This is a genomic window from Terriglobales bacterium, assembly GCA_035487355.1.
Taxonomy (GTDB): domain Bacteria; phylum Acidobacteriota; class Terriglobia; order Terriglobales; family Acidobacteriaceae; genus QIAW01.
In genome coordinates, this window is record DATHMF010000065.1 from 1 (window position 1) to 57,572 (window position 57,572).

Sequence of the window (57,572 nt, forward strand, 5' to 3'; positions counted from 1 at the left end):
GTCGCCGAAAAGGCAGATAACCGTGTCGCTGAGCTGCGCAAAGATGTCCATCGCATTGTGCTGGATGTAGCCAACAAGCGGGCGGGTGAGCTGCGTAAAAACGTCGAAAGTGTAGTGAGCGAGACCACCGACAAACGCGTGAGCGAGCTGCGCAAAGACCTGGAAAAAGTGGTAAGCGAAGTGGCCGAGCGCCGCGTCTCCAGCATTCGCCAGGACGTGGAGAACGTCGTCACCGAAGCGGGCGAACACCGCGTCCAGGAGTTGCGCAAAGACATTATCAATCACGTGACCGCTGAGCTCGATTCAGTAATACTGGGCAGGGGCTCGGAGGCGCCAGTTTCTGCATTGCTGGATAACGCCATTTCCAAGATTCAGGAATCCACCTCGCAGACCGATATTCTGCGTTCTCTGCTCGATGGCGCTGCCCACTTCAGCAGCCGCGTGGCCCTGTTGGTGGTCAAAAACGACAGCGCCGTGGGATGGCAGGCGCGTGGTTTTGACGACAACAACGGCATCAAGAAAGTGACAGTTGATATCAACAGCGGGCTCTCTGGAAAAGCCATGCAGGAAAAAAGTCTGGTGACCGGTCCCGCCGCCGAATTCGAAAGCAAGTTCGCTTCCCAGTTGGGTGCGCCCAAAGGCAATTCCGCCGTGCTGCCCCTTGTGGTGCGGGAAAAAGTTCCGGCGCTGGTCTATGCCGATGCCGGCACCCGCAACGACGGCGAATCCGATACTGCCGCTTTGCAGTTGCTGGTACGCACCGCCGCAATTTGGCTGGAGACGCTGACGCTGCGCAAGGCTTCAGGTATTCCGGTTGTCTCCCCCACAGAGCCGGAAGAGGTCACTGCAGTTCCTCCTCCGACGGGGCAGACACCGGCGCCCGGCATTCCTACACCGGCTCCCATTGCGGTCTCTGATCTTGCTCCCAAGGCATCTGCGGCAGCGGTTGAGGTCTCCGCCCAGGATGAGGAAATCCATAAGAAGGCCCGGCGCTTCGCCAAGCTGCTGGTCGATGAAATCAAACTCTACAACCAGGCCAAAGTGAACGAGGGCCGGCAGAATAAAGATTTGTACAGCCGTCTAAGAGAAGATATCGAAAAGAGTCGCGCCAGTTATGACAAACGTTACGGTAACACCGTGGCGGCGCAAGCCGACTACTTTACCGAGGAAGTCGTCAAAGTATTGGCGGACAACGACGCGGCCCTTATGGGCAACGGATTTAAGGGCTAATAATTAAGTTGTCTGGATGATTAGAAACTGAACTAAGCGGCGGGTTTCCCATTAAGAGTTAAGTTGTTCCCCATGGTTCTACGTAAGTTGTTGGCCCTCGTTCTCGCCGTCGCACTCATCGCCACCGGCTCTCCTGCCTTTGCTGCCGGCAAAAGAAAGTCCACACGGAATAGAAGCGCGGCAATTGCTGCTCGAGTGCAGCGCATGTCGCGGGCCTTTGTTGCTTCGGCAGATTTGCGTCCGATGGCCGAGCAGCTTTTGGAAAACCGTACTCCCGCGGCTTATGCCGGAGTACAAAAGTTTGCCGAAGCCCACAATAACGAAGATGCAGGCGCGCTGGCCTGGCTGGTCATCGGCTACGCCCACCTGCTGGATAACCAATACGCCAATGCTACTCCTGCCTTGAAGAAGGCGCAGCCCCATGCCGGAGAGCTGCGCGACTACGTGGATTACTTCCTGGCAATGTCTCAAGGGATGGGTGGAGACTCTCAGGATGTGCTGGTTACACTGCATCAATTTGAAACTAATTATCCCGGTTCGCTATTTATCCGGGATGCTGCTGTGCTCGAAGGCAATGCTCTGGTGGCCACCGGCCAACCGAAGGCGGCGATTGATTTGCTGGAAGCCCACCGCTCGCCCATACGTGCCGATATCGAACTGGCGCTGGGTCGTGCTCAAATGCACGCCGAAGATTATGCCCAGGCTACAGAGAGCTTTCGTCATGTTTATTATCAGATGCCCATTGCGCCTGAGGCCACGGATGCTTATACCGAACTGCAAAGACTGGGGCCGCGTCGGCTGCCGCCGCCCAGCTTCGCCGACCGCAAGAAGAGGGCTGAGCTACTGGCCGAGAATCGGCGTGCGGCCGAGGCTGCTGCTGAGTACAAAGATCTGATCGAAAATGCACCCGCCGCTGAGGTGTATGCGCTCAAAGTTGCTTTGGGCGGGGCGCTATGGAAGGCCGGACGCAGCGGGGAAGCGCGCGATCTTCTACAAAAGCTGCCCGACACCGATGACGAACGCAATGCCCAGCGACTCTACTATCTCGTGGAGATTTCCCGGTCTGACAGCAAGCGCCTGGGTGATCTTATTACGCACCTTCGTGAGAGTGCTCCACAGAGTCCGTGGTTGCAAGAAGCCCTGCTGGCTGTGGCCAACCAGTATCTGCTGCAGAAAGACTATGCCAGCTCAGCGCGTTTCTTTGAGGAGCTGGCTTCACGTTTTCCTGCCGGAAAGTACGCCTCTTTTGCCAACTGGAAGGCAGCCTGGCTGCAACTGCGGCAGGGAGATGTGGAAAGCGCCAAGCTCGCCTTTGAACGGCACATTGCGCTGTATCCCGCCTCGCAGGAGGCCAGTGCCGCGCTTTACTGGCGCGGGCGGCTGGCGGAAGAGGAAAAAAATCTTCCTCTCGCGCGCGCGTACTACTTGAAGGTCTCGCAGCGTTACTGCAATGCTTATTACGCCGAACTCTCACGCGAGCGGCTGCGCGATCTTGGGCTCTCCAGTGATATTGCCGACGAACCGCTGCTGCAAAAGGTTCCCCCGGTGCAACTCCCCGGGCATTTTTCCCTGACCGCTCCGGCTGACAACCTGCGTGTGCAAAAGAGCCTGCTGCTGGGGAATTGCGGCATGGTGGATTTTGCCATCCGCGAGCTGCAGGCTGGGATAGATCCAGGTGACAACTGGGCCACAGCCCAGATGATCAAACTTTATACCGACGACGGACACTATGATCGCGCCTTGCAGACTTTGAAGCACGCCGTTCCCGGATACTACTCGTTTCAGCTTGCCGACCTGCCCCGCCCTTTCTGGGAAGGACTGTTCCCGCGCCCATATTGGGAAAATTTAAAGCGCTACTCGGCCGACAATCAGCTCGATCCTTTTCTGGTGGCTTCTCTCATTCGCCAGGAGTCGGAGTTCAATCCTTTGGCCCTCTCTCGTGCCAATGCCATGGGATTGATGCAGATTCTGCCGGGCGTGGGGCAACAGCTCGCGAAATCAGAAAAGATTAAAGGATTCAACAGCTCTATGTTGTTCGATCCGAACACCAATATCCAGCTTGGGACGCGCTACTTCAAGGACTTGCTCAAGAGGTACGACGGCCACGTTGAATACGCGCTGGCCGCCTACAATGCCGGCCCGGATCGCGTGGAGGATTGGCGCAAGAGCAACTACCGCGATATCCATGAATTTGTGGAATCCATTCCTTTTACCGAGACCCGCGAATACGTGGAAGCTATCGTGCGCAACCAAGCCGTGTATCAGCGCCTTTATCAGAACCCGTAGAACGGGCACAAACGAATCATGGGCTTCACTTTTGTGGTAGACCTTTATTGAGCGCTGGAATCCCGCGGGTATATAGTGTGGGGTTGTTGGGTGCTAAACAGAAATTACGGTCGAGATGATCCCCACCAGAAGTTCGCCACGCTGGAGCTGAGCCATGACCTTCACTCGCTTTTGCCTTTACATCATCGCGGTATTTAGCACATCGGCGGTTTCTTTGGCGCAAGCCCCTGCGAATGCCACGTCAACTGCACATGATCACCACTTCGGTACAGTGCATTTTCCGGTCAGTTGCAGCCCGGCTGCGCAGGCGCAGTTTGATACTGCGGTCAGCATGCTGCATTCGTTTTTCTATCCGGAGACGATCCAAGCGTTTACCAAGGTGACGGAGATTGACCCCACCTGCGCCATGGCGTATTGGGGTATCGCTCTGAGCCAGCGCCCCAATCCTCTTGTCGGACCGTTTGCCCCGGAAGCCCTGCAGCGTGGCTTCGAAGCCATCCAGAAGGGCAAGTTGCTCAATCCGAAGACGCAACATGAACGCGACTGGCTCGATGCCGCGGAGCCGTTCTTCAAAGACGCCGCCAAGCTGGACCAGAAGACGCGCACGAAGGCTTACGAAAAAGCCATGGAGCAGCTTTACTTGCGCTATCCGGATGACAACGAGGCTGCAGTGTTTTATGCACTGGCTTTAAATGAAAGCGCAGATCTTGCCGACAAGAGTCATGCGAATCAACTTAAGGCCGCAGCCATCCTGGAAAAGGTGAAAGTCCATCAGCCGAACCATCCCGGTGTCATCCACTACCTGATTCACAGCTACGATTACGCGGGACTTGCAGACCGTGCACTTTCCGCTGCTGATCAATACGCAGCTATCGCGCCTGACGCGCCGCATGCATTGCACATGCCCTCGCACACGTACACAATTCTGGGTATGTGGGAAAAATCCATTGAATCGAACAAGGCTGCGCTGGCCGCCGCCAAGGAGTATGCCGCCCAACACAATCCTCCTGGCACCGCCGATGCCGGCCAGCCACACTTCCTCGATTTCATGGAGTACGACTATCTTCAGCTTGGGCAGGATAAGCAGGCCAAAGCTCTGGTAGAAGAAGCCGCTTCTCTGAACAAATTTTCCGCGATGCGGCCCACTGTGGTCTTCGGGCTTGCGGCGGTTCCCGCACGTTACGTGCTGGAACGCGGCGCCTGGGCGGAAGCGATGCAACTGCAACCGCGCGAAAGCCAGTACGCGTACACGCAAGCGATCACGTATTTCGCCCGCGCCATGGGTGCTGCCAAGACCGGAAATGCAAAACAAGCTCGGGAGGATATCGAGAAACTCCGCGCCGCACAGCAGGCCGATCTTGCCAAAACCGATCAGGCATACTGGGCGGGGCAGAGCACTATCCTGCTCCAGGCTGCGTCTGCCTGGCTGGCCCGCGCCGAAGGCAATGATAGCGAAGCCGTGAAATTGATGCGTTCCGCCGCCGATCTGGAAGACTCCAGCGACAAACACGTCGCCATGGAGAACCGGTTGTTTCCGATGCGCGAGTTGTTGGGCTACATGTTGCTCGAACTGAAGCAACCGAAGGCAGCCCTGAATGAATTTGAAAGTTCGCTGAAGGTGAATCCAAACCGCCTTCGCGGCTTATACGGCGCAGCCAAGGCTTCAGAAATGCTTGGCGACCGCGAGACGGCACGGCAATGGTGCGAGAAGCTCAGTACTCTGACTCGTGCCGCCGATTCTGGCAGACCTGAACTTCAAGAAGCCAAAATGTTACTGAGCAAACAATGAAGTAAGACAATGCGGTACAATCGCGGTTTCTCTGTCGCCTGAATTCTGTCAGCCCCTTGATTAAGCGAACCAACGGTAAACCATGAAATAAATCACCACCCCGGTCACAGAAACATAAAGCCAGATGGGATACGTCCAGCGGGCGATAGCCTTGTGCCGTGAAAATGACTTGCGCAAGCCAAGCACCAGAGTCCAGGGAACCAGGACGAGCAGTGAGACTGCCAGGATTGTGTGTGAGGTAAGAATGGTGAAATAGACCAGGCGTATCCAGCCAGTGCCACGAAAGCGAATAACCCCGGCGTGGGCATGGTAATAGAGGTAACAACTCAAAAATATCGTAGAAGAAAAAAATGCAGCGATCATGCAGGCGCGGTGTGCCGCTATTTTGCCGCGCTGAATCAACGAATGCCCCACCAGGAGCAGAGCGCCGCTAAGGCCGTTCAACGTCGCATTCACGACAGGAAAGATTTCGTAGGTCATTGCGAGTCACCCTCAATGGCATTGCGTAAGGCGGAGAGCACAGTTGCCTGCGAGAGTACGGATGGGGTCGCCGGGTTCATGCTAGGAGTGGAGAGCGGCGGTAATCATCATCAGGGCAAACAACAGCGGCAGGTAAATCACCGATGCCTGCAACAGTTGTCGCGCCGGCTTCTTTGATTCAGGGGCTGAAGGAGGTAGCTTTAAACGCCACAGCCGCAGGCCAACCCAGAAAAAAGCGATAGAGAGCACGATGGCACCTGCAAAATAAATGCTTCCCGTCATGCCCAGAATCACAGGCGCAATGCTCACCGGGATCAGAGAAACGGAATACAGCAGGATTTCGCGGGTCGTCGAGCGCCCGTCTTTTTGTACAACCGGCAGCATACGGATGCCGCCGCTTTCGTAGTCTTCCGCGTACATCCAGGCAATGGCCAGGAAGTGCGGGAACTGCCACAGCAGCACAATGGCGAAGAGCGCCAGCCCTTCCCATTCCAGCGCGCCGCGTGCGGCGGTCCATCCCAGCAACGGCGGCATGGCTCCGGGAAATGCGCCGATAAATGTACATATGCTGGTGATCTGTTTGAGCGGAGTGTAAAAGAGCAAATAAGCGGCAGCGGTAGCGAAAGCCAGATATCCCGTCAGTATGTTGGTAGTGAGCCCAAGATAGATTGAGCCCCCGGCCAGCAGCGCGAATCCGAACAGTTCAGCATGCAAAGTTTCCATGCGGCCTGAAGGCAGGGGACGCCGCTCAGTACGCCGCATACGTGCGTCGGTCTCTCGCTCCATCACCTGATTCAACGTGGCTGCACCGCCGGCAACAATCCCGATGCCCAGCAGCGTGTGCAGCAGAGTCCAGGAGAATGATGAGGCCCCCGATTTCATCGCTCCCATGAAGTATCCGCACCACGCGGTTGCCACCACCAAACTGGTGACACGCAGCTTCATAAGCTCGGCGTAATTTGAGAGCAGGGAACTCTTGCCGGCAATTGCCTGCGTGGCGGCTTCCTGCGTGGCAATAGGCTGACTTGTTGCGCTCATGCCGCGGCCTCTTTGTGGGAAATCGTGGCTTCCGTTGCCGACGCGGGGAAGTACCTGCGCGTGCGAGCTGTCAAAACAAAAGTTGAGGCCAACAGCAACGCGCCCACTCCCACATGTGCCACCGTCGTTGCGATCATACCGGGCAGGGGTTGGGGGGCATCTGCATCTTTGATTCGTGTGTAGTATGCCGCCAAGCCCAGGGCGATTTGCAGCATAAGCAGGCCATGCACCAGGCGAGCCGGAGTTTTGAGTTGCGCGATGGTTCGACCTTCGATCATGCCGCGTACCGAGGTCCAGATCAGGATTCCGGTTACAACAACCGCATTCAAGATATGCGGCAAGATGGACATCCCTGAGTGGCGAAAAGCTCCGCCAAAAAACAGTTGCAGATAGAGTGCAAGCAGCGACAGCAAGGTCAGAGTTGAAAGGCTGATGCGGCCAGGATCGATTGTGGGTGCAGTTGTGTCTTCAATCCAACTCCGGCTGGTGAACAATGCCATCAGCACCACCAGGCAGAAAAATGTTTGCGCGACGGCCGCGTGAGCGGTGGAAACATACCAGGGCAGAAACATCTTGACTGTAATTCCACCCAGAATGCCTTGCACAATCACCAGCACCAGCGCCGTCCAGCCCAGCTTACGCATCCAGGAGCGCTTTTCGATGAATTGAACGAGTACGGCTGCAAAGATGGTCAGCAGCCCAACGAATTCAGCCAGCATGCGGTGGCTGTGTTCATACTTGATGCCTCCCACCATGGGCGGAATTTTGAAGAGGTGTCCAAAAGAAGTTGGCCAATCCGGAACAGCGAGCCCTGCCTGGTTGCTGGTGACCAAAGCCCCGGCAATCAGTAAAAGAAAAGTAACACTGGCTAAAAAGACCAGAAAACGATGAAGTCCGCGATTATAAAGTGCTGCCGAAGACAGAAAAAACTCCTCAGGTGGAACTGATTATTGTAACAAAGCGCTTCCCTGCGATTGAAGCATGTGGGCAAGGGCGCCCCGCGGCTCGCTGGGGCAGGCCCACACGACAGCCGGCGAGGACACCGGCCTTACTTTTATTGCTTAAATGCAAAGTTGGCAGCTTGGTTTTGTTTGGCCGCGACCGTGACCTTCATCTCCTGGGTTCCCAGCTTTTCGTGCACGGCAGCAATTGTGTATGTGCCCGGAGGCAGCCCTTGAATGCTGAAGTTGCCGTTGCCGTCGCTGACCGCAAAAAACGGGTTGCTGACCACGTTCACATACATCTTCATCCACGGATGCTGGTTGCAGGTGATGGGCAGCAGCAGTTCTGGGTTTGCGAATGTCCGCTCCTTGGGCTCGCTCTTGGGCATCTGGCTCTCATTCCACTGCGGATTATTTTGTGGAACTGGATGCACGTTGTGCATGGTGTTGTCGCTGTTGAGAATTTTCAAAGTTTGTCCCGCGACCAGGCCGAGCACGTGCGGAGTATAGCGGCATCCTACCTGATCGAGGATTGCCGGTTGCGTGGGCTTGGGAACGGCATAACCTTCAAGCCCCTCTTTCACATAGACGAATACGTTTTCCAGCTTGTCCTTATTGACGATTACGGCCTCGGCCAGATTGGGACCTTTGGCGGCCAGCGCGCAGCCTGCGTCCATGCCCATATCAATGGTGGCGCGCGGCGGCGGAGTGCCGGTGAAAGTTATGGTTCCTGAAATACTCCCTGTTGTCGACGCATCTATTGGCGTGCCTGTCGACGCTTGAGCGGGCGCGGAACGGCTCTGGTCATTGGGAGGAGCAGAGTTTTGATTGCATCCCGCGAAAAAAATGAACAAAAGAGAAAGAAGACAGATAAAAAGTAATTTTTGAAAACGTTGACTATTCATAAGACCGTAATCAAACCTGCAATCTTAAGACATCGCTGCAATCACCGCGTCGGCAAACTCACTGGTCGAGGCGGTTCCGCCCATATCGCGGGTGAGCTTCTCTTTGTTCTGGTACACATGCTCCAGCGCGGCCTGGACCTTTTCGGCGGCGTCGGTCTCTCGAATATGGCGAAGCATCAGAACGGCTGATTGCAGCAGCGCAGTGGGGTTAGCAATGTTCTTGCCGGCGATGTCTAGCGCTGAACCATGCACGGCTTCGAAGATGGCGCACTCATGTCCTAAGTTGGCCCCCGGAACCAGCCCCAGTCCGCCGACAAAAGCGGCGCACAGGTCAGAGACGATGTCTCCATAAAGATTTTCCAGCAGCAGCACGTCATACTGGTAAGGATTCATCACCAGTTGCATGCAGGTGTTATCCACAATGTGCTCGCCGTATGTAATCTCCGGATATTCTTTGGCTACGTTACGGGCGCAGCGCAGAAAAAGACCGTCGCTCAGCTTCATGATGTTGGCTTTGTGAATGGCAAAGATTTTCTTACGCTTTTCGCGGCGGGCGTAGTCAAAGGCAAACCGCGCAATGCGCGTTGAAGCCTTTTCCGTAATGATCTTGAGTGATTCCACCACGCCGGGCACGACCTCGTGTTCAATTCCCGAGTACAGACCTTCGGTATTCTCGCGGACAATAATCAAATCCACCCCCGGGTAGCGCGTTGGCACGCCAGGCAGATTGCGGATTGGCCGGAAGTTACAGAACAGCTCAAACTTCTTGCGTAACGCGACGTTGATGCTTGGGAATCCTTCGCCCACGGGTGTTGTTACCGGCCCTTTGAGTCCCACGCGATTGCGTTCGATGGAAGCCAGCAATTCCTGGGGAAGGTATTCCTTGTATTTCTCGTAGGCACCGGCGCCAGCGGCATAGCTTTCCCACTGGAATTTAACGCCCGTGGCCTCCAGAATGCGGACCACCGCGTTGGTTACCTCGGGACCGATTCCGTCGCCGGGAATGAGAGTAATTGTATGCATGATTAGAATTTGCAATTAATAGTGATCAACAAAGCCTGTCTCAAAAACTTTATGCCTTTGCCCCCGGTTTTGTCTTGACCGGTAAGGGGGCGGGGACGGAGGTTTCCTTGGTTTTGAGCAGATCTTTGAGTTCGTCCATGAATTCTTTTACATCTTTAAAGTCTGAATACACAGAAGCAAAGCGCACATAGGCCACCTTGTCGTGTTTCTTCAGGCGATTCATGATCAGCTCGCCCACCTCGCTGGTTTTGCGTTCGCGCTCCTGGGAGTCAATCACAAAAGCCTCAGCCTCGTTCACAATCTGCTCCAGCTTGCCCATGGAAATAGGGCGCTTCTCGCAGGCGCGCAGAAGGCCGTTCAAAACTTTCTGCCGGTCGAACTTTTCACGGCGTCCATCTTTCTTGATCACCATGTAGGGGATTTCATCAATGCGCTCGTAAGTGGTGAAGCGCTTCTCACACTTGAGGCACTCGCGGCGGCGGCGGATAGACTCGCCTTCCTTGCTCTCGCGCGAGTCCACAACCTTGTCATTTATAAATCCACAGAATGGGCATTTCATGGTGAGGGAAACGAAGTTTTATTGTAAATCATAGAGTGTGGAATGCTGGCCCATCAGTGCACCAGGCTCTCCTCTGTCTGCTGGCTTTCCTTCGTGAGCTGGCTGAAGGAAACTTTCTCGAGATGAGCGTAAATCAATCCCATTGGAATAACCGACATGAATGTTGACAGCCAAAGTAGGATGCCGCAGTTTACAGCCATTTCAGCGGGGATCTGAAAAAAATACGTCAATGCAGCAATAGTCATGAACTGCGAGCCGCCGCCGACCATCGGCAATTGCAGTACGCCCCCGGCTATGCTGAAGCCCATGAGTATGACCGCGTGCGTCCAGGTCAGGGCGTTGAGTGGTGCAGGATAAGCGTGCGTAATCAGCAGATACGAAAACGAAACCAGGATCCAGATGGTCAAAGAGAGAGCCGCGCTCGCAAAGAAGGAGGGTGCGTCATGAAGGGTGTGCAGTCCTTCCCCGAAGGCCACAACTCTGCTTGCCAGCCGCTCTCCGAGAGAAGGGAAGCGATGGAAGGCGCTTTTTATCCATTGAGCAATGAGCGCGTTGAAGCGGCGTACCAGGTACGCAACCAAGATGCCGCCCAGCACGAACACGACCAGCGCAATCCCAATTTTCGGCAATTGCTGGTAGTGTTCAAGATGCTTGACCGACCGGGAAGAAAACAACGCAAACGACGTCAGCACGGCTACAGCTCCCATGTCGAAGATGCGCTCCACGCTCCAAACCGCCATCTGGGAAGAGAAGCTCAGCTTCAATTTGCGGGCGACCAGGTAAGGACGTATTAACTCTCCCAGGCGTCCCAGCAGTGCCAGTCCGGTGAATCCGATGAACTGGGTGCCAATCAGGGTATGGGCCTCGACCTTGCACACCGGCCGCAGAAAAATCGCCCAGCGCCAGGCGCGCAGCGCATCGGCCAGGTAGATCATTGCGATGCCGGCCACCACCATGCCCCACCGGACCTGGTTTGTCTGCGCAACGAATTTGCCCCAGTCAAACTTTCGCCAATGTTGTACCTGTAAATAGACCAGGAACGCCAGGACGGCAGCGACCACGACCAGGAATAGAGCCTGTTTTTTCTTCATGTGAGGAAGAGGAATCTAAGCTCCTAATCTGGAGCGGCCTGTGCCTCCGCAGTCGTGGAGTGATCTGCGGTAGCGGCAGGATGACTGGTCTTCTCTTTTGCAGTGCGGCGCGTAGCAGGACGCGCGGCTGCAAACTGGGCCAGTTTCTTGCGATTGAAGTCCGATATTATGCGCGAAACATACGCATAGGTCTCATGGTAAGGGGGCACGCCTTTATATCTTTCCACACGCTCGGGACCGGCATTATAGGCGGCCAACGCCTTAACCAGATCGTTGTTAAATCGTGCCAGCATTTCATGAAGGTACTGCGTGCCACCATCCACGTTGGCGGCTGGATCCATAGAGTTGGCAACTCCCAGCTTGGAGGCAGTTGCCGGCATAAGCTGCATTAAACCCTGAGCCCCCTTGCGCGAGACCGCTTTGGGATTGAAGCCACTCTCGGCGCGGATCACACTCTGGATCAAATCCGGATCAACCCCGTGTTTCACGCCGGCTGCATTCGCGAAGTCCTGGATGCTCGTGCCCTGAGTCGCTATGCCTTGTGCGGGTGCCGGCTGCTGCTCGGCAGCCTGCGGCGGCGCTGAGTCATCGTGTTCAATGGAAGCAATCTGTTCGCTGGGTATATCAATGTAACCCGATTGTGGGCTGGCATCGAGGTAGAGACGGGTCATAGTACCCACGGTTTCACGGCGTTCGTGCCGAATGGAAAAGCCATTCTGCAAAACGGCGAGGTCGGCAGCAAACGCCGGCAAGGCCAGAAGCACGAAAACACTCGCAACGAATTTTCTCTGCAGCTTCAATTCAATATGGTCTCAACCACGGCGGCCACGCCGCATTGGTCATTGGATAGTGTAACCTGCCACCCGTTCTGCTTCAGCTCCGAGCACGCATTCTCCATGATAACGGCATGTCCGGCGAATTCAAGCATTTCCACATCATTATAGTTATCACCAATGGCCATGACCTGTTCGGGGGCCAATCCTTTGGATGCCGTCCAGCGCTTCAGGGCATGTCCTTTGGAGCAGTCGCGGTTGAGGACATCGAGAATGCACAGGTCGCGGGCATCGTATTGCGTCTTCAAAACCGTGGTTTGCGCCTGTATGGCAGGATCGGCAAGCATGGCCTCTGCCTGGCGCATCAGCACGATTGGTCCACAGAACATGGCTTGCACCGGGTCTGTGACCAGGGCGTCCTCAATCGGCTGGACGATTTGAATGTATTCCATGTTTTTCTCCAGCCAGAGACGGATGCTGCGCGTCATCTCTTGCAGCGCTTCCACCACGATTGCCCCCTTGGCGTCGACGTCAAATGTCAACACCAGTTGCCCGCGAAATGAATTCATGTGCGCGATCAGAGCACGCGCCGAGGCGGCGGGCAGCAAGTCGCGATGAAAAAGCTCACCCTGGGTGGAACGCGTTACCGCACCATTGGAGCTGATGACCCAGTGCTCGAATCCCAGCAGCGCTGCCACGGACATCGCATAGCGATGCCGGCGTCCGGTAACCAGCACAACCTCAACCCCCGACTCATGCGCGTGCCGTAAGGCCTGTAGATTAGCGGGTGGCATTTGGTGCTTGGAATCGAGAAGTGTGCCATCAATATCAATGGCAAGCAGCCTGATGTGTGGGTTCACTATGTCTCATTTTACACCTGCTCGAATCTGACAGCTTGGAGCTGAGAGCTTGGAGCTGGTCTTTTATGCTATATTCCCATGCGTTCCCCGCATGTCCTTCTTACCGCTTACTCTGATCCTGCAGGCTTTGGCCATCCTTCACTTCATCAAGCGAAGGCCCGATTTCTATTGGCTTTTCATCATCATCTTCCTGGGGCCCCTGGGTGCGGTGGTGTACCTGGCAGTTGAAGCCTTGCCCGATCTGCAACTCAACCATTCCTTCCAGTGGGTGCAGCGGCGCAAACGGCAGAAGCAGTTGGAAACCGCGGTTCTGGATAACCCTTCTGCCGGCAACTATGAGGAATTGGGCGAAATCTACAGCGAGCAGAAAGACTACGCTCGCGCCCGCGAGTGCTTTGATAAAGCCATCACCCCGCGCAGCAATATGCCCAGTCCGTTTTATGGGCGGGCGCAATGCGAATTGCAGTTGGGGGATTACCCTGCAGCCGTGGCGGATCTGGAGCGTGTACTCGCCTTCGACCGCAAATACGACTATTCCCGCGCACCCGGCCTGCTGGCCCACGCCTACGCGCAACTGGGAGAGAGGGAAAAAGCCGAACGCCTGTTTAATGAAGTGATCGAAGGCTCAACTCTCTCCGAGACGCAATACAACTATGCAACATTCCTGAAACAGCAAGGCAAGACCGGGGAAGCCAGAGAGATGGTCCGCAAAATCCTGAATAAGAAAGCCACGTTGCCCGGCTATTTGAAGCGCCGTGAGCGTCCCTGGTTTCGCCGCGCCGAAGCCTTACTCAAGCAGCTTCCGGCCTCTTGATGTCACGCGTTGTTCCGGCGTAATCACACAACTGCTTGTCCTTTGTGGTTAAATTTCTTCATGTCTAAAATCACTTTTTTCGAATGCTCAAAATGTGGTGAAAAGATACCGGCGGAAAAGCCCGCGACCGTGTGCCCAAAAGACGGCGGTGTGCTCTATGCCCGCTACGATCTGGCTGCGATCAAAAAGACCTTTACTCCTGCCGCTCTCGTCGGACGCAGATGCGACCTCTGGCGCTACGCTGAGGTCTTGCCTGACGCCGAGCCGGTGAGCCTCGGTGAAGGCTTAACCCCCATGATTCCAAGCCGGGAATACAAAAATGCTTATGTAAAAGATGAAGGACTAAACCCCACGGGCAGCTTCAAAGCCCGCGGTTTGTGCGTGGCCATTACCATGGCCAAGGCCTATGGCATCAAGAAGGTTGCGGTTCCATCCGCAGGTAATGCAGCCAGCGCGTTGGCAGCTTATGCGGCTGCTGCTGGCATCGAAGCCCACATCTTCATGCCCAAAGATGTCCCCCGCGCTAACCTGGTCGAGTGCCTGGCCTATGGCGCCAAGGTCACGCTCGTTGATGGACTCATCAGCGACTGCGCCCGCATCGTAGGCGAGCGCAAGCAGGCCGAAGGGTGGTTTGATATCTCGACCCTGAAAGAGCCCTTCCGCGTCGAAGGCAAAAAGACCATGGGATACGAAGTTGCCGAACAGCTCGGATGGAAGCTGCCTGATGCCATCATCTATCCGACCGGCGGGGGCGTGGGTCTGATTGGCATGTGGAAGGCCTTTGAAGAGATGGAATCGCTGGGCTGGATTGGAGCTAAACGGCCGAAGATGATTGTTGTGCAATCAAGCGGTTGTGCGCCTGTTTCTAAAGCATTCGATGAGCATAAGCACACAGCCGAGGCCTGGCCCCAGGCCCATACCCTGGCAGCCGGACTGCGTGTACCTAAGCCTTACGGCGACTACATCATTCTGGACATCCTGGAAAAGTCGAAGGGAACAGCGATCGCAGTCAGCGACGACGAGATTCTGGCCGCAGTCCAGCACTGGGCGCAAACCGAAGGCATCTTTGCTGCTCCGGAAGGGGCCGCTTCTTTGGTCGCCTATCAGAAATTGCGCGCCAGGAACTTCCTTATGGAAAATGACGTCACAGTGCTCTTTAATACTGGTTCTGGAATTAAGTATGTGGATGTCATTGCCGCTGTCCAGGAAGAGGCCCAGAAATCGGCTGCGCCGCAGCCCGCAGCCCGCAACATCGGCGGAATTATTGGGCCGTACTAGAGCTACGCTTTACTCTTTGGTAAATTCTCTGCTTCTGGGTTTCCACGTCAGGGCGCCTCACTTGCTGCAAGTGACCAGAACACTACGAAACACGCATGATCGCCTTGTATTTACTGGGGAAGGTCATTGTTATGGGCGGGCACTTGCTGGTGGTCCACGGTGTTTACTGGATAGATATCATCCGCGTATTGCTTTTGCGAAGTTTTCAAAGAACAGTTGGGGCTTTTATCCAAGGGCTCCGCAGCCAAAACAAGACTGCTGTGCCCTCGCGCTATGCTCGCGCTGTCCGGCGCTCGCTTCGCGCACAGCTTTTCACATAAGGGCTCCGCAGCCAAAACAAGGCTGCTACGCCCTCGCGCTACGCTCGCGCTATCCGGCGCTCGCTTCGCGCTCACCCGGGCACAAAGCCCGGCATCCTGGGATGCCAGATACACTTCCGGAAACGATGGTAATCCACGTTTCTTCAGAAAGAAAGGTTTTGATACCACAATAGGACCACCATTCAGGCTCAAGAGCTGCACCCTTTTTAAGGGTCACTGTATCCGCGGGCAGGCGCCGCCTTCTGCCTGTAAAGCCATGCCCTTCGGGAAAAACTCAGTCGTCCCCTGCGGGGACTTGGAATTGCTCAGCTACCCTTACCCGCCGTTGAAACGGCGGGCTATTTTCATCCGTCCCGCTGAACGCGGGACTGGTCTATAGCTTGTGCCAAATTGTTTTCCACAAAAGATTTTTCCGCAACCTGTGAAAGCTGTGTTCTTCCACGGTAGTGGATACGTAATTGTAGAAGCGCTATACGCTCAGGAGTTACTTCTCATCCAGCAGTCGCTTGGTTTCCAGCAAAACGTTTCCGGTAATCTCCAGGCTGCGTGGACTGAGTTTATCCAAGGTGTCTTGCGGAGTGTGCCAAAAGACGTTGTTGTAGCCGTAGCTGAAGTCAATCAAGTCGGCTACGGGCACGCCATTCTTGGCAAAGGGGATGTGGTCATCATCAATGCCGATGGTACGCGCAAAAAAATACGACTGCAGGCCGAGATTGGTGGAGGCTTGGAATACCAGGTCTTCCAGCCACGGGGTAGAGCTCTCATCCCGGTCAATATCGAGGTCTTTGTCGCCAATCATATCGGCCAGCAGGAAAGCTTTGATTTTCTTGTTGGTCCCATCCGCCTGCCATTTTTCTGCCAGATGACGGCTGCCGTAAACGCTGTCGGTGTCGGTCCATTCCTTGACCGCTTCTTCGCCGTCCAGACAAACCAGCCACACGCTGTAACCCGGCAGTTTGCCTTTGCTGTGAAGTTCATTGCCTAGCTCTAAAAGGAGTCCGGTACTGGAACCGCCATCGTTGGCTCCGACAAAATTCTTTAGGGGCAGGACGGTATCGTAATGGGAAGCGATTACAACCACGCCATCGCGGCTGCCGGGATATTCTGCGATGAAGTTCCGTATGGGAAAAGCTCCGGCAGGGGTCTGTGCCGTAAAAACGTCTTCTTGTACGTTGGCTGCAGTTTTCTTCAACTGCAATCGCAGATAAGCTTCCAGGCGGGCGTGTGCCGGGCTGCCGATAGGCCGCGGCCCCATGTTCACGATCTCGCGGGTATATTGCATGGCCCGCGCGGCGTTGATGCGGGGAGCGGCAACGTGTGCAACCGTGCTCGGAGGAGCTTGCATTTGCGCTATCGGCTTTTCTGGCGCAACATTCTGTGCGACGGTTTGCGGAGCAGCATCCTGTGGGGTGGAGGTAGATGTCTGTGGACTGGCAGTGCCGTCTTTCGGCGCGGAAGAAGATTGTGCGCAGGCACTGCATAACATCGCCACGCCCAGGCCCAAAGCCAACGCAAAGTTATTGAGTCTCATGTCTCTGCGCTCGCGCTTTTCGCTGCTTGGGATGCACCAGCCAGGCCACGCCAATGCTCAGGATATAGAGCACGACCATCGGCGCGGCAAAGATACACATATTCATGACATCGGACGTGGGCGTAAGTATGGCGGCAATAATAAAAATGACCAGGATGGCGTAGCGCAGGTTGCGCCACAGCCATCCCGGGCTCACGATTCCCATCAGTGACAGGAAAAAGACCAGGATAGGCATCTCAAAGACCAACCCCAATCCCAAAATAATGGTCAAGAACAAACTGCTGTACTCGGTGACGGTAATCATAGGCGTGAACTGCTTCCCAAAATCAATGAGAAAGTTAAGCGCCTGCGGAAAAGCCACCTTGTAGCCAAACAACCCACCGCACAGAAAGAGCGTAACCGTAGACAACATGAAGGGCAGAATGTAGCGCTTCTCGCGACGGTAGAGTCCAGGGGAGATGAACAGCCACACTTGATAGAGCACAAAGGGAGATGAGACAAAGATTCCCGCCACCAGCGCGACCTTCACGTAAAGGTTGAAAGCCTCGGTTGGGCTGGTGACCACCAGCCTCGGCTCCATATGGTTCTTTTCCAGCGCCTGCAGGATCGGTTTCTGCACGTAAGCGTAGATGGCGTCGTGGTAGCCCCAGCAAACGGAGAAGCCTGCTGCAACCCACCCCACCGCCCAGAGGATCCGGCGGCGCAGCTCTTCCAGGTGCTCAATCAGAGACATGGATTTCATATGCTCCATGCGGGAAGGAGCAGGAGCGGAATTCTCTTCCAAAATTTCAGGCATGAGTTTCCTGCGAGGCGCCGGCGCCGTTGACAGCCGGCTCTGAGCTGATCTCGCCGGTTGAGGTCACGGTGCCGGTAGGAGCCTGGGTAGGAGCTTGAATGGTATTGATGCTCTCTGCCGGCAGTATTTTACTTTTCTCTTCTTCTTCCAGGCGGCGGACTTCGTTTTCAATCTGGGAGGTGAATTCACTCTTGGCGCGCTTGAATTCAGCCATGGCTTTGCCGAGTTTCCGGCTGAGCTCGGGCAATTTGCGCGGACCCAGTAACAGCAAGGCCAGCACAAAGATGAAAAGAAGTTCGGATTCCATAAGATCTCTAAGGGTTAATAATATCAGTTACCAACCCCGAATCCATTCAAGTTATGTGCAGTCTAGGTGTTATTGTTGGCAATTCCGGGATTGGTGTATCCACGCGGCGCCGTGCTGAAAGTCATGCCCTGACACAGGCGCCAGTGGGGAAAGAAGTGCAGGAAGAGTTCAGGAGCTTGAGAGGAGAGCTTAAGAAATATGCCAGAATTTTCGGCACAAAAGGGATTCCTCCGCTCCGCGTTCGGAATGACACGAAACCGAATTTTTTCGGCAAGGTCTAAACTCTTGCCCTGATACAAAACATAAAGATTGTTGAGCAGCGCTGCCAAACTTGATGACACTTTCCCCAAAGGAGCGTCAAAAACAAGGGCAAACTCGCAAAAAATTGCAAAATTCCCATGGTATACTGGTTAAAATTCCCGGATTATCGGTAAATTTCTAAAGTTCCGGTAGTCGTACAGGAAATCAATGATGGCTGGTAGTTCTAGACGCTCTTTCCGCTCACTCTTCTTAATTTCACTGGTGGTTTTAACCTGCGGTTTTCTTGGGGTTGTTTTTGGCCAGAAGCTCGGCATGGACTCTGACTCGTCGAGCCCCGCAGACCTGAACGACAGTTTACGCAACTTCTCTCAGGTATACACTGTGGTGGAACAGAACTACGCTGACCAGGTAGATCCGGAGAAAGCCATTTATAACGGCGCCATTCCGGGAATGCTGAGGGTGCTCGACCCGCACTCCAATTTCTTTGATCCGAAATCCTACTCTTTGTTGCGCGAGGAGCAGCGCGGTAAATACTACGGCGTGGGCATGCAGGTTGGTCCGCGGAACAATAAAGTTATTGTGATTGCGCCCTTTGTGGGCACTCCCGCTTATCGCGCCGGCATACGGCCGGGCGATGTAATTATTGCGGTGGATGGCAAGCTGACCGACAACATGACCACCAGCGATGTCGCTGATTTGCTCAAAGGGCCCAAGGGGACGCAGGTCAAGATCACCGTTTTGCGTGAAGGCACCGACAAGCCGCTGGAGTTCAATGTCATCCGTGATGAAATTCCTCGCTACAGCGTAGACCTGCATTTCATCATTCGTCCTGGCATTGGCTACATGCACGTCTCCGGATTCCAGGAGACCACCGAGCGCGAAGTCAGCGACGCCCTCGACGAGTTCGGGGACATCAAAGGACTGATTTTAGATCTCCGGCAGAATCCCGGAGGATTGCTGAGCGAAGGGGTCGGCGTCGCCGACAAGTTCTTGCGCAAAGGACAAATCATTGTTTCCCATCATGGCCGCTCCTCACCCGAGAAAATTTATCGCGCCGCGCATGGTAACGGAGGCAAGGAATATCCGCTGGTGGTGCTGGTAAATCGCGGTACGGCTTCAGCGGCTGAGATTGTTTCGGGAGCAATTCAAGACCACGATCGTGGCCTGATTGTAGGTGAAACCACCTTCGGCAAGGGCCTGGTGCAGACGGTTTATCCGCTTTCGGAGAACACTGGATTGGCCCTGACCACTGCCAAGTATTACACGCCCAGCGGACGCCTGATCCAGCGCGACTACAACGGGGTTTCGCTCTACGACTACTACTACAATACCGATAAAGAAGGTAACGCGAACACCGCGAATAAGGAAGTGAAGCTCACCGATAGCGGACGCACAGTTTACGGCGGTGGCGGCATCACTCCCGACGTCAAGGTCGAGACTCCCAAGACAAACTCATTTCAGGACACATTGCTGCAGCACTACGCCTTCTTTAATTTCGCCAAGCATTACCTGATCAGCAAGCATATAACCCAGGATTTCCAGGTGGATGACAATGTCATGCAGGAGTTCCGCCGCTTCCTCGACGATCAGAAGATAACCTTCAGCGAGGCGGATATTGTGAATGCGCAGGAGTGGGTGAAGACGAACATTAAGAGTGAGCTGTTCATCTCCGAATTCGGCCAGCAGAAAGGGCTGCAGGTGCATGCCGAGGATGATCCTGAAGTGCTGAAGGCGCTGGATCTGTTGCCCAAAGCCAAAGAACTGGCGGAGAACGCCCGTAAAATTATTGCGGACCGCAACACTGCCCGCCCTGAAACGCAATAATTTGCTTTCGAGCTATTAGAACTAAGGCCCGCTACGGCGGGCCTTAGTTTTTTTGACGTTAGTTGTGTCTTTCGCGATTGACGCAAAAATGACTATTCACCGGTTCGAGAAGCGCCGGGATAGCCAAGATCCGAGCAAAAGGAAGTATGTGGGTGACTGCGGAGCGTCGTTGCGATTTGTATCAGCGTCCACTTGCATGGTCTCTTTCACGGGAAACATCAGTTCGTGGTTTGCGTCAGCAATAATCGCAATCTCAATGTTGTGTCGCTGACCGCTCAACGCCTTTAGCCGCTGCATGGACTGGGCGACGGGAACCCATGGATCAGAACCGCCATAGAGAAAGAGCAGCGGAACCTTAACCTTCAGAACAGCCGCCACCGGGTCATCATCCATCTTCCTGCGAATCGCCGGATCATTCGAGAGCTGAGACACTTTGGGCAAGTAAGTAAGATCAAACCAGGGTTTGGATTGTGCCTTGGTTAGAGCATCGATTGCTAACGCACGCGGGTTTGTGCCCCGTAGATAACCGGTCCACGCCTTTCGCGTATCAAGCATTTCTCGAACGTCGTCCTGCGAAAAACCACGAACCGTGAGCAAGTTGCTCGTCGCGAATTGCATCTGTTCATCGGCGGTGACGAGCGGCGCGGAGACGGAAATCGCAAAGGCTGCGTCCGGGCTGCGTCCCGCCGCCAGCACGGCGAGCCAACCACCCTGACTCAATCCCCAAAAACCGATCCTGGCCGGATCAATGCGGGAAAGCTTAGCCAATGCGTGCTGCCCGGCGATGGCGTCGTCGGCCAATGTTTCATAATCAACACCATGAAGGCTCCCGGAAGATTGACCACTGCCACGGCGATCGTAGATGAGCACCGCAAACCCCAGCGCAGGCAACCCTTCCCGCAGATGACGGTAAAGAGCTGATTCTCTGGTGGCTGCTCCTGCGTGGTGCAAGACTACAACAGCAGGCAGGTGATCTCCAATGCTCGGAAGATAGACTGTCCCGACTAGATCTGCACCAGCGTTGGCGAAGTGAATTTCTTGCGAAATAACTGTGGGAGTTCCTGCTACGTGCCAGGGATTTGGGATGTTCGCGGATGAATCGAAAGACGCTGCATCAGATAGGCCAACCGTCAACAGTATTGCCATCAACGCCATTCCCAATTTCATCGACATAACCCTTTCTGGTGCATCATTTCACAAGCTGAGTTCTTCAATCGCGAGATGTCCTGCAGTTTGGACGCTTTTTACGCCATATCGTCAACGTAGTTATCCAGGTGGTCGCTCGAGTATGAACTGCTCTAAAATAGAGTGAGATGCCAGGAAGGAATCCAACTATGCGGCTCATCACAGCCTTACTGATATTGACCTTGATGGCGAGCAGCTATGGTCAGCAACAGCCTTCGCCCCAAGAGGGCAAGCCGCGCCTGCCTATAGAGTGCGATCATGCTGCTCCTCCGCGTGGGATGCATTGGGTCTGCAATGATCCCAACAATTCCTGCAATTGCCGGCTGGAGAGCGATAACCCAGGCCATCCCGGATGGGAAGATGACGGTGGGCTGCCCGTTCATAAACCGGAACCGGCCGCCGCTGGAAAAATCTCCAGCGATGACTTCTACAAGATCATGAACACTATTGCTGAGGGCCGGAGCGAAGGCAATGCCGCCAAGGCTGCGGATATGTTTGCGGAAAATGCCATTTATTCCGATCTATTGCGTGCGCGAACTTACAAGGGGCAGGCCGCGATCAAGAAATTTTTCAGCAACAACAAAAGTTCGGTCAAACCCATGAAGATGCAGTGGCACCATCTTCTCTTCAATGAACAAGACCAGGTCGGAGCAGGAGAGTTTACGTTGGAGGGTTCCCGGCATTATCACGGCATGATGATTGTTAAAGTGGAGAAGGGCAAATTATCCAACTGGCGTGAATACGACTTTGCTTCCAATCAGAGCTGGGACAAATTCACCAGTGAAAATCACTTCTAAGGGGAAGGAACCTTAGCCGCTGGGTTCTGTTGACAGCCTCAGTAATAATCGGGTTTGGGGATGGGAATTTGAGCTGCAGCAGGCAGGATAGAGCAGCCTGAAAAAACCTAGGTCCCTCCACTCCGCCGCGAAGCGCGGCTCCGGTCGGGATGACAAAAATCGGATTAGGAACAGAGCGAGACATGCTTTGGATGAAAATTGTGTGGGCAGGATGCCCACACGACAGCCGGCGAGACGCCGGCGCTACGTCAAAACTGAACCACTACTAAGATTTTTACGTGGTTGACCCGCATAAACGCCAGACCGTAAGATTCCCTCACACGAAATGTATAACGCAGGTGAGCAAGTTGGTCCTTATACCGTAGTGCAAAAGCTGGGAGCGGGAGGCATGGGAGAGGTTTACCGTGCCCGTGATACCCGCCTGCAGCGCGATGTGGCATTGAAGGTCCTGCATCCTATATTCTCCAGCGATCCTGAGCGTTTGCAACGGTTTGAGCAAGAGGCCCTTGCCACCGGGAAGTTAAACCACCCTAACATCGTAGGTATCTATGACTTCGGCGAGTACGAAAGCTCGCCCTACATGGTTTCTGAACTGCTGGAAGGGCAGACTTTGCGGCAAGCGCTGACCAACGCGCGTCTGTCTCTGCGCAAGATCCTGCAATACACCTCGCAAATTGCCCGTGGCCTGGCGGCTGCTCACGCCCAGGGAATTGTTCACCGCGACCTGAAACCGGAAAACATCTTTGTTACCAAAGATGGCATCGTAAAAATTCTCGATTTTGGCATCGCGAAGCTGGCTCCGCCAGAGGCCAGGGTAGGGGAGACCCAGGCATACCAGAGCCCCACCACGCAGCCCGGTGCAGTCATGGGAACGCCCGGCTACATGTCGCCGGAGCAGATTCGTGGCCAGCATACGGATTTCCGCTCCGACATATTTGCCTTTGGGGCGATTCTGTATGAAATGATCGCCGGCAAGCCGGCTTTTCGGGGCGACACCCCAACCGATTTGATTGCGGCTATCCTGCGCGATGATCCTCCCGAGATCGCCGCCGGCTACTCAGTTGCTCCCAGCCTCGAAGCTATTATCCGGCACTGCCTTGAAAAAAATCCCGAGGAGCGGCTGCAGTCGGCGCGCGACATTGCTTTTACGCTACAGGATTTGTTGACCGCCATTCAGACGCAGCGACGCACGCCGGCGACGGTAACTCAATTTCTGCGCTGGCCGTGGCCTCTTTACACTCTTCTGCTCATAGCCGTAGCGATCTCGCTCGGGATCGCCTGGGATAGATATTCCATGCACACGCAGAATGGAGCGCAGCAACTGATAATCGCGCCGCAAGTGAACCGTCAGGCGCCGGATTTTCAGCAGGTGACATTTCGTCGGGGGGCCGTTCATACAGCCCGATTTTCTCCTGACGGAAATTCCATCATTTATGGCGCCGCCTTGAATGGGCAGCCGCTCACCCTTTTTACCTCGCGTGTAGGAGGGGCGGAAGAGCGTCCACTGGATTTTTCGCATGCCAATATTCTTGCTGTCTCCGCCAAAGAAAACATGCTCATTGTGTTTCCCGAAAGGAACAACACTTTGGCGCAGGTCCCCTTGTCGGGCGGGACACCGCATGAGATTGAACAGGGAATTAATTATGCCGACTGGACACCCGACGAGAGCGAGCTGGCGGTAGTCCGCGAGAAAGATGGAAGGAGCCAGCTTGAATCTCCCATCGGGCATGTGCTCTATTCCACGGCTGGGCGCATCACTCATCCGCGTTTTTCGCCCGATGGCAAGTTCATTGCTTTTCTCGATCATCCCAGCCTTCTCGATGACGGTGGAGCGGTCGTAATGGTTGATCGCGACGGCAACAAGAAAACTCTTTCCGAAGATTGGTCGAGCGTCGCAGGCCTTGCCTGGTCGCCTGCCGGAAGCGAAGTGTGGTTCACGGCGGCCAAAAGCGGCATGAACCGGCGTCTTTGGGCTGCGTCGCCCGCCGGGGAGTTGCGCCAGTTGCTGGCTACGCCCGATATTCTTACCTTACAGGATGTTTCCCACGATCAGGTTTTGCTGACGCAGGAAAATGCGCAGACGGAAGTCCTGGGGCTGCTGGCGGGGAACAAAAGCGAACGAGATTTTTCGTGGCTCAACTTCTCCTCGGTGGCCGATTTGGCCCAGGATGGCAAAAAAATATTGCTCACTGAAACCGGGCAGGCCGATGGCATTCACTCGGCAGTTTATCTGCGCAACTCCGATGGGTCGCCACCTGTGCGGTTAGGAGACGGCGAGGCCCTGGCCCTTTCCCCTGATGGTCAATGGGCGGTCGCCCGCCTGCGTGGTTCTTCCGATGAATTAACTCTATTGCCGGTTGATTTGGGGCGGCAAAAAGAGATTAAAAACGACAATATCGTCGCCTACCACGGGGCCAAATGGCTGCCCGACAGCCAACAGCTTGTTTTTGCGGGAAATCAGCCAGGGCACGGCATCCAGCTTTATCTTCAGTCCATAGAAGGCGGCAAGACGCAAGCCATCACGCCCGAGGGCATTGACGCGCGCGAGAGCAGCTTCGCTGTATCGCCCGATGGCAAGAGCGTGGCCGCCAAGTACGCGCCCGACCAGAAAATTTATATCTATTCGGTGGAAGGCGGAGAGCCACAGCCTGTCAACGGCGCCATAGCGGGCGACAACGTAGTTGGATGGAGCAGCATCGGCCGCGCGCTTTATCTGCAGAATGAAAAACGCCCGGATACGATTGACCGCCTGGAAATCGTGAGCGGACGCCGCAGACAGTTGAAAGTATTAAGCCCGCCCGCTGGGGGAACAGGTTCTATCGCTTCCGTGCTTCTTACTCCAGATGCAAGGTGGTATGTCTACAACTCCGCACAAACTCGCTCCAATCTTTTTGTGGTGAAAAATTTACAATAGAGGATGAAGAGACGTGAGTTTTTTTACAAGCTCGCATCTGAGGATTGAATGACATTTAATACTATTGCCGACGACCTGCGGCGCACCGTGAACGAAGCGCAGGGTTCATTGCAATCGCTCTCAGAGCAGGAAACATCCGCACACCGGCAACCGGGAAAGTGGTCGAAGAAAGAAATCCTGGGCCACCTGATTGATTCCGCGACCAATAACCATCAGCGCTTCGTGCGTGCGGCGCTCCATGGCCCATTGATCTTCCCCGGCTATGAACAGGATGCGCTCGCCAAACTCCAGCGCTGCAATGATGTCGAGTGGGCGCTGCTGGTGCAGCTGTGGGAGAGCTATAACTTATATCTGGCGCATGTCATGGCAGGTTTGCCGGAATCTGTTGCCAATGTTCCTTGCACGATTGGCAACAATCCGACGGCTACCTTGGGATTTATTGCTGAAGATTACGTTGCCCACCTCAAGCATCACTTGAACCAGATTATCGGACAACGATTTGCGACGGCGTACGGAGTGAAGAAATAGGTTCTTTAACCGCGGAGGCGCAGAGAAAATTTTGACATTCTCTTCACCAGAGAACTAACGCGGTTTCTTTCAATTTTCAAGAGAATCCCTTGAATCTCCGTGGGCGAACAAAACATTTTCGGGGTCCTTCGGCTCGGGTACGCCGTAGCTTAGGATGACAGAATGGAAAGGCGATGAAAAGATCGCGCCGTACTTCACAAATCGAAAATCAGCCCATGCCTAATTTTCTAACATCTCTGTGCATTCGTGGTGAAACAGCCTAGCGGAACAACAAAGATGCGAAATCAGCCAGGTTACGCCGCCACAGCATCCAGACGTGCCCGCCCGGAGTTTCAATGGCGGTATGTTGCACGTCCTTGGATTTGAGCCATGCTCGCAGGCTGCGGTTGAGCGTGATCAGATGGTCATCGGTGCCACAGGCGATCCACAAAAGATGGAGCTGCTGGTTTGCTTTTGCGCCCTTTGCTTCTGAATCGAGGGAGGGAAAGTCCGCCGGAAAATCTTCGGGAATTCCGCCCGAGCTGAAGGCACCAACCCAGGAAAACTTGTCGAGGTTATTCAGGCCCGTCAGCAACGATTCCGAGCCACCCATGGAGAGTCCGGCGATGGCGCGCGCGTTGCGATCTTTCTGCACACGGTACTCGCTCTCAACTCTCGGCATGACCTCAGTGAGCAATGCCTCAGTAAACTTCTTAAAATTACGGTCCCTCAGCTCAATATTGCTCCACGTGTCCTCTCCGGGACGGACGAACTCCATAGTGCCGTAGCCCAATGGCATGACCAGGATCATCGGCCTGGCTTTGCCCTGCGCGATGAGATTGTCGAGAATTACGTTGGCCTTTCCCACCGCAGTCCATCCGCTGGCGTCGTCGCTGAACCCGTGCAGCAGGTAAAGAACCGGATAGGTTTGCTTGCCGGCCGGGTCATAACCCGGCGGAGTGTAAACGTAAAAATCACGGTAATCGCCTGCAACCGCGGACTTATAAAAAAGATGATGAATCTCTCCCTGCGGCGCACCGTTCAGCTCCCACGGCAGCGACCCTGAACCAGGAACGTGCACCATATTTTCTGTTGCGAGCAGATTCGGCTTCAGCAAAGGGTTCGACGGGTCGATAAGATGCACGCCGTCGGCAATAAACGAATAGCCGTAGTAATCGGGAGCGAGCGGGGCAGTGGTCACACTCCATACACCCTGCTCGTCTTTTTGCATAGCCACGGGCTGTGCGCCTTCTCGGGCCAATCGCACTTCCTGGGCAGCAGGGGCACGGAAGCGGAAGGTCACGCTGCTGTCGGCATGTACGTCGGGCGAAATCACTCGAGCCGGCGGTTTCACAGGAGTTGGGACCCGGTTGCCCTGCTGTGCCGCTGCAAGAGGTGCAAGCGCCAAAAAAATGAATCCATAAAATCGCAATGGAGATGAGTGAGATATCATGGTTTCCGCCTTCCACATTGAAATCCCGTTTGGTGAAAAATCCGGGAACCATTTATACTATTTCTTCATGGCAATCATCAAAGACATTGCCGGGATCGCCAAGGGGATGTCCATTACCTTCCGGGAGATGTTCAAGCCCACGGTGGTGGAAAACTACCCTGACGGCAAAGGCCCCCTGAGCGGCGCGGTCTTTCAGGAGCGCTTCCGCGGTGTGCACGTGCTGCAACGCGATGAGAACGGGCTGGAGAAGTGCGTGGCCTGCTTCCTGTGCGCGGCGGCCTGTCCTTCAAACTGCATTTATATTGAGGCAGCGGAAAATACCGCTGAAAACCGCATCAGCGGCGCCGAGCGTTACGCCAAGGTCTATAACATTGATTACAACCGCTGCATCTTTTGCGGATACTGCGTAGAGGCGTGCCCTACCGATGCCATTACCCACGGGCACGGCTTCGAAATTGCCACCTTTAATGCCACCAACCTGGTCTATCGCAAAGAGCAGATGCTGGCCCCCATGCCAGCACATCAAGGTGACAACGCAGTCTTCAATTCAGCCGAGCAGATAAGCACAAAATAAACAGGATTTCCTGTGTTTGCCAGCCGGCTGATAAGCCGGCTTTAATTTTTTAACCACAAATACGAGCAAGCCAGGAATGGGAAGTTTCCTGATTAGCCTCTATTTGTTAACTTAATACGAGTAACTTAAATGACCGATTTTCTCAAAACCGTACGCGAGCGCGTTGTGATTTACGACGGCGCAATGGGAACTTCTATCCAGAAGTACCAACTCAGTTTGGACGATTACTGGGGCAATGAAGGCTGCAGCGAAATCCTAGTGCTCAGCCGTCCTGATGTCATCAAAGAGATCCATGCCAGCTATCTGCAGGTGGGCGCCGATGTGATTGAAACTAATACTTTCGGCGGAACCCGCATTGTACTGGGCGAATACAACCTGCAAGCAGACGTAAGGAAGATCAACATTGCGGCAGTGCAATTGGCGCGCGAGGCGGCGCACGCTTTTTCCACGCCCACGCGGCCACGCTTTGTCGCTGGTTCGATTGGCCCGAGCACCAAACTGCCGTCTTTAGGACACATCAGTTACGACGATATGGCTGCTGCCTTTCTCGAGCAGGCAAGTGCGCTGATTGAAGGCGGCGTGGATGTACTGTTGGTCGAAACCTGTCAGGACATTCTACAAGCCAAGATCGCATTGGCCGCAGTTGCGGATGCCATGAAGGCGGCTGGCAAGCGTCTCCCTGTGACCGTGCAGGTCACGCTGCAAGAGAGCGGAGTCATGCTGCTGGGAACAGAGATCAGTGCTGCACTCACGGCGCTTGAGCCGTTTGATGTGGACGTGATTGGTTTAAACTGCGCCACCGGCCCGCACGAGATGAACGATGCAGTTCGCTATCTCGGCCACAACTCGACTAAACATGTTTCTGTGTTGCCGAATGCCGGGCTCCCCCACAACGAAGGCGGGCGAGCAGCGTACAAGCTTACTCCGGAAGAACTGGCTGACTATCACAAGCGCTTCATCGAAGAGTATGGCGTACGCATTGTGGGCGGATGTTGCGGCACTACGCCTGACCACATCCGGGCTGTAGTGGAAGCTTGCGCGAATTTGCAGCCCGCAGCTCGCGACGTGAAGCCGACTGCGGCGGCGTCGAGTGCTTATACTTCAATCCCGCTTGATCTTGATCCCAAGCCGCTCATCGTGGCTGAGGAGATGAACACTACCACGCGGGTCGAGCACTTCCGCAACCTGGTGCGCAGTGAAAATTACGACGAAATCCTGGCATTGGCCAAAAAGCTGGTCAACGAGGGCTCGCACATGCTCGATCTGTGCTGTGCCATCGTGGGCGAAGACGAAAAAGGATACATGTCGCACGTACTGGAAAAGATCGCCACACGCGTGCCAGCGCCGATCCTCGTGGATTCGACTGAAGCCGATGTAATTGAAGAAGGGCTGAAGCGCATTCCAGGCAAGGCGATTATCAACTCTATCAACCTGGAAGACGGCGAAAAGCGCACGTCGAAAGTTCTGCCCATGGCCAAGCGCTATGGGGCAGCGGTGATTGCCCTGACCATTGATGAGCAGGGCATGGCGCTGACGGCCGAGAAAAAAATTGCCGTCGCTAAGCGGATATATGATCTGGCGACGAACAAGTATGGCATTCATCCCAGCGATCTGATTTTCGATGCGCTGACCCTGCCGATTTCGACCGGACAGGAAGACTATCGCACGGCCGGCATCGAGACCTTGAATGCTGTGAAGGGCATTAAGCAGGAGCTGCCTGAGGTCAAGACGATCCTTGGGGTAAGCAACATCTCTTTTGGCTTGAGTGCTTATTCTCGCCGTGTCCTGAACAGCGTATTCATGCACAATGCTGTGGATTATGGCCTGGATATGGCCATTGTGAATTACAGCAAAATCTATCCGTTGTATAAGATTCCTGAAGTAGAAGTTGAACTGGCGCGCAAGCTGATCTTTCACGACACCAGCAATGGCGATCCGTTGCAGAAGTACATGGCACACTTTGCCGGAGTGCAGGGCAATACTGAAGCTGTTGAGGAAGATATCTCGCAGCTTACGGTGGAAGACCGTCTCAAACGCTGCATCATCAACGGTGAGAAGGCCCTGGGTGACGGAGCGAGCAGAATAGCGCTAGAGCAGATATTGGAAATGGCGCTGGAGAAATATTCTCCACTCGAGATCATCAACAACGTTCTGCTCGACGGCATGAAGACTGTGGGCGAGCTCTTTGGCGCCCGCAAGATGCAGTTACCGTCAGTGCTGGATTCCGCCTCAGTAATGAAGCAGGCGGTGGCCTACCTTGAGCCCAAGATGGAAAAAGTGGAAGGTGGTTCGCAGAAGGGAACTATTGTTCTGGCCACGGTGAAGGGCGATGTGCACGACATCGGCAAGAACCTGGTGGACATCATCCTGAGCAACAACGGATACCGCGTGGTGAACCTGGGCATCAAGCAGCCGGCGGATACTATCATCGCTGCCGCGCAACAACATAAGGCAGATGCCATTGGGCTGAGCGGGTTGCTGGTGAAGTCCACGCTGGAAATGAAATATGTGCTACAGGACCTGCACACCCAGAAGCTTGACTTCCCGGTCATCTGCGGCGGAGCTGCGCTCACACGCAAATATGTGGAAGATGACCTGCGCCGCGAATACAGCAATGGAGTTTTCTATGCCGATGATGCCTTTGGCGGACTGCACATCATGCAGGATCTTGTCTCCGCTAACGGAGCACGCGAAGCCCGTCTGACCGAGGGCAAGACCATCAAGAAGTTTGCCCGGGCTGTCGCTGCTTCGACGGATACCGCCGTCGAGGTTTCCACCACGCCATCAACCGTGGTGCAGCCACTCGCAGAATTGCCTAAGCCAAAATTTTATGGCGTGCACACGCGCAAAGATTTCGACCTGAAAGAAATCTTCCAATACGTCAACGAACTGGCATTGTTTAAAAACCAATGGCAGTTGAAGACCGCTTCGGCCTCCGACTATGGCCGGTTGGTGGAGGAGAAGTACCGGCCGATTTTCCTCAAACTTCAGGACGAAATCATTCGCGAAGGATGGTTTGAGCCCAAGGCGGTGTATGGTTACTTTGCCTGCCAGAGCGACGGCAACGATGTCATCCTCTACGAATCGCCGGAGGGCGAGCACGAGATCCAGCGCTTTACGTTCCCGCGCCAGCGTGAAGGACGCAAGTTGTGCATCGCTGACTTCTTTGCGTCGCGCGCTTCCGGCCGCAAAGATGTCATTGGTCTCTCCTGCGTGACCATCGGTGATCGCGCATCAGAGATCAACAAAAAGCTCTTTGAAGGCGGCGAGTTTACGCGCTATCTCTATCTCCACGGATTGAGCGTTGAAACCGCCGAAGCCCTCGCTGAGTATCTCCATAAGAAAATTCGAGAAGATCTCGGCATCGCGGGCGACGACGCGCCGCGCGTTAGCGACCTGTTCCACCAGAAATATCGCGGATCACGGTATTCGTTTGGATATCCCGCGTGTCCCAATCTGGAAGATCAGAGCAAGCTATTTGCGGTATTGCATCCTGAAGAGGCGATTAATGTGCGCCTCACTGATACCTGGCAGCTTGAGCCTGAGCAGTCAACTTCTGCCATTGTGGTGCATCATCCGCAGGCCAAGTACTTCATGATGAACTAGGGATTTCCACCCCGTAAGTGATTGTAAAGAAAAGTAAAGGTGGTATTACTTTGGTAACTGGCGTGTTAGCTAATTAGCCAATAGCATGAACTCTTGGTTTTGTGATATTTGATTGCAGCGGGGCTACTCTGAAATCAGCTAAGATGGCCCGTTGGGGGGGAAAGCTGTGCCACTTTTGGGAATCGTTTTCCGCAAGAGAAATCTTGCAAGATGCTGGACTATTGCGAGTGTGCTGGGAGTCGCAGCCATACTTTCTGGTTGCGGCACTCTCAGCAAAGAAGAAGCAAAGAGTATTCTTTTGGATTCTGATCAAGACCTTCAAAAAGGAATCTATGTGGACTTAGGGTACTTGAACGGACATTGCGGCCAGTCGCCAGCGTTACCTAAATATGCGGCGCTGGAAAAAGCGGGATTAATAAGTATCAGAGATACAGGTACCTCTACGGAGGTCCTTACTACGTCGAAGGGCGACCGGGTTTTCAAAGAGGTGGGCGCTCATGTGATGGATTCGGCCGACCTCAAATCATTGAACGGCCAGACACGCTGCAACTTTCACAGTTGGGTGGTTCCGATCGCAACCAAAGAAATGCTGGACCTCACCGTGACCCCGACTGAGAACAACGGCGCCGACGTGGTTTACAACTGGAAGTGGAGCCCGAATGCGATCGGCGATCATTTCAAGGTCGATAGCGATACGTATCGCTCCTTGAATAGGCATCAGCAAGAAACGCTAAGCGATGGAGATATTCCCCTAGATAACAGCTTTCCGCACGCTACCAAGAAGCACTTTTATCACGACGGCAACGGCTGGCACATGGGAAAGTAAACAGCAGGATTTTCGACTTCAGAAGTACGATTTACGATTTTGCTTTCTCCGCATCTCGGCCTCGTTGCCTGCTAGTACTCGGCTCAGTATTCAGAGCTGAGTGCTCATTTCTTTTTCATACTTCGAAAATCGTACCTCGTAAATCTTAAATCTCCCTACCCATTCGGGTGATGTGGTCTTTTCTATTTCACGGCATTCTTATTCCTAAGGGCGCAATGATCAAACCAAGTTTGGTGTTGCGCACCCTCAATTACATCAGGAGTTAAGAAAATGTCAGCAGTCGTTCATCAGCAATGGTCTACCGTATCTGTCGAATTGGCCGCATCCGCGGAAAAAGCCGGGAGTTCGGTGGTTTGTATTCACTCGCATCACCGGCATGCTTCGAGCGGCGTTGTGTGGCAGAAAGGCGCGATTGTCACAGCGCACCACGCATTAGGACGTGGAGAGTTCACGGTTACCGATTCCCAAGGGCGCTCATTCACAGCAGAGTTAGCAGGGCAAGACCCCACCACAGATTTGGCGGTCCTAAAAATTCCGGAAGTCGTGGAGATTCCACAAGCCAGTATCGGAGAGACGAAGGAACTAAAAGTTGGTCATTTGGTCCTTGCTTTGGGCCGGACCCGAAGAGGGAACCTGGTTGCCAGTTCGGGAATTATCTCCGGTTTAATGGGGCCGTGGCGCACATGGTGGGGTGGAGAAATTGACCAGTTCGTGCGTCCCGATCTGAATCTCTATGCTGGTTTCTCCGGAGGGCCATTGGTGGATTCCAACGAGCGAGTATTAGGAATTAACACGACGGGCTTGCGGCGCGGCGCGCCTCTCACCATTCCTTCCAGCACGGTCAGCCGCATTGCGCAGGAACTCGTGAACAAAGGACGTATTGCGCGGCCTTATCTTGGGTTGGCCATGCAGCCCGTACCTCTGCCGCAGGAGCTGAAGAACAAATTGAATCTTTCAAACAGCAACGGGGCTCTGATTATGCATGTGGAGCCTGACGGGCCGGCGGGGAAAGCCGGACTTTTGCTGGGAGACATCCTGACAGCGATGCGGAGCACTCCTATTGAGGATACTGATGACGTACAGATCCAGCTCGGAAAATCACATGTGGGGGAGTTACTCCCCATATCTGTCATACGTGGCGGTCAGCGACTCGAGGTCTCCCTTGAACTCGGCGAGCGGCCTGCGAAATAATTCGCTCCCGCAAAGTTCGCCTTCAATGCGAACCCGCACATTAGTCATTGCCGGTTCACCGGACAGGCGAACAAGGCTTGAGAAGTTGCTGCGCGGCACGCCTTCCATCGAAGTTGTTGGAGTGTTGCCGGGAGCAGCCGGCGCCAGTGCTTACATTGAGCACTGGCAGCCGGAGGCGGTCATCATTGATCTTGAACTCAATCCGAGAAATGCTGAGTCGCTGCTGGCTGCGATTGCCAGCAACTTTCCCGGTCTCGCTGTGATTGTGCTGGCTGAGAATCTCGAAGCGGCCCGCACGACACGAATGTTGCACTCCGGGGTGAGCTCGATCCTGGAACGCGACTCATCGCGAGAACAGATTGCGGCTGCCATTCAGGCCGTTACAGAAGAGCTGATTGTGCTGCAACCGCAAATTATGGATAGTCTGCTGGAAAAGAGCGCAGGCAGCGATGCCGCTGAAACAGAACCACTTCTTGAGGAACTCACACGACGAGAAGTGGAAGTTCTCGGCATGGTGGCGGCGGGATTGGCGAACCGTGAAATCGCCTCCCGTCTCGGGGTTTCCGAGCACACCATTAAGTTTCATATCAGTTCGATTTTGGGTAAGCTGGGAGCTTCAAGCCGCACGGAAGCCGTTACCTGCGGAATCAAGCGGGGGCTGATATTGTTATAAAAAATCGTGGGTAGATATCCATGCCAGACACCCTGACTGCGGTCAAGAACACCGGCTACCTTCTCGACGGGAAGTTTTGTACCGAAGGTCGCGCCGTCGAAATACGCTCTCCTTACAATCAAAAAGTTGTTGGCGTAGCCGTGTTTGCCGGCCCAAAGCAGGTTGAAGCGGCAATCGCAGCGGCAGTGCGTGGCTTTGAAGTTACGCGCAAGCTGCCTTCTTTTGAACGTCAGAAGGTATTGCGTGAAGTTGCCCAGCAGATCAGCGCTCGCCACGAAGAATTCGCCCGCAGTATTGCTCTGGAATCAGGAAAGCCAATCACAACTGCCCGCGCCGAGGTGGATCGTACAGTTTTCACCTTCACGATCGCTGCCGAGGAAGCCACACGCATTGGCGGTGAATTTCTGCCTCTCGATTTGCAAGAAGCCACCACCGGAAGATGGGGCATAGTCCGCCGTTTTCCTCTTGGTCCTATTGCAGCGATCACACCGTTTAATTTCCCTCTCAACCTGGTGGCGCATAAAGTCGCCCCCGCCATCGCCGCCGGATGCACTATGGTTTTGAAGCCGGCTCCACAGACACCGCTTACCGCGCTGCTGCTGGCCGAGGTGGTGCAAAACGCCGGATGGCCGGCGGGCGCGCTGAACGTGTTACCGCTGAGCAATGAAGATGCGGCACTCCTGGTGCACGACGACCGCTTGCAAATGCTGACTTTTACCGGCAGCTCTGCCGTAGGATGGCAACTCAAGGCACAGGCTGGGAAGAAGCGGGTAACTTTAGAGCTGGGCGGCAACGCCGGTGTGATTGTTCACTCTGATGCTGATCTGGAGCATGCCGCCGAACGCTGCGCTGCTGGGGGATTCTCCTACGCCGGCCAGAGTTGCATTGCGGTGCAGCGCATTTTTGTGCAGCAAAGCGTCTATGAAGAGTTTCTGGAAAAGTTTTTGGCGCATGTACGCAGCTTCAAAGTCGGCGATCCCATGGATGAAGCCACATTCATCGGGCCGCTGATCCGGGAGCAGGATGCAATCCGCGCGCAGCGATGGATCGAAGAAGCTGTTTCCGCAGGGGCCAAATTACTGTGCGGCGGCGGCCGCACAGGTTCTCTCATGGAAGCGACCGTGCTTACCCACACACGGCCTGAGATGCGGGTCAACTGCGAAGAGGTTTTTGCCCCGGTGAAGACGGTCGAACCCTACGGAGATTTCAGTGAGGCGCTGAACGCGATCAATGCCACGCCTTACGGTCTGCAGGCTGGCGTGTTCACGCGCGATGCGGTGCTTATCTTCCGTGCCTACGATGAGCTGCAGGTCGGGGGCGTGATCGTGGGAGATGTCCCAACCTTTCGTATTGACCATATGCCTTATGGAGGCGTAAAAGACTCGGGGCTAGGGCGAGAAGGGTTGCGCTACGCTATTGAAGAAATGAGCGAACGCAAGCTGCTGGTCATGAATCTAAAAGAGTAGAATCGTAAGGTTAGAAGGTCCCCACTATTCCGTACTGTCAAATAATGTCTTGAACAATTAAGCGCAGAATCAGGGATGTACTGAAGTTAACACTGAAGAATTCCACCAACAGCAGTCACGCTAACAGCCAAATGCACTGGCTAGAAATGGAGATATGACTATGAAAATTAGGTTTCTCCTGGTTGTATTGGTGTTGTTCATCTCGGCGGTTTCCACTGCGGCATCGGCGCAGACCCATCCCATCACACCCAAAGCTGTTCAGAATATTGAAAAGCAGGTGCGGCATCAGCTTTTGATGTTGCCCTACTTTACCGTCTTTGACAATCTCGCATATAAAGTCAATGGATATGATGTGACCTTGTTGGGGCAGGTAACCCGGCCAACCTTGCGTGATGATGCCGAAAGCGTAGTGAAGCGCATTGAAGGCGTTGGGAAGGTAGATAATCAGATCGAAGTTCTTCCGGTTTCTATCAACGATGACAATCTGCGCCGGGCCCTCTATTACGCGATCTACGACTATGCTCCTTTGCAGCGCTATGCCCTGTCACCACAAAAACCCATCCGGATTATCGTTAAGAATGGGCACGTTAACCTGGAAGGAGTGGTTGACAGTGAAATGGATAAAACCCTGGCGGGCGTGCGTGCAAACGGAGTGCCCGGGGTCTTTTCGGTCACCAACAATCTGCTGGCGCCTCCCAAAAAGGCGAAAAAGAAGAGTTGATGACTGAAAGCTGAACGGAACAAAAAATTGATTGCAAATGCCGAAACATTTCGGCTGGTCGAGCATCGCATGGGTTAGAGGCAGAATTTTCAGGTGCTTCGGCCCCTAACATTAATTTAATGTGTCCACGTGTAGTATTGAGCAGGGCTTTTTTGCAGGCTGTACCCCCAGGAGAGAGCTTTGGCCGATCAAAACCTTGACCAGTTAAGCATCAACACCATCCGCACGCTTTCCATGGATGCCGTGCAACAAGCCAATTCCGGACATCCCGGAACTCCGCTGGCCATGGCGCCCGTGGCCTATACCTTGTGGCAGCGCTTCTTGCGTTTTGATCCCGAAGACCCCATCTGGGCCAATCGCGACCGCTTTGTGCTTTCTATTGGCCACGCCTCCATGTTGCTTTATTCGTTGCTGCACTTGACCGGCGTGAAGGCAGTCAATCCGCAATATGAGACGCTGGGTGAGCTCTCGGTAACACTGGATTCAATCAAGCGCTTCCGTCAGCTCGACAGCAAATGCCCGGGACATCCCGAGTACCGCTGGACCTCCGGTGTTGAGACCACAACCGGTCCTCTGGGCCAGGGGGTTGCCACCAGTGTGGGCATGGCCATTGCCTCAAAATGGATGGCCCACTATTTCAACCGCCCCAACTTCACCATGTTCGATTACAACGTCTATGCCATGTGCGGGGATGGCGACATGATGGAAGGCATCAGCAGCGAAGCCGCTTCGCTGGCTGGCCATCTCAAGCTCTCTAACCTTTGTTGGATCTACGACAACAACAAGATCACCATCGAGGGCCACACCGAGTTGGCCTTCAGTGATGACGTAGCTACGCGCTTCATGGCTTACGGATGGAATGTGACCCGCGTGGGCGATGCCAATGATCTGGATATGCTGGAGCGCGCCCTCAAGGTTTTCCAGAACACAAATGACCGCCCGACTTTAATTATTGTGGATAGCCATATCGCCTACGGCGCGCCTAATAAACAGGACACCTCCGCCGCCCATGGCGAACCACTGGGAGAAGAAGAGATCAGGCTGACCAAGCGTAACTACGGCTGGCCGGAAGATGCCAAGTTCCTGGTGCCCGATGGCGTGCGCGAACACTTTGCACAGGGAATTGGCGCCCGCGGACATGCCGCCAGCGAAGCATGGATGAAGAAATTCGAAGATTACAAGAAGCAATATCCTGAACTGGCCGATCATCTTTATAAGATGCAGCACCGCGAATTGCCCGCAGGATGGGACAAAGGTTTGCCCGCATTTCCCCCAGACGCCAAAGGCGTTGCTGGACGCGACTCTTCAGCTAAAGTCCTCAACATTGTCGCCCAGAATGTGCCCTGGTTGATTGGAGGGTCGGCCGATTTGGCCCCTTCCACCAAAACGCGGCTGACCTTCGATGGCGCGGGAGATTTTTCTGCCACCAACTACGGCGGCCGCAATTTTCATTTTGGTATCCGGGAACATGCGATGTCGGCCATTCTTAATGGCATGTCGCTTTCCAAAATTCGGCCTTACGGTTCGGGTTTTCTTATTTTCAGCGACTATGCCCGAGGCGCAATTCGCCTGAGCGCGATTATGGAGATCCCGGTTATTTTCATCTTTACCCATGACTCCATTGGCGTGGGTGAGGACGGGCCGACGCACCAGCCGATTGAACAGCTACCTTCCTTACGCTCAGTTCCGGGATTGATCATACTGCGCCCCGGAGATGCCAATGAGACCGCTGAAGCCTGGCGTGTGATTATGCAGTTGCGCCATGAGCCGGTAGCCCTCATCTTGTCGCGGCAGGCGCTTCCTACGTTGGACCGCACAAAGTACGCATCGGCCGCAGGAGTAGCCAAAGGCGGTTATATTCTCGCCGATGCCGCCGATGGCAAACCTGACGTCCTGCTGATGGCCAGTGGGAGTGAGGTTTCACTCTGTGTTGACGCTTATGAGCAGCTTAAGAAAGAAGGCATCAAGGCGCGCGTAATCAGCCTGCCGTCGTGGGAAATCTTCGAGCAGCAGAGTGAAGAGTACCGCAAGAGCGTCATGCCACCAAGCGTTACGGCAAGAGTTTCGGTGGAGCAGGCCTCAACCTTTGGATGGGAGCGTTTCACGGGAGCTGATGGTGTGCGCTTGGGCATGAAGACCTTTGGCGCCTCGGCTCCGCTCAAAGAGTTGCTGAAAAAATTTGGCTTTACCGTTGACAACGTCGTTGCCGCTGCCAAACAACAGTTGGGTGTAGTCAGGCAGTAGCGTGTTAAAAATAAGAAAACAACTCGGGGCAACCCCCGTGAAAAGAGTAGTGTTATGAACGTCACAAACGTCGCAACCACAAACCCTCTATTGGAATTGCAGCAATATGGACAATCCATCTGGCTGGATTACATCCGGCGCAGCCTGATCACCAGCGGAGAGCTGAAGCGGCTCATCAATGAAGATGGATTGCGTGGCGTCACCTCGAATCCTTCTATCTTTGAAAAAGCCATCACCGGCAGCACCGACTACAAAGACCTGCTGGATTCTCCCGAAGCCCAGAAGCTTGATGCCAAATCGCTCTATGAGCGCCTGGCAGTCGGCGACATTCAAGCGGCGGCTGACATATTGCGGCCGGTTTACGAGCAAACGAAAAAACGCGATGGTTATGTCAGTCTGGAGGTTTCTCCTACACTGGCGCATAACACGATGGGGACTTTGCAGGAAGCCCGCCGCCTGTGGAAGACGGTGGCGCGCGACAATGTGATGATCAAAGTTCCGGCCACACCGGAAGGAATTCCGGCCATTCGCGAGCTTATCAGCGAAGGCATCAACGTCAATGTCACGCTCCTGTTTTCACAGGATGCATATGAGAAAGTAGCCAACGCATACATCGCCGGCCTGGAAGAACTTGCCCAAGAGGGAGGCGACCTGAGCAAGGTTGCGAGCGTTGCCAGCTTCTTTATCAGCAGGATTGATTCGGCGATAGATAATCTCATCAAAACACGTCTTGCCGAATCCAAAGATGCAAACCAGCAAGCGCTTCTCAAGAGTCTTGGCGGCAAAGTTGCCATCGCCAATGCCAAGCTGACCTACCAACGTTACAAAGAAATTTTCAACGGCCCGGCATGGCAGGCGCTGGCTTCTCACGGGGCGCAGACGCAGCGCGTATTGTGGGCCAGTACCAGCAGCAAGAATCCAAATTATCGCGATGTGATTTACGTGGAAGAGCTTATCGGTACCGATACTGTGGATACGGTTCCCCCGGCCACGCTCGATGCCTTCCGCGACCATGGGCGTCCGCGCCTGAGCCTTACCGAAGATCTGCCAGGCGCGAAAAATACAATGGACACCCTGGATCGAGTTGGCATCTCCATGAAAGAGGTCACCGACAAGCTTCTGGTGGAAGGGGTCCAGCTCTTTGCCGATGCCTTCGACAAATTGCTCAAGGCGGTTGACCGCAAAGAACAGAATCTCGAAGCCGCCAAGACAAATCGCCAGAGCTACAAACTGCCGCCGGAACTCGACGCCGCGGTGAAGGCCTCACTGGAAGATTGGAAGAAGAACGACAAAGTTCGCAGGCTGTGGGCACGCGACGCATCTTTGTGGACGGGCACCGATGAGAGCAATTGGTTGGGATGGCTGAGCATCACCGACGATCAGCTCGCCCACATTCAGCACCTGAAAGACATTGCGGCAGAGGTGAAGACCGCCGGCTTCACGCACGTGCTGCTGCTGGGCATGGGCGGATCGAGCCTTTGCCCTGAGGTCATGAAGCTGACCTTCGGCAAGATTGCTGGTTTTCCTGAACTGCACGTTCTTGATTCCACCGACCCGGCGCAGATCAAAGCGCGTGAAAGTGAAGTAGACCTGGGCAAGACACTTTTCATTGTCTCCAGCAAATCTGGGACGACGCTCGAACCCAATATTTATAAGCAGTATTTCTTCGAGCGCGTGAAGCAGGTTGTGGGTGAAAAAGAAGCGGGGAAGCGGTTCATTGCTATTACCGATCCGGGCTCGAAGATGCAGAAAGTTGCCGAGAGCGACGGCTTTCGTCACATCTTCTTCGGCGTCCCCAGCATTGGCGGGCGCTATTCTGCGCTCTCTGATTTCGGCATGGTCCCTGCCGCCGTTATGGGCGTGGATATCCCCAAGTTGCTGGATCGCGCTGAAGGGATGGTGCACGCTTGCGCTGCCACGGTTCCTACGGAAGAAAATCCTGGAGCCGTACTCGGCAATATTCTGGGTGTGCTGGCCAATCGTGGGCGCGACAAGGTAACCCTCATCACCTCGCCTGGCATCTACGACCTGGGTGCATGGCTGGAACAGTTGCTGGCTGAATCCACGGGCAAAGAAGGCAAAGGATTGATCCCTGTGGATCGAGAGGCGCCCGCGTCGCCTGATCTTTACGGCAAAGATCGCGTCTTTGTTTATCTGCGATTGGAAAAAGCACCTGATGCCAAGCAGGATGCCGCCGTAGATGCTTTGGAACGCGCTGGACAGCCGGTAGTGCGCATTGCCCTGGATGACGTTTACGAACTGGGCGGTGAATTTTTCCGCTGGGAATTTGCTACGGCAGTGGCGGGCTCCATCATCGGCATCAATGCCTTCAATCAGCCCGACGTGGAAGCCAGCAAGATCGCAACCCGCAAGCTCACGACAGAGTACGAAGAAAAGGGTTCACTTCCACCGGAATCACCGCTTCTTGAAGAAGCAGGCATCAAGCTCTTCACCGATGAAAAAAATGCTGACGCGCTCAAGAAGGCGGTTGGCGCGAATGCATCTCTTGCCGGCTACCTGAAAGCGCATCTTGACCGCATCAAGGCTGGCGATTACTTCGCTGTGCTGGGTTATATAGAAATGAATGAGGCGCATGAGCAGCAGTTACAGGCGCTGCGCCATGCTGTTCGTGACGGCAAGCGCGTAGCAACCTGCCTTGGCTTCGGCCCGCGCTTTCTACACTCCACCGGCCAGGCGTACAAGGGCGGACCCAACAGCGGAGTAGTTCTGCAGATTACCTGTGACGATGCTGCTGACCTTCCCGTGCCCGGACAAAAATACACTTTTGGTATTGTCAAAGCGGCGCAGGCCCGTGGAGACTTTCAGGTGCTGGCAGAACGCAATCGCCGTGCACTGCGTGTGCATCTGAGCAAAAACGTGGCGGCGGACCTGACAAAATTGCAGTCCATCATCAAGCAAACGTTAGGATAAAAGTAGAGAAGATTCGTCGGGCTTTAGCCACGAGGTGAAGTCCACGCTTAAATTTGTTCTGAAAGGAATATGCATGCAACTGGGAATGATCGGCCTGGGAAGAATGGGCGCTAACATGGTGCGCCGCTTGATGCGCGGCGGACATCAATGCGTTGTCTTTGATCGAAGCCAGGATGCGGTGAAGGGGCTCGCTGGTGAAGGAGCAACCGGAGCTTCCGCGCTCGATGATTTTGTCGCCAAGTTAAAAGCACCTCGCGCGATCTGGCTCATGGTGCCGGCCGCAGTAGTGGATAATACACTGCACGATCTCGCCTCGCGCCTGCAGAAAGACGATGTCATCATTGATGGCGGCAACTCCTACTACATTGACGACATCCGGCGCGCCCACGAACTTTCCGCCAAAGGCATTCATTACGTGGACGTAGGCACCAGCGGCGGCGTCTGGGGCCTGGAGCGCGGATACTGCCAGATGATCGGCGGTGAAACCGAAGTCGTCAAGCGTCTCGATCCTATCTTTAAGACTCTCGCCCCTGGAATCGGCAATATCCCCCGCACTTCCGAAAGAGAGAAAGCATCTGGCACCGCGGAAGAAGGATACCTGCATTGCGGGCCTCACGGTGCAGGGCACTTCGTGAAGATGGTCCACAACGGCATCGAATATGGCCTCATGGCCGCCTACGCCGAAGGGCTGAACATCTTGCGGCATGCCAACGTGGGCAAGCAGACGCACGAAGTTGATGCTGAGACCACGCCGTTGCGTAATCCCGAGCACTATCAGTATGATTTCAATCTCCCCGATATTGCCGAAGTATGGCGCCGCGGAAGTGTGGTTGCATCGTGGCTGCTTGATCTCACAGCCAGCGCGTTGTTCAAGCAGCCGGACCTGAAGAATTTTTCTGGCCGCGTCTCTGATTCGGGTGAAGGCCGATGGACCATTACCGCTGCCATTGACGAAGGTTGTCCGGCGCCGGTACTCAGCGAGGCTTTGTATCAGCGCTTTACCTCGCGCGGTGAAGGCGACTTTGCGCAAAAAATACTCTCGGCTTTGCGCTTCGAGTTCGGCGGTCACGTGGAAAAGAGTTCATGAATACCGAGCCGGAAAATACCAATTCAGGACCTATCAATTCCGGGACGGCTGATTCGGAACTCACCGGCCCGGAACCTGCCGCACGCACTCATTCCGAAAAAAAGCATCGCAAGATTCTGGTTGTTGATGTGGGCGGGACGCATGTGAAAGTTCTGGCCAGTGGAGAAAAAGAGCCGCGCAAGATTGATTCCGGCCCCACCATGACGGCGGCCAGGATGGTGCAGCAGGTAAAGCGCCTGGTCAAAGACTGGAAATATGACGCCGTTACCATTGGCTATCCGGGGCCGGTGGTCCATGGTAAGCCGTTGCGTGAGCCCCACAATCTTGGCCCAGGCTGGGTGAAGTTTGATTATCGCAAGGCATTTGGGCGTCCGGTCAAAATCATCAACGATGCCGCCATGCAGGCGCTGGGAAGTTATAAGAAGGGCCGGGTCTTATTTTTGGGGTTGGGAACCGGACTAGGTTCCGCCATGGTCGTGGATGGCTTTCTGCAGCCCATGGAGTTGGCCCACCTGCCATACAAAAAAAGCACCTACGAAGATTACGTTGGCATACGCGGCCTGGAGCGCCTGGGAAAGAAAAAATGGCGGCGTGAGGTGGCCAATGTCGTTAACCTGCTGCGAGACGCGCTCGAGGCCAATCAAGTCATACTGGGCGGCGGCAATGCCTGCAAAATGAAAGAACTTCCTCCGAATACCAGATTGGGAAGCAATGACAATGCTTTCTTGGGAGGGTTTCGCGTGTGGGAAGACAAGGGAATCACGTTAAGTACGTAGAGCAGATGCTTTTTTAGAACCATATTCCGGCTGGTACAGCGACAACAAGGAAAGGGGTGAGCGCGAAGTGAGCGCCGAACAGCGCGAGCGTAGCGCGAGGGCGAAGCAGCGAAACGAAGTGTAGCGTTGCGGAGCCCTTAAAATGAAGACGGATGAGCGAAAATGATAAGCACTCAGGGCGCCCCAGCGACCCTTGCGTAATGGTGATTTTTGGTGCTGGTGGTGATCTTACCAAGCGCAAGCTGATTCCCGCCCTGTGCAATCTGGCCAGCGGAAATCTGTTGTCGCAGCAGTTTGCTATTGTCGGTTTTGGCTACAACGATTTCACTACCGAATCGTTTCGTCAAAGGCTGACTGAAGACATCAAGAGTTTTGCCACCAGTCCGGTTGATCCGAAGGTTTGGGCGTGGTTCCAAGAGCGCATCTATTACGCCCGGGGCGATTTTTCCGATGTTAAGGCCTATGAGGCTTTGAAGAACCAATTGAAGGAGATTGATACAAAACACAAAACCCAAGGCAATCTTTTTTACTATCTTGCGGTCGCCCCTCGATTCTTCGGTGAAATCGTAAAGCAACTCGGAGCTGCGGGCATGACCGAGGAGCAAAACGGCCAATGGCGGCGCGTGATTATAGAAAAACCATTCGGTCACGATCTGGAGTCAGCACGCTCGCTGAATACTGAGATCAAGAAAGTCTTGGAAGAGCGTCAAATTTACCGCATTGATCACTATCTCGGCAAAGAGACCGTACAAAACCTGATGATGTTCCGTTTCAGCAACAGCATCTTTGAACCTATCTGGAACCGGCATTTTATTGACCACATCCAGATCACAGCCTCTGAAACCGTCGGAGTAGAGCAGCGCGGTAGTTATTACGAAACCGCCGGCGCCTTGCGCGACATGGTTCCCAACCATCTCTTCCAACTTGTTTCGCTCACCGCCATGGAGCCGCCCATTTCTTTTGAAGCCGATTCGGTGCGCGATGAGCAAGCCAAGGTCCTTCATGCGCTTCAACCATTCAGTCCAGAGGAGGTTTTGAGTAAGACCGTGCGCGGCCAATATGGCGAAGGAATAGTGGCTGGCCTGCACGTTCCCGCCTATCGCGCCGAGGCAGACGTCTCACCGCAATCCAACACTGAAACTTATGTCGCGCTTAAGCTGCAGATTGATAACTGGCGTTGGGCGAATGTGCCGTTTTATCTGCGCACCGGGAAAGCCCTGGCAGCACGGGCGACGGAAATTGCCATTCGCTTCCATCGTGCACCTTTCATCCTGTTCCGCAACACTCCCGTCGAGAGCCTGCAGAGAAATGAGTTGGTAATCCATATCGCGCCCGATGAAGGCATCTCCTTGCAGTTTGGCGCCAAGGTCCCTGGACCGGTCATGGAGCAGGGGACCGTCAAGATGAATTTCAATTATGTGGATTACTTCGGCAGCAAGCCCAGCACCGGCTACGAACGTCTGCTCTACGACTGCATGATCGGGGACGCCACGCTGTTTCAACGTGCTGATATGGTCGAGGCCGGCTGGGCGGTCATTACGCCGGTCTTGGACGTATGGAAGGCCCTGCCTCCGCGCTCTTTCCCTAACTACCCGGCAGGTTCGTGGGGACCAAAGGAAGCCGACGACTTGCTGGCACATGATGGCCGCACCTGGCGTGCCATTGATAAAGAACATCACTGACTAGAGCGTTCAAATCAATGAAACCTGAAATTACAGTTGCAGCCGATCGCCAGGAAGTATGCCGCATTGCTGCCGCTGAGCTTCTCGCTCAAGCCAAGCAAGCTGTGCTGGCCCATGGGCGGTGCGCAATCGCCCTTTCCGGCGGGTCCACTCCCAAGGATTTATACACATTGTTAGCCAGCGACCAGAAGTTGCGCGAAGGAATCCCCTGGAGCAAGACCCATTTTTTCTGGGGCGATGAGCGCCACGTTCCGCCCGATCATCAAGAAAGTAATTACCGTATGGCGAATGAGGCAATGTTGTCGAAAGTGCCTGTACCGCAAGCCAATGTGCATCGTATTAAGAGTGAGAATCCTGATGCCACCATCGCTGCCGATGATTACGAACGCGAGCTGCGCGGTTTTTTTAAAATTCAGGCGGGAGAATTTCCCCGCTTTGATATCGTTTTGCTGGGGCTTGGCCCCGAAGCCCACACAGCCTCGCTTTTTCCGGGGACAAAGGCGCTCCACGAGCAACAACGGCTGGTGGTGTCGAATTGGGTGGGCAAGTTTTATACCGACCGCATCACCATGACGGCTCCGGTCTTTAATCATGCCGATGAAGTGATCTTTCTCGTATGCGGCGACGATAAGGCCGTGCCGGTGAAGGCGGTCCTTGAAGGGAAGTACGAACCGGAGCAACTGCCAGCACAATTGATTCGTCCCGAAAAGGGAAGGCTCTTATGGCTGCTGGACCATGCCGCTGCGAAGTTCCTGGGCAAAGATGTGAGCTGAAAATATGGCTGCAAATAATACCATTGTTTTTCTCTTCGACGTGGATAACACGCTGCTCGACAATGACCGCGTCACCGCCGATTTGAAGCGTCATCTGGAGTGCCATGTCGGGCTTGAGCGGCAGCGGCGCTACTGGGAAATTTTTGAGCAGTTGCGCAGTGAGATCGGCTACGCCGATTACCTGGGGGCGCTGCAACGCTATCGCATCGAACACCCGCGAGATCCGGGATTGCTGACGGTCTCACATTTCATGCTGCATTATCCGTTTGCTACCCGCCTTTATCCGGATTCACTTGACGCGGTGGAGCACGTTAAGCAGTGGGGAAAAGCCGTTGTTCTGTCCGATGGAGATGTTGTTTTTCAACCTCACAAGGTAGAAGGCTCAGGAATTTCTGAAGCTGTGGATGGAAATGTCCTTATTTACATCCACAAAGAGCAGGAATTGGACGATGTTGAATGCCGCTTTCCCGCCGATCACTACGTACTCATAGATGACAAGCTGCGTATTCTGACCGCGGTCAAGAAAATCTGGGGACCGAAAGTTACGACAGTTTTTCCCAAACAGGGACATTATGCCCATGACCCACAAGTGCTGGCCACTCTTCCGCCGGCAGATATCAGCATTGATCGCATCGGGGACCTGCTGAAGTACGATTTGAAAAGCTTGAAATTATCGTGAGGAAATTCTGGCGGAGAGGGAGGGATTTGAACCCCCGATACCCTTCCGGGTATGTCCGCTTTCGAGGCGGATCGTTTCAACCACTCACGCACCTCTCCGCGTCAAAAATGGTGGTCTCGGTTGAGATCTAACTGCCTTTACATTTTAGCAGGGTCGCTTGATCACACATAGACAGCTCACGAGTTGACAGCGCCAGGCAATTTATCAATAATGGTCGGGTATTCTTATTATGCACACATGGCGATTTAGCTACGCTTTTACGTACCGCTACTACTATGCGAGTAGCGGCGTGGGGCAAGGCGTGTGTGCGTGAAGTAAAGACGCAATACTAAAGTAAAAGCCGAGTTCAAAACCCACAGCCGCGACTCTAACAGAGTCGCGGTTTTTGTTTGGGCCGTAAATTTGGCGGGGTGGTATTGAGGTTCAAGATTTGAAAGATCCATCACTATAAAACAAATATCAAGGAGCGCGAGGTTCAATGATTATCAACATGCGAGAACGAGCTACGGAAGAGGAGATACAACACATTATTGATCGGGTGAAGGAGGCTGGCTTCCAGGCCCACGTCACCCGCGGGGCGGAGCGAACCATCGTCGCCGCCGTGGGCAGCGGAGGGCGACGCCACGAACTAGAGGCGCTCGCGGCAGCGGTTGGCGTAGAGGAAGTTGTTCCTATCGCGCAGCCATTCAAACTGGTGAGCCGTCAGGTAAAACCAGAACGCACAGTGGTGGATGTAAGCGGCGTGCGCATCGGCGACGGCAGTTTTGTGGTAATCGCAGGGCCGTGTTCCGTCGAGTCACAGGAGCAGTTGTTCTCTACAGCGCAGGCCGTGAAGGCTGCTGGGGCCAAGATGCTGCGCGGAGGCGCTTATAAACCTCGCACGTCACCTTACGAATTCCAGGGCCTGGGCGTTGAAGCGCTAAAGTTGCTGCGCCAGGTCCGCGAAAAATTTGGCCTGCCCGTGGTCACCGAGGTCATGGGTACAGAAGATGTAGAAGTGATCTGCGAGCACGCCGATATGCTGCAAGTCGGCGCGCGCAACATGCAGAATTTCAACCTGCTGCGGCGACTGGCCAAGGTTGATAAACCGGTGCTTTTGAAACGCGGTCCTTCAGCCAGCGTCAAAGAGTGGCTGCTGGCGGCTGAATACTTGCTGGCGGGTGGAAATCACAATGTTGTGCTCTGTGAGCGCGGCATCAAGACCTTCGAGACCGAGACCCGCAACACGTTGGATCTGGCATCGGTCGCACTGGCGCGTGAGCTCTCGCATCTGCCGGTGGTCGCCGATCCATCGCACGGAACCGGAAGACGCAGCCTGATCCCGCCCATGTCACGCGCCGCGGCAGCATTGGGCGCTGATGGACTCATCGTTGAGGTGCATCCCTGTCCGGAGCGCGCACTCTCTGATGGGGCGCAGTCCCTGGATTTTGCCGGCTTCGAGAATCTCATGCGCGGCCTGTCTCAACCCCTCCGCGCTGAATGCTGAGAAAGCCAAGCACCACACTTCCTCGCGCATAGGAGATCGCTGGGTAGAGACGTAGCTTGCTACGTCTCTACATTTGATTACGAAGGACACGGAATCGTGGTGTTTTCAAAGGCGGAACTCGAAACCTGAAACTCGAAACTGATTTAGAGCCTCTGCGCTCCTCCGCGTCCTCTGCGGTTTAATTCTCATTTCCGGTGGACGTAGTAAATTACGCCGCTGTAATCATCAGTCAGCAGGAATGAATCTGTCCCAATGCGCAGAATGTCGCAGGGACGGCCATATACGGTTCCGTTTTGCAGAAATCCGGTAATGAAATCCTTCGGCTTGGAGTGCTCGGTCACGCGTACGACTCGGTAGCCTCGCTGCAATCGTCGCTTCGATGAACCATGCAGCGCTACCAGAAAGGAATTCCGTAAGGTAGGGTTTTCCCCGCTGGAATCGAAATATTCGAGGCCCAGCGGTGAACCGTGAGCGGCAAAGGTGTCATAAGGAACAGGCACCTGGGCGCAATCCACCTTTTTAGTAGATGCAGCAAACTTAGGGTCGGGGAATATTTCGCCATCTTTGAAATAACAATAGGGCCAGCCGTAAGACCTCGTATCGGTTGCCTGCAGTGCACTGTTGTCGAAGGAGAACATAGTCTCATCAGGTGCATCGTCTCCCAGGTGATCGGCGCCCATGTTCGTGGCAAAAAGCGTGCCGTTGATAAAACGAAGGCCCACAACATTGCGCAGCCCTGAGGCAAGGATGCGTGCATGCTTGCCGTCAGGATCCATGGTGGAGATGGTCGCGCGGATCTCTTCTTTTTCCTCGCAGGCATTGCAACTGCTGCCCACTGAAATATACAGCTGCCGCGGGTTTCCGGTGTCGCTGAAAACAATAGTGCGTGTCAGGTGCCAGCCGCCATATTTGTAGCTTAAGCCGTAATCAGGATAGGTCGCCAGAACCTCCGGCTTGGAAGAGGGCGTGGTCTCGCCTAAACGAAACTTGTAGCGCTCAAGTTTGTCAGTAAGCGCCAGGTAGAGCCAGTTTTGGCCGGCCGGGTCGGTGTAAAACGCGGTACTGTTGGGATTGCGTAAGTGCTCAAGATAGGGGATGACGTGGGCAATCTTGCCGGTACTCGCATCAAAGCCGTCCAGGATGTATACCGTGCCCTTGGAATTGTCGCTCCGGTCGTACATATCAGTGACAAAGATTCGCCCGTCGGGAGATTTGGTCATGAAGCGCACACGCTTCAAGCCTTCTGCCGCGACCGAGATGTCAAATCCTTCGGGAAGATTCAGAGAAAATGTCTTGCCGCTCTGCAGAGTTATAGCGTGGGGCAGCAGTTTAAGCTCAGCTCTCTTTTGCACCTGCGCGGGCGCAAGAACACCCAGAAAAAAAAACAAAGCGAATAGAGAACAATAAACGGCGGACGAAAACTTACAAGATATTTGAAGTTTGATCACGGTTGGAATCCAGCCTCACATCCAATGTAACAAAGTCGTGATATCGCAGAGGTTGGAGTCCAGGTTATCTGAGGTTTTCACGCAGCCCTAAATCTCACCGGGCATAATTTCATCCACGTAGCACCATATCCAGCTCTCTCCGGGCTCGATGGACCGCACCAGCGGATGCGTTGTCGCATGGAAATGCTTCGTGGCATGCTTGTTCTTCGAAGAGTCGCAGCACCCGACGTGTCCGCAAATCAGGCACAATCGCAGATGGACCCACGTGTCTCCAATTTTCAAGCATTCTTCGCAGCCGTGTTTACTGGTTTTTCTGAACTTGATTTGATCCAGATGAGTGCATTCTTCCGGCATGGCCGTTCCTCCTCGACAATTTGCTCCTTACTTGACATTAACATAAATGCAAATTCAAGTTTGGCGAGCAATTCGGCGACGCAGCTTTGTTCGCTGCCTAAGCAACTCTCTCCAGCGACTTCCGGTCCCAGTGGGCCAGGTTTGCGCCTGCCTCATAGGTGCTTTGCAGAAAATCCATCAGGTTGGCGCGGGGAGATTGAGAATTTCGCACCGCGTCATACATCAGCAGAAACTCTTTCAATCCGGAGTGATAAAAAGCGTCAGCCGGCCGCACAACCGACTCGGCTAACCCCTGCGGCTCTGGGGCCGCGTAGGCGTAAAACGCAGCATCTTTTACGTCACCGCTTCCCGGCCAGAATCCCGCGCTGATCACTTCGTGGGAGTAGGCCTCACGCGTGATTCGGTCAGCCCCCGGCCTCTCTGGTGCGCGCCGTCCGGAAAAACGCGTCACTGCCATGTCGAAGCTCCCCCAGAAAAAATGCACCGGGCTGCTCTTGCCGATGAATCGGGCCCGAAATTCTTTCAACACCTCATCCACAGATACCAGGACCCGCCAGAAGGCGTTGGCATACGCCGCATCGTAGGAGGCATGCTGCTGGTCGTGATCAAAAGGAATCGGGTCTGGGATTTCGACCGGCATGTGCCAGATTTTTACCTCAAAGCCGAGCGCCGTGAGCGTGCTCATAAACTCCTGGTAGAAATCGGCAACCGAACGCGGATACAACCCAATACTGGTGACTTTTCCCGTATTGGTTTTCATAATGAGACGGTGGTCAATAAAATCGAACTCAATCTCAAAAATGCTTTCTCCATATGGAATAGGAGACGTGTTCAACCCGCGGGCGCTGACGTAAAGCGGCACCTCCCACCAGTGGTTAACATGTGGGCTCAGAGCCAACCTGACCTTGCCCACAATTTGCGTCCACATGTGAAGAGTGTGGTAGGTGTCAGACCACTTCTGCAGCGGAAGCGCGGGCCAAAGATCAACATCAGTTGGTTGCTTGATTTCCATATGGGCCTCTCTCATTGAAAGATTGGATGCTGTAATCCAAAACCAGGGACTCGGCGTCCGCATGGTTGTCCTAGTCGTCTTAATCTTAGTTGAAAGCGTCTTAATCTCGGCATGTTATAAAAATTCCGGTAAGATGTCCTACGACATGTCTGTACAGATCATTCGCGCAGCCCGCGCGCTCACCCCCACCGAAGAAATCATCGACGCTGCAGTAGTAATTGAAGATGGCGTCATCGTTGCTGTTGGACGAAGGGAAGGGATCGTTGCTCCCAAAGGCGCAAAAGATCATGACGCCCGCATTCATATACTGGTTCCCGGGTTCGTGGATGTCCACATCCATGGGGCTGGTGCTCGCGATGTGATGGAGGCCACACCAGAGGCGCTCAGGATTGTGGCAACAACCGTTGCCCGCCATGGAACGACATCCCTGGTGGCCACTACGGTTACGGCTCCCACCGATGAAATCTGCCACAGCCTGGAGGGAATTGCACGCTATATCCAGAGCCCTGCCAACCAGACGCCGCCCGATGCACCGCTTGCACAGATGACGGGCATTCACCTGGAAGGGCCGTTCCTGAGTCACCTGCGACGGGGAGTGCATCCTCCTGAGTCTCTGGCGCTGCCCACCGTGGCAACGCTGAAGCGCTTCCTCGAGGCGGCAAATGGCAGCGCCCGTATCCTCACCATTGCCCCGGAACTTCCAGGAGCCACCGAGGTTATCGATAGCGCCCGGGACGCAGGGATGACCGTGGCACTTGGGCACACGGACGCTACCTACGACCAGGCGCATACTGGCATCGAGCATGGAGCGCGCCACGCTGTCCACGTCTTCAATGCCATGCGGCCGTTCTCCCACCGCGAAACCGGCGTGCTGGGGGCTGTACTTACCGACCCGCAAGTTACCGCTGAGGTGATTGCTGACGGCATTCATGTGGATGATCCTGCGATCCGTTTGCTCTTAGCCGCCAAGGGAACGCAACGCGTGATCCTGGTGAGTGATGGCACTGCTGCTACCGGCATGCCTGACGGGGTCTATCGCCTGGGACCATTTGAGTTCACCGTGAGCGGAGGAGTGTGCCGCAACGCTGAAGGACGCCTTGCCGGCAGCACGCTGACCCTGGACCGCGCTGTGCAGCATCTGGCTGGGCTTGGGGTTTCGCTGCGAGAAGCCGTACAGATGGCCACGCTCAACCCGGCTGCTCGCCTTGGGCTGGCAGGGAAGAAGGGCGTAATTGCTCCTGGGGCGGATGCTGATCTGGTCTTGCTTACCAGCAAACTCGAGGTTGCCGGGGTGATGACTCGGGGAGTGGGCTTTTTCATGCAATCTTGAAAACTTGAATTTTAACCAGGTTTTAAAGATGTAAGTATTTTATTATCAAGTACTTATGATTTCCTATTGCAAATTGCAATTTATTGTCTGCTAACCGGCAAGGGCCCGGTAGGCTGCGCCCCACAAGGGGGCATCTTCATTCAGGACAATATGAATTGGAATGTGGGCCAGAATGGGCGCGAAGCTGCCTTTAGCGCAAAAGGCCCGGAAGAAGGTACCATCCTGCATCTTGGGCAGAATCTTGAGGGCAATCCCGCCAGCCACATAAATCCCACCAAAGGCCAGGACCCGGAGAGCAAGGTTGCCGGCCTCAGAGCCATAAGCTGAAACCCAAAGGTCTACGGCTTCAACGCAGACCGGGCACGCGCCTGCCAGGGCATTCTGCGTGATCTCGCGGGCAACGTCACCGGGCGAGTGGTCGAAAGAGGGATGCCGCACCGAGGAATCGAGAAATTCGTGAATTGCAAGAAAACCCCGGCCAGAAAGGACCTCTTCCGAACAGACATTGGGCATGCGCTTCTGCAAAAAACGCAAGAGCTCGATTTCGCGTTCGGTGTGTGGCGTGAAATCGGCCATGCCGCCTTCGGAGGGGGCTACATGATACTTATCCCCGGTCCAATAGAGGATGGCTTCGCCTAATCCGGTGCCGGCGGCCAGAAGAGCCTTGGCGCCGTGGGGTTGGGGAGCGCCTGGGTTGAGTACGAGCAAGTCCGTGGGAGGCAAGTGGTCCAGGCTGCAGGCAGCGGCCTCGAGGTCGTTCAGCATGGCAACGCCTTTAAATCCCATTGCGTTGGCCAGGTCTTTTCCCACCAGGACCCATGGCAAGTTTGCGCTGTGGAAACGATCATCAACCACAGCTCCGGCACAGCCGAAGCCGGCGGCGGTTATGTTTTTAGTAGAAGCCCCGGATTCGGCGGCATGGCGGCAGAAATCCTGAAGCATGGCCTCGAAAGAGCTGGAGGCATAATCTTTGGTGGGGTAGCGGCGCTGGAAGATCAGTTCAAGGACAGTCCTATTTTGACGGAAGAGCGCGAGATTGCATTTGGTTCCGCCTACGTCACCGGCGAGAATTGTTTTAGGGTTTTCTATGATTGCCATGTCAGGCGATATTTACGTCTCTCAAGAGTATCTGAAAGCGCATTTTGATGGAAGCCTGCATGCAGCTATTAAAACCTTTAAAGAAAGGCGTAGAGCCACTGATTCTGGTATTGTTTTTCTGCCATGCATAAGCTTATAAAAACCTTCTTTCTCTTACTGCTGTCCATGTCCGTGCTTGCCCAAGACAAAGACAAATCGCAAAAAAACAAGCCAGTTCAGACCAGCCCGGTCCAGCTCAGCAAAGATGGCCGCAAGTGGGTAGAGAAGACGCTGAAGAAGCTCTCTTTGGAGGAAAAGGTCGGGCAGATGATCAATATCCGCTACTTTACCGACTTCCAGAACTTTGAGAGCGACAATTACAAGCAGATACGGGACCAGATCCAGAAGTATCACATCGGCTCCATGGTGCTGACGGTGCACGTGGATGGGCCTATCCTTTTGAAAAACCCGCCGCTGGAAGTTGCGGCCGTGGCCAATCAGTTACAGCGTGATTCCAAGCTGCCCTTGCTGATGGCGGCGGATTTTGAGCGCGGGCTGGATTCGCGGGTGAAGTCAGTCCCGGTTTTTCCTGACGCAATGGCGTTTGGCGCGGTCGGTAGCACGGACTACGCCGAGAAATTTGGTGCGATTACGGCGGAAGAGTCGCGAGCGATCGGCATCCACTGGAACCTGTTTCCGGTGGCGGACGTGAATATCAACCCGGCCAATCCCATCATTAATACACGCTCGTTTGGAGAGAGCCCTGACGAGGTGGGCGCGTTGGTGGCGGCGTTCATCAAAGGATCGCATGAGCATGGCATGCTGGCTACGGCCAAGCACTTTCCTGGACACGGCGATACCGGCACGGATTCTCACCTGGGTGTGGCCAGAGTGGACGGCGATCTGGCGCGTTTGCAGAAGGTTGAACTGCCACCGTTCCAAAAAGCCATCGGTGCTGACGTGGATTCGATCATGGTAGCGCATGTTTCGGCCCCTGCGCTTGATCCCGATCCGAATAAGGTTGCGACGGTTTCGCACAAAGTAATCACCGATGTTCTGAGGAACCAACTCGGATTTCAAGGCGTGGTCGTAACGGACGCGATGGATATGCGCGGGCTGACCAGCCTGTATCCGCCAGGCCAAGGAAATCCGATGGCGAGAGCTGCGGTCGATGCGGTGAAGGCAGGGAACGACGTGATCCTGTGGCCGACCGATCTGGATGGAGCGTTTAACGGTATTGTTGACGCGGTCAAGAAGGGTGAGATTACGGAGGCGCAGATTGATGCTTCGGTGAAAAAGATCCTGGAGCTGAAAGCCTCTGTAGGTCTGGATAAAAACCGTTTTGTTGATCTGCAGCAGGTGTCATATCTGGTCAGCAAGCCGGAGGATTTAGCGTTTGCCCAGCAGGTAGCAGATGAAGCAGTAACGTTGGTGCGAAACAATAATCAGGTGCTGCCCTTGCAGAAGCTGCAGGTCCCTGCGACTGAAGCCGAAATCTTTCAGGCCAACGTGAAACCCAGCAAGCAAGTGGTGGCCATTGTTATCACCGATACGATTCGTGGAGAGTGGGGGCAGGCATTCAAAGCTGCGTTCAGGCAACGGCGTGCGGACACGACTTTCTTTCAGGTGGACAATTCCGTGGCCGGAGTTTTAGCACCCGAGATCCTGCAGGCCGTGAAAGAGGCGGACAAGGTAGTGGTGGCGGCGTACATTGTGCCTACACCAGCCAAGCAGGTCTTGGTGGAGGGAAAGCTGGTGAATAGCGTAGGCCTCGAACAGGGGAGCGGGGAGCTGCTGCGGCAGATACTCGAAATCGCTGGGTCGAAAACTGCGGTGATTGCGTTGGGGAATCCGTATGTGGCGCAGAATTTTCCCAGCGTGCAGACGTATATCTGTACGTATTCCAATGCCACGAGTTCTGAGCTGAGCGCAGTCAAAGCATTGTTTGGAGAGTTGCAATCGCATGGTAAATTGCCGGTTACATTGCCGGGGATCGCGGAGAGGGGATTTTCATTGCCCTGGCCTTCGGCCGCGCAAAGCGGTGCGGCGAGTTCGGGCGGGCATGAATGAGCAAGAACGGCAGCACCGATACGGATTTCATCGAGCATTATTTCTATTTCCCAGAAAGGTTCAATGCTGATAAAGCAGCTGAGCGTCTGCAAGCAAAAGGCTGGCGAGTTCAGGTAACCAAGGGAGCTGACGAAGAAAACTGGCTGGTTTTTGCAACACAACTGTCGCCCATTGAAGACGAATTAGAGAAGCTTTGGTGGGAGCTGACTCGTTTGGCCAAAGAATTCAATGGAGAATACGATGGTTATGGCCGTCCAGGATGAATATTGCTTCGCTGTCAATGACGCAGATCACAAATAGTATCAGCGATTGAATGGACTAGGCGCGAACGCAGCAGTTGATTTAGGATAATTTATTTAAGACAACCCTAAGGACAAACTCATATGCGAATTGGAATTCTTACTGGTGGTGGTGATTGCCCCGGACTCAATGCTGTGATCCGAGCCGTGGTACGAAAAGGCATTCTTCATTACAACGATGAGTTCATCGGATTCATCGAGGGCTGGCGCGGCGTCCTGGAGAACAAGACGACCAAGCTGGACCTGAACGCTGTCTCCGACATCCTGCTGCGCGGCGGGACCATCCTGCGGACATCGCGCACCAACCCAGCCAAGCGCGAGGGCGGCTTGGCGCAATGCATTGAGACCTTCACCAAGAACAAACTCGATGCACTCATTACCCTGGGCGGGGACGATACGCAATCGGTCTCCAAGAAGCTCTTTGAGCAAGGGATCAAGGTCGTGGGCGTGCCCAAGACCATTGATAACGACCTGAGCGGCACCGACCTGTGCTTTGGCTTCGATACGGCCGTCAGCATCGCCACGGAGGCCATAGACCGCGTGCATACGACGGCAGAGGCCCACAACCGCGTCATTGTGGTCGAGGTCATGGGTCGCGATTCCGGCTGGATTGCGGTTTATAGCGGCGTGGCCAGCGGCGCGGACATCATCCTGGTGCCGGAAAAGCCATTCGATCTGGATGAAGTTGCTCAGACCCTGAAGCAGCGCAAAGAGGAAGGGCACCTGTTCGCGGTTGTCGTGGTTGCAGAGGGCGCCAAGGTTGCAGGGGGAGCGCTTGACCTGGGTGCGGCAAAGGACGAGTTCGGCCACGTGCGCCTGGGGGGCATCGGCAACCTGTTGGCCCAGGAGATTGAAACGCGCGCCGGCCTGGAAACGCGCGCCGTCGTACTGGGGCATATCCAGCGCGGGGGCACTCCTACGGCCTTTGATCGCATGCTGGCGACCCGCTACGGCGTCGGCGCGATTGACATGGTGCATCGCGGAGAGTTCGGCCACTTAGCCGCACTGCGCGGACAGGAGATCGTCTCTGTTCCCTTGCAAGAGGCCTTACAGGAAAACCGGAAGGTACCGCAGAACCTGCTGGACCTGGCTTATAGTCTGCAGGAGAAGAAGGCAGTGCTCAGTACTCGGTAGTCAGCACTCAGGCGGGGTACTTGCTGAGTAGTCAATTTCAGTGTTAAGTCATTGAAATTAAAAAACATGCACCGCATTAGGAAATGACTTGCTAGCAAGTCATTTCCTGGTTTCTGAAGACTCAGCAAAACGCCCTTCGTTTTTGGTTCGCGGTACAGCGGTCGCCGAAAGCTCCCCTCATCTAGTTTACGCAGCCAAAAACAAAGAACTGCTTTGCTACTCGCCATCGAGGGCGGTATTCGGTAGTTCAGTACTCAGGCAGGGTACTTGCTAGGTAGTTAATCTCAGGTGTTAAGTCATTGAAGTTAAACAATATACAACGCGTTCGATGAGGACTTGCTACCAAGTCATTTCTAATTTCTAAAGACTCAAACTGCGCTCGCCTTTTGGTTTGCGGGCGACAGCACCCACGTCTAAGACACGCAGCTAAAAACAGAAGAGCTGCTTTCTGCCCGTCTATCGATAGCGGTTTTCATGAACCCGTCGGGCAATTAATTTTCAAAGAACCTTAGGGCATTTTTGTGACATGCCCCCGCATTCTGGATGCGGATACACTTCCAGGAACGATGATAATCCACGTTTGATCAAGAATTAAGGTTTTGATACCACAATGGGACCACGGTCCTCGGTGGGGGAAATGCTCCACCACGAAGACTGGGATGGCTTGTGCCTCAGGGAAATTTTCAGCGACTGCAGCCCCCCGCCCTAGCAAGCTAGGGCAGGGCACCCTCGAGAGTAATTATGAGATCAACTGTTTAGCCCGGGCCACCCGCCCTGGCATTTTCGCGGTAAATCATTGAGAAGAATGGTGAGCGCGGAAGGAATCGAACCTTGGCGGACAAAACGCGTAGCGCTTACGCTTTGTCACTTGTGAATCTACTGCTCGACAGCTAACGATGTGAGGGTAAGCACGTCGAAACAAAGTCAGGAGCGACTCCCGATGCAATTGAAAAGGGCATTCCTGGTTCTCCTGTTATTTGTTTCGCCCGCTTTCGCCCAGTGGCACCCGCAGAAATCGAACACCGACGCCAGCCTGCACGGATTGAGCATCGTCAACGGTAACGTCGTTTGGGTCAGCGGCACGGGCGGGACATTCGTTCGTACCACAGACGGCGGCGAGACGTGGCAGGCCGGGACGGTCGCCGGGGCCGAGAAGCTCGACTTTCGCGAC

47 protein-coding genes and 1 tRNA gene are annotated in these 57,572 nt (G+C 54.6%); 29 read left to right on the forward strand and 19 right to left on the reverse strand.

Translation table 11 applies throughout. The features are described from left to right. From VK738_12155 to VK738_12165, 3 genes are all read left to right on the forward strand, one after another. Positions 1–1,230: GAF domain-containing protein (locus VK738_12155; protein ID HTD23402.1), on the forward strand; the 1,230-nt coding region annotated here is incomplete at its 5' end. A 72-nt stretch (positions 1,231–1,302) separates the two neighbouring features. Further along, positions 1,303–3,516 (forward strand): transglycosylase SLT domain-containing protein, encoded by a 2,214-nt coding sequence (locus tag VK738_12160; GenBank protein HTD23403.1) that lies wholly within the window; start codon positions 1,303–1,305, stop codon positions 3,514–3,516. Positions 3,517–3,670: 154 nt separating this feature from the next. Next, complete coding sequence (locus tag VK738_12165; GenBank protein HTD23404.1) at positions 3,671–5,305, forward strand: hypothetical protein; 1,635 nt, start codon at positions 3,671–3,673, stop codon at positions 5,303–5,305. Positions 5,306–5,365: 60 nt separating this feature from the next. On the opposite strand, the gene VK738_12170 is transcribed toward VK738_12165, so the two are convergent. The 9 genes from VK738_12170 to VK738_12210 form a co-directional block, all read right to left on the reverse strand. Beyond that, a complete protein-coding gene (locus VK738_12170) occupies positions 5,366–5,785 on the reverse strand; it encodes a DUF420 domain-containing protein (protein HTD23405.1) in 420 nt (139 codons plus the stop codon). 81 nt (positions 5,786–5,866) lie between these two features. After that, positions 5,867–6,823 carry a heme o synthase gene (cyoE, locus tag VK738_12175; protein HTD23406.1) on the reverse strand — a complete coding sequence of 319 codons (957 nt, stop codon included), beginning with the start codon at positions 6,821–6,823 and terminating at the stop codon, positions 5,867–5,869. Further along, complete coding sequence (locus VK738_12180; protein HTD23407.1) at positions 6,820–7,656, reverse strand: COX15/CtaA family protein; 837 nt, start codon at positions 7,654–7,656, stop codon at positions 6,820–6,822. The genes cyoE and VK738_12180 overlap by 4 nt, the downstream gene beginning before the upstream one ends. Before the next feature lie 221 nt (positions 7,657–7,877). Continuing rightward, positions 7,878–8,669: a carboxypeptidase regulatory-like domain-containing protein gene (locus VK738_12185; GenBank protein ID HTD23408.1), complete on the reverse strand. Its 792-nt coding sequence runs from the start codon at positions 8,667–8,669 to the stop codon at positions 7,878–7,880. A gap of 24 nt (positions 8,670–8,693) precedes the next feature. Further along, positions 8,694–9,692, reverse strand: coding sequence for an isocitrate dehydrogenase (NAD(+)) (locus VK738_12190; GenBank protein ID HTD23409.1), 999 nt, complete (start codon positions 9,690–9,692; stop codon positions 8,694–8,696). 49 nt (positions 9,693–9,741) lie between these two features. Continuing rightward, the gene (gene nrdR, locus VK738_12195; GenBank protein ID HTD23410.1) at positions 9,742–10,251 is read right to left on the reverse strand and encodes a transcriptional regulator NrdR; all 510 of its coding nucleotides are present in this window, start codon (positions 10,249–10,251) and stop codon (positions 9,742–9,744) included. Between the two features lie 53 nt (positions 10,252–10,304). Continuing rightward, positions 10,305–11,342 carry a lysylphosphatidylglycerol synthase transmembrane domain-containing protein gene (locus VK738_12200; protein HTD23411.1) on the reverse strand — a complete coding sequence of 346 codons (1,038 nt, stop codon included), beginning with the start codon at positions 11,340–11,342 and terminating at the stop codon, positions 10,305–10,307. Between the two features lie 23 nt (positions 11,343–11,365). Next, positions 11,366–12,142: a lytic transglycosylase domain-containing protein gene (locus VK738_12205; GenBank protein ID HTD23412.1), complete on the reverse strand. Its 777-nt coding sequence runs from the start codon at positions 12,140–12,142 to the stop codon at positions 11,366–11,368. Then, positions 12,139–12,975: a Cof-type HAD-IIB family hydrolase gene (locus VK738_12210; GenBank protein ID HTD23413.1), complete on the reverse strand. Its 837-nt coding sequence runs from the start codon at positions 12,973–12,975 to the stop codon at positions 12,139–12,141. The genes VK738_12205 and VK738_12210 overlap by 4 nt, the downstream gene beginning before the upstream one ends. A gap of 91 nt (positions 12,976–13,066) precedes the next feature. Here VK738_12210 and VK738_12215 point away from each other — a divergent pair, with 91 nt between their 5' ends. Both VK738_12215 and VK738_12220 read left to right on the forward strand, forming a co-directional pair. Then, on the forward strand, positions 13,067–13,789 hold the full coding sequence (locus VK738_12215; GenBank protein ID HTD23414.1) for a tetratricopeptide repeat protein: 723 nt from the start codon (positions 13,067–13,069) through the stop codon (positions 13,787–13,789). A gap of 60 nt (positions 13,790–13,849) precedes the next feature. Beyond that, positions 13,850–15,067, forward strand: coding sequence for a threonine synthase (locus VK738_12220; GenBank protein HTD23415.1), 1,218 nt, complete (start codon positions 13,850–13,852; stop codon positions 15,065–15,067). Positions 15,068–15,871: 804 nt separating this feature from the next. On the opposite strand, the gene VK738_12225 is transcribed toward VK738_12220, so the two are convergent. Genes VK738_12225 through VK738_12235 form a run of 3 tightly spaced genes read right to left on the reverse strand, consistent with a single transcriptional unit; the run spans position 15,872 to position 18,021 of the window. Further along, complete coding sequence (locus VK738_12225; GenBank protein HTD23416.1) at positions 15,872–16,918, reverse strand: M28 family peptidase; 1,047 nt, start codon at positions 16,916–16,918, stop codon at positions 15,872–15,874. Then, positions 16,905–17,714, reverse strand: coding sequence for a twin-arginine translocase subunit TatC (gene tatC, locus VK738_12230; GenBank protein ID HTD23417.1), 810 nt, complete (start codon positions 17,712–17,714; stop codon positions 16,905–16,907). Before tatC ends, VK738_12225 begins: the two co-directional genes overlap by 14 nt. After that, positions 17,707–18,021 carry a twin-arginine translocase TatA/TatE family subunit gene (locus VK738_12235; GenBank protein ID HTD23418.1) on the reverse strand — a complete coding sequence of 105 codons (315 nt, stop codon included), beginning with the start codon at positions 18,019–18,021 and terminating at the stop codon, positions 17,707–17,709. The genes tatC and VK738_12235 overlap by 8 nt, the downstream gene beginning before the upstream one ends. Before the next feature lie 573 nt (positions 18,022–18,594). Between VK738_12235 and VK738_12240 the strand changes: the two genes are divergently transcribed. Then, entirely contained in the window at positions 18,595–20,106 is a 1,512-nt protein-coding gene (locus VK738_12240) for a S41 family peptidase (protein HTD23419.1), read from the forward strand. A gap of 96 nt (positions 20,107–20,202) precedes the next feature. Here VK738_12240 and VK738_12245 read toward each other — a convergent pair whose 3' ends face one another. After that, the gene (locus tag VK738_12245) at positions 20,203–21,279 is read right to left on the reverse strand and encodes an alpha/beta fold hydrolase (protein ID HTD23420.1); all 1,077 of its coding nucleotides are present in this window, start codon (positions 21,277–21,279) and stop codon (positions 20,203–20,205) included. Between the two features lie 161 nt (positions 21,280–21,440). Here VK738_12245 and VK738_12250 point away from each other — a divergent pair, with 161 nt between their 5' ends. The 3 genes from VK738_12250 (at position 21,441) to VK738_12260 (ending at position 25,530) form a co-directional block, all read left to right on the forward strand. After that, the gene (locus tag VK738_12250) at positions 21,441–22,088 is read left to right on the forward strand and encodes a nuclear transport factor 2 family protein (GenBank protein ID HTD23421.1); all 648 of its coding nucleotides are present in this window, start codon (positions 21,441–21,443) and stop codon (positions 22,086–22,088) included. Between the two features lie 325 nt (positions 22,089–22,413). Then, entirely contained in the window at positions 22,414–25,002 is a 2,589-nt protein-coding gene (locus VK738_12255; protein ID HTD23422.1) for a protein kinase, read from the forward strand. Positions 25,003–25,050: 48 nt separating this feature from the next. Continuing rightward, complete coding sequence (locus tag VK738_12260) at positions 25,051–25,530, forward strand: DinB family protein (GenBank protein HTD23423.1); 480 nt, start codon at positions 25,051–25,053, stop codon at positions 25,528–25,530. Between the two features lie 259 nt (positions 25,531–25,789). Here the strand turns inward: VK738_12260 and VK738_12265 are convergent, their stop codons facing one another. Then, on the reverse strand, positions 25,790–26,917 hold the full coding sequence (locus VK738_12265) for an alpha/beta hydrolase-fold protein (protein ID HTD23424.1): 1,128 nt from the start codon (positions 26,915–26,917) through the stop codon (positions 25,790–25,792). Between the two features lie 43 nt (positions 26,918–26,960). Here VK738_12265 and nuoI point away from each other — a divergent pair, with 43 nt between their 5' ends. The 14 genes from nuoI (at position 26,961) to VK738_12335 (ending at position 46,191) form a co-directional block, all read left to right on the forward strand. Beyond that, complete coding sequence (gene nuoI / locus VK738_12270) at positions 26,961–27,536, forward strand: NADH-quinone oxidoreductase subunit NuoI (protein HTD23425.1); 576 nt, start codon at positions 26,961–26,963, stop codon at positions 27,534–27,536. A gap of 129 nt (positions 27,537–27,665) precedes the next feature. After that, on the forward strand, positions 27,666–31,142 hold the full coding sequence (gene metH, locus VK738_12275; GenBank protein ID HTD23426.1) for a methionine synthase: 3,477 nt from the start codon (positions 27,666–27,668) through the stop codon (positions 31,140–31,142). A gap of 298 nt (positions 31,143–31,440) precedes the next feature. Then, entirely contained in the window at positions 31,441–31,968 is a 528-nt protein-coding gene (locus VK738_12280; protein ID HTD23427.1) for a hypothetical protein, read from the forward strand. A 270-nt stretch (positions 31,969–32,238) separates the two neighbouring features. Continuing rightward, positions 32,239–33,159 (forward strand): trypsin-like peptidase domain-containing protein, encoded by a 921-nt coding sequence (locus VK738_12285; GenBank protein ID HTD23428.1) that lies wholly within the window; start codon positions 32,239–32,241, stop codon positions 33,157–33,159. 25 nt (positions 33,160–33,184) lie between these two features. Further along, positions 33,185–33,832 carry a response regulator transcription factor gene (locus VK738_12290; GenBank protein HTD23429.1) on the forward strand — a complete coding sequence of 216 codons (648 nt, stop codon included), beginning with the start codon at positions 33,185–33,187 and terminating at the stop codon, positions 33,830–33,832. Positions 33,833–33,852: 20 nt separating this feature from the next. Further along, entirely contained in the window at positions 33,853–35,298 is a 1,446-nt protein-coding gene (locus tag VK738_12295; protein HTD23430.1) for an aldehyde dehydrogenase family protein, read from the forward strand. A 160-nt stretch (positions 35,299–35,458) separates the two neighbouring features. Next, positions 35,459–36,019 (forward strand): BON domain-containing protein, encoded by a 561-nt coding sequence (locus tag VK738_12300; GenBank protein ID HTD23431.1) that lies wholly within the window; start codon positions 35,459–35,461, stop codon positions 36,017–36,019. A 180-nt stretch (positions 36,020–36,199) separates the two neighbouring features. Further along, complete coding sequence (gene tkt / locus VK738_12305; protein ID HTD23432.1) at positions 36,200–38,263, forward strand: transketolase; 2,064 nt, start codon at positions 36,200–36,202, stop codon at positions 38,261–38,263. A 54-nt stretch (positions 38,264–38,317) separates the two neighbouring features. After that, positions 38,318–41,194, forward strand: a complete 2,877-nt coding sequence (locus VK738_12310) for a bifunctional transaldolase/phosoglucose isomerase (protein ID HTD23433.1) — start codon at positions 38,318–38,320, stop codon at positions 41,192–41,194. Between the two features lie 73 nt (positions 41,195–41,267). Continuing rightward, positions 41,268–42,281, forward strand: a complete 1,014-nt coding sequence (gnd, locus tag VK738_12315) for a decarboxylating 6-phosphogluconate dehydrogenase (GenBank protein HTD23434.1) — start codon at positions 41,268–41,270, stop codon at positions 42,279–42,281. After that, positions 42,278–43,057 carry an ROK family protein gene (locus tag VK738_12320; protein ID HTD23435.1) on the forward strand — a complete coding sequence of 260 codons (780 nt, stop codon included), beginning with the start codon at positions 42,278–42,280 and terminating at the stop codon, positions 43,055–43,057. Before gnd ends, VK738_12320 begins: the two co-directional genes overlap by 4 nt. Positions 43,058–43,209: 152 nt before the next feature. Next, positions 43,210–44,739: a glucose-6-phosphate dehydrogenase gene (zwf, locus tag VK738_12325; GenBank protein HTD23436.1), complete on the forward strand. Its 1,530-nt coding sequence runs from the start codon at positions 43,210–43,212 to the stop codon at positions 44,737–44,739. Between the two features lie 17 nt (positions 44,740–44,756). Beyond that, complete coding sequence (pgl, locus tag VK738_12330) at positions 44,757–45,512, forward strand: 6-phosphogluconolactonase (GenBank protein ID HTD23437.1); 756 nt, start codon at positions 44,757–44,759, stop codon at positions 45,510–45,512. Between the two features lie 4 nt (positions 45,513–45,516). Then, on the forward strand, positions 45,517–46,191 hold the full coding sequence (locus VK738_12335; protein ID HTD23438.1) for an HAD family hydrolase: 675 nt from the start codon (positions 45,517–45,519) through the stop codon (positions 46,189–46,191). A gap of 8 nt (positions 46,192–46,199) precedes the next feature. On the opposite strand, the gene VK738_12340 is transcribed toward VK738_12335, so the two are convergent. Next, positions 46,200–46,289: transfer RNA gene (locus tag VK738_12340), tRNA-Ser, on the reverse strand. A 380-nt stretch (positions 46,290–46,669) separates the two neighbouring features. Between VK738_12340 and aroF the strand changes: the two genes are divergently transcribed. Next, a complete protein-coding gene (aroF, locus tag VK738_12345; GenBank protein ID HTD23439.1) occupies positions 46,670–47,677 on the forward strand; it encodes a 3-deoxy-7-phosphoheptulonate synthase in 1,008 nt (335 codons plus the stop codon). A 185-nt stretch (positions 47,678–47,862) separates the two neighbouring features. On the opposite strand, the gene VK738_12350 is transcribed toward aroF, so the two are convergent. The 3 genes from VK738_12350 to VK738_12360 form a co-directional block, all read right to left on the reverse strand. After that, positions 47,863–49,029 carry a hypothetical protein gene (locus VK738_12350; GenBank protein ID HTD23440.1) on the reverse strand — a complete coding sequence of 389 codons (1,167 nt, stop codon included), beginning with the start codon at positions 49,027–49,029 and terminating at the stop codon, positions 47,863–47,865. A 183-nt stretch (positions 49,030–49,212) separates the two neighbouring features. Further along, positions 49,213–49,407 carry a UBP-type zinc finger domain-containing protein gene (locus tag VK738_12355; protein ID HTD23441.1) on the reverse strand — a complete coding sequence of 65 codons (195 nt, stop codon included), beginning with the start codon at positions 49,405–49,407 and terminating at the stop codon, positions 49,213–49,215. Positions 49,408–49,576: 169 nt separating this feature from the next. Beyond that, positions 49,577–50,491, reverse strand: a complete 915-nt coding sequence (locus VK738_12360) for a DUF5996 family protein (protein HTD23442.1) — start codon at positions 50,489–50,491, stop codon at positions 49,577–49,579. Positions 50,492–50,636: 145 nt separating this feature from the next. On the opposite strand from VK738_12360, the gene nagA reads away from it, so the two are divergent. After that, positions 50,637–51,821: an N-acetylglucosamine-6-phosphate deacetylase gene (gene nagA / locus VK738_12365; protein HTD23443.1), complete on the forward strand. Its 1,185-nt coding sequence runs from the start codon at positions 50,637–50,639 to the stop codon at positions 51,819–51,821. A gap of 90 nt (positions 51,822–51,911) precedes the next feature. Here nagA and VK738_12370 read toward each other — a convergent pair whose 3' ends face one another. After that, positions 51,912–52,919 carry a glucokinase gene (locus tag VK738_12370; protein HTD23444.1) on the reverse strand — a complete coding sequence of 336 codons (1,008 nt, stop codon included), beginning with the start codon at positions 52,917–52,919 and terminating at the stop codon, positions 51,912–51,914. A 165-nt stretch (positions 52,920–53,084) separates the two neighbouring features. On the opposite strand from VK738_12370, the gene VK738_12375 reads away from it, so the two are divergent. From VK738_12375 to VK738_12390, 4 genes are all read left to right on the forward strand, one after another. Then, positions 53,085–54,968, forward strand: coding sequence for a glycoside hydrolase family 3 N-terminal domain-containing protein (locus tag VK738_12375; GenBank protein ID HTD23445.1), 1,884 nt, complete (start codon positions 53,085–53,087; stop codon positions 54,966–54,968). Further along, complete coding sequence (locus tag VK738_12380) at positions 54,965–55,231, forward strand: ribonuclease E inhibitor RraB (protein ID HTD23446.1); 267 nt, start codon at positions 54,965–54,967, stop codon at positions 55,229–55,231. Before VK738_12375 ends, VK738_12380 begins: the two co-directional genes overlap by 4 nt. Positions 55,232–55,351: 120 nt before the next feature. Beyond that, the gene (locus VK738_12385) at positions 55,352–56,401 is read left to right on the forward strand and encodes a 6-phosphofructokinase (GenBank protein ID HTD23447.1); all 1,050 of its coding nucleotides are present in this window, start codon (positions 55,352–55,354) and stop codon (positions 56,399–56,401) included. A gap of 940 nt (positions 56,402–57,341) precedes the next feature. After that, positions 57,342–57,572, forward strand: a 231-nt coding sequence (locus tag VK738_12390; GenBank protein ID HTD23448.1) for a hypothetical protein, incomplete at its 3' end; no start/stop codon positions are given.

Bases quoted from the DNA above. Each gene is read 5' to 3' on its own strand.
- VK738_12160 (HTD23403.1), top strand. From the start codon at position 1,303: ATGGTTCTACGTAAGTTGTTGGCCCTCGTTCTCGCCGTCGCACTCATC.
- VK738_12165 (HTD23404.1), top strand. From the start codon at position 3,671: ATGACCTTCACTCGCTTTTGCCTTTACATCATCGCGGTATTTAGCACA.
- VK738_12170 (HTD23405.1), bottom strand. From the start codon at position 5,785: ATGACCTACGAAATCTTTCCTGTCGTGAATGCGACGTTGAACGGCCTT.
- cyoE (HTD23406.1), bottom strand. From the start codon at position 6,823: ATGAGCGCAACAAGTCAGCCTATTGCCACGCAGGAAGCCGCCACGCAG.
- VK738_12185 (HTD23408.1), bottom strand. From the start codon at position 8,669: ATGAATAGTCAACGTTTTCAAAAATTACTTTTTATCTGTCTTCTTTCT.
- VK738_12190 (HTD23409.1), bottom strand. From the start codon at position 9,692: ATGCATACAATTACTCTCATTCCCGGCGACGGAATCGGTCCCGAGGTA.
- nrdR (HTD23410.1), bottom strand. From the start codon at position 10,251: ATGAAATGCCCATTCTGTGGATTTATAAATGACAAGGTTGTGGACTCG.
- VK738_12200 (HTD23411.1), bottom strand. From the start codon at position 11,342: ATGAAGAAAAAACAGGCTCTATTCCTGGTCGTGGTCGCTGCCGTCCTG.
- VK738_12215 (HTD23414.1), top strand. From the start codon at position 13,067: ATGTCCTTCTTACCGCTTACTCTGATCCTGCAGGCTTTGGCCATCCTT.
- VK738_12220 (HTD23415.1), top strand. From the start codon at position 13,850: ATGTCTAAAATCACTTTTTTCGAATGCTCAAAATGTGGTGAAAAGATA.
- VK738_12225 (HTD23416.1), bottom strand. From the start codon at position 16,918: ATGAGACTCAATAACTTTGCGTTGGCTTTGGGCCTGGGCGTGGCGATG.
- tatC (HTD23417.1), bottom strand. From the start codon at position 17,714: ATGCCTGAAATTTTGGAAGAGAATTCCGCTCCTGCTCCTTCCCGCATG.
- VK738_12235 (HTD23418.1), bottom strand. From the start codon at position 18,021: ATGGAATCCGAACTTCTTTTCATCTTTGTGCTGGCCTTGCTGTTACTG.
- VK738_12240 (HTD23419.1), top strand. From the start codon at position 18,595: ATGGACTCTGACTCGTCGAGCCCCGCAGACCTGAACGACAGTTTACGC.
- VK738_12245 (HTD23420.1), bottom strand. From the start codon at position 21,279: ATGTCGATGAAATTGGGAATGGCGTTGATGGCAATACTGTTGACGGTT.
- VK738_12250 (HTD23421.1), top strand. From the start codon at position 21,441: ATGCGGCTCATCACAGCCTTACTGATATTGACCTTGATGGCGAGCAGC.
- VK738_12255 (HTD23422.1), top strand. From the start codon at position 22,414: ATGTATAACGCAGGTGAGCAAGTTGGTCCTTATACCGTAGTGCAAAAG.
- VK738_12260 (HTD23423.1), top strand. From the start codon at position 25,051: ATGACATTTAATACTATTGCCGACGACCTGCGGCGCACCGTGAACGAA.
- nuoI (HTD23425.1), top strand. From the start codon at position 26,961: ATGGTTTCCGCCTTCCACATTGAAATCCCGTTTGGTGAAAAATCCGGG.
- metH (HTD23426.1), top strand. From the start codon at position 27,666: ATGACCGATTTTCTCAAAACCGTACGCGAGCGCGTTGTGATTTACGAC.
- VK738_12285 (HTD23428.1), top strand. From the start codon at position 32,239: ATGTCAGCAGTCGTTCATCAGCAATGGTCTACCGTATCTGTCGAATTG.
- VK738_12290 (HTD23429.1), top strand. From the start codon at position 33,185: ATGCGAACCCGCACATTAGTCATTGCCGGTTCACCGGACAGGCGAACA.
- VK738_12295 (HTD23430.1), top strand. From the start codon at position 33,853: ATGCCAGACACCCTGACTGCGGTCAAGAACACCGGCTACCTTCTCGAC.
- VK738_12300 (HTD23431.1), top strand. From the start codon at position 35,459: ATGAAAATTAGGTTTCTCCTGGTTGTATTGGTGTTGTTCATCTCGGCG.
- VK738_12310 (HTD23433.1), top strand. From the start codon at position 38,318: ATGAACGTCACAAACGTCGCAACCACAAACCCTCTATTGGAATTGCAG.
- gnd (HTD23434.1), top strand. From the start codon at position 41,268: ATGCAACTGGGAATGATCGGCCTGGGAAGAATGGGCGCTAACATGGTG.
- VK738_12320 (HTD23435.1), top strand. From the start codon at position 42,278: ATGAATACCGAGCCGGAAAATACCAATTCAGGACCTATCAATTCCGGG.
- zwf (HTD23436.1), top strand. From the start codon at position 43,210: ATGAGCGAAAATGATAAGCACTCAGGGCGCCCCAGCGACCCTTGCGTA.
- pgl (HTD23437.1), top strand. From the start codon at position 44,757: ATGAAACCTGAAATTACAGTTGCAGCCGATCGCCAGGAAGTATGCCGC.
- VK738_12335 (HTD23438.1), top strand. From the start codon at position 45,517: ATGGCTGCAAATAATACCATTGTTTTTCTCTTCGACGTGGATAACACG.
- aroF (HTD23439.1), top strand. From the start codon at position 46,670: ATGATTATCAACATGCGAGAACGAGCTACGGAAGAGGAGATACAACAC.
- VK738_12360 (HTD23442.1), bottom strand. From the start codon at position 50,491: ATGGAAATCAAGCAACCAACTGATGTTGATCTTTGGCCCGCGCTTCCG.
- nagA (HTD23443.1), top strand. From the start codon at position 50,637: ATGTCTGTACAGATCATTCGCGCAGCCCGCGCGCTCACCCCCACCGAA.
- VK738_12370 (HTD23444.1), bottom strand. From the start codon at position 52,919: ATGGCAATCATAGAAAACCCTAAAACAATTCTCGCCGGTGACGTAGGC.
- VK738_12375 (HTD23445.1), top strand. From the start codon at position 53,085: ATGTCCGTGCTTGCCCAAGACAAAGACAAATCGCAAAAAAACAAGCCA.
- VK738_12380 (HTD23446.1), top strand. From the start codon at position 54,965: ATGAGCAAGAACGGCAGCACCGATACGGATTTCATCGAGCATTATTTC.
- VK738_12385 (HTD23447.1), top strand. From the start codon at position 55,352: ATGCGAATTGGAATTCTTACTGGTGGTGGTGATTGCCCCGGACTCAAT.